This is a genomic window from Bradyrhizobium sp. CCBAU 25338 (genome assembly GCF_028128965.1).
Lineage (GTDB): Bacteria > Pseudomonadota > Alphaproteobacteria > Rhizobiales > Xanthobacteraceae > Bradyrhizobium > Bradyrhizobium liaoningense.
Map to the genome: position 1 here is coordinate 232,407 of NZ_LFKY01000001.1, position 55,662 is coordinate 288,068.

Genomic DNA, 55,662 nt, shown 5'->3' on the forward strand with positions numbered 1-55,662 from the left:
TCGACCTCGCGGGCCGAGGAGGATATTGACTGGCGATCGAGCGATGCGGCCTCCCTCCAGTCCGGCACACCGTTGATCGCGCCGGCCTCGGCCGGGGTCAACTGTCCGCGCGAAAACAGCCGCCCGTGATCCATCGAGAGCCAGCCGCTGAAGATCCAGCTCAGCACGAAGAGCATCGCCGCGAGGCCAATGAGGTGGTGCAGGGCATGCCAACTACGATAGGGTGAAGAGATCAGGCGTCCTCGAATCTTCACCCGCGCGATCCCGAGCACCGCACCAAGCAATGCTGCGATCAATGCGAGCAGCGACAAGGTCCAGACCACCCGATCCCACAGCGCCCAGTTGCTTCGCAGAACCGTGGGATAGATCCAGTGCAGAACACTGCCGGCCCAATTCCAGGCGCGCTCGCTGCGCGTCGTGTCAAGCACCACCTCGCCGGTCGATGACGAGACATAGACCTCCGTCCCGGAGGCATCGCCGAGCGCAGCGCGGAACAACGGCCGGTGGCGATCGAATCCATTCGGCACGCTCCATTGATCGTAGTCAGAATGCCCGGTGATCGTGGCGCGTGCTGCGTCGAATCCGCGCTGACGGGCGTGAGCTCGCACGATGGCGAGCGCGGCATCGGCGGAGATCACCGATGCATCCTGCCCGTCGGAGGCGCGCACCGCTCTGGAACGCGTCGGTCCCGACGCGATGTAGACCGGCCCGTCGCTCCGCTGGATCAGCCGCACGCGCGTGGCATCCGCGATCCCGCTCGCGGCCACGGCGTCTCCGAGCGAAATCCTTATCTCGCCGCGATCCACCGGCGCGAACCCGGCAAACCGCTCCGCTTCCGTCAGCGACGGAAACGGAACGAAGTGCATCACGATCCCCGTCGCGAACCACATAGCGAACAGCAGGCAGAACGCGATCCCGAGCCAGCGGTGCGAGAGGACGATCGCGCCCATCATGCGTTCAGCGTCCTACCATTTGAACGCGGCCGAGATCTCGTAGGTGCGCGGCGCGCCCAGCAGGATCTGGTCGGGGTAGAACGGATCGCCCCAGATCGCATAGCGCTTGTCGGCGATGTTGCGGATGCGGAAGGTCAGGCGAGCCTGGTCCACCGCATTGAACACCGTCTTGGGGATATCGACGAAGGCATAGACGTCGGCGACCGTGTAGGCCTTCATCGTCACGACGTTGGCATCGGTGTTGTAGCGGTCGCCCACATGGCGGCCGGTGATGCCGAACTCCACCGGCCAGGGCGTGAAGAATCGATACGACGCGCCGGCATTGGCCACGATACGCGGCACGTTCGGCGGCGTGTTGCCGGAGAACGAGCCGCCGGCGAAATCGTAGTCGGCATAGCGGGCGTCGACATAGGCGATGTTGCCCCACAGTCGCAGCGGCTCGATCGGCCGCACCGCCGCGGCAAGCTCGACGCCCTTCGACTCCTGTCGTCCGGCAATGTTGAGCTGCATGCCGCCGGCCGCCGCGTAGACGTTCTTGCGCAGGATGTCGTAGGCCGAGAACGACCATTCCGCCCTGTTGTCCCAGAACAGATGTTTGACGCCGGTCTCGTAGGTGCGCGCGGTCGTCAGGTCGAGCGGCTGGGTCGGCCCAAGCAGGAAGATGTTGTTGGCGGCGATATCGGCGCCGGTGGCGTACTGACTGAAGAAGGTCAGGCCGGGAACGGCCTCCCAAGTGTAGCCGATGCGGCCCGTCACCGGCGCCCAGTCTTTCGTGAACGGAAAGCCTGCCTTCTCCTGCCCGCTCACGTTGGTCGAATTGCGGTCGAGCCCGATGTGCTCGATGCGGAGGCCGCCGACCAGCGCGAAGCTGCGCGTGAGCTTTAGCCGGTCCTCGAACGAGAGCGCTTCGTTGTCGATGCGCGCGGTCTGCTGCTGGGTCGTGAGCAGGCCGTAGTAGCCTCGATTGGGATCGACCAGCGAAACGGAATCGCCTGGAAAGTTTGCCGCGCCCGGCCTGACGAAATCGAGATAGCTTGTCGACAAGGTCGTGACCAGCCGGTTGTCGAAGCCTGCGATATTCGCGTCCCAGATCAAATCGGTGATGTTGCCGACCAGGCGCTGGCTGTGCGCGACATAGAAGCGCTCGCGATCGACCTGGTTCGTGGTGGAATTGAACGCCTCGATCTCGTTGTTGAACCAGCTCCGTTCTGCGCCATAGCCATAGGCCTGGCTCTTCAGCGTCAGGTCAGGCGCCAATTTCAGCTCGAAGCCGCCGCGCAGCCACACTTCCTGCGCGACGTTACGGTTGTCGAGGACGTTATAGTTGGTGTTGAAGGTGCGGTCGTCGATGGTGACGGCACCGAGATTCGTCCCGTTGTAGTTCGACACGTAGTTGCCGGAGACGATCCCCGTCGTTGCATGCGAGCCGCTGAAAGCGACCGGCACCAGCGGCGCGCCCCAATAGGCCTTGGAGCGATCCTCGCGGTACTCGATCGCGCCCCAGATCTTGAGGCTGTCGGAGATGCGGTAATTGAGCTGGCCGGACGTGCCGAACGTCTTGACGTTGGTGTCGTCGGCAAAACCGTTGAGGGCGGAGCGGAAGATGTCAAAGCGATAGTCGAGGCCCTGCACATTGGTGCTGCCGCCCGAGCCGTAGTGCGCGCGGAATGAGTTGAGCGAGTCCCAGGAAAACTCGGCTTCGTTCCGGATCGGTCCGGTGTGCGGCTGCTTGGTGACGAAGTTGATGGCCCCGCCAGCGGCGCCCTCGCCCGACATCAGCGAGGCCGGGCCTTTGACGAACTCCACGGCCTCCAGATTGGCGGTGTCGGTGATCCGCGAGGTCATGTTCTGCGGACCGATCTTGATGCCGTTGTAGAGCGTATTGATCTGGCTGTTGGTGAAGCCACGCATGGAAAACGCCGCGGGCTCGGCCGGATTGTCCCCGGAGGTGACGCCGACGGCACCCTGCGCCACCTCTGAGACCGTTCGATAACCCTGCTCGCGCATGGTCTCGGCGGAGATCACCTCGACCGTCGCGGGCGTTTCGCGCACCGTCAGGCCGAGCCGCGAGGCGCTTTCGGCCACGACATTGCTGTTGAGCGGCGTCTGCGCTGGCGCGGCCGGCGCGCTGGGCTTGGGCGGAGCCGATGCGGTCGCTGGCCGGCGTGCAGCTGCACGGCGCGCGCGCTGCGCTTCACGGTTGGCCGGCTTGGCCTGCCTGCCGGCTTCAGCAGGCGAGACCTCGACCGGCGGCAGGGGTTCGCGGACCTGCTGCGCCAGGGCGGCAGGCATATCGGCGATGACGAACGACGTGAACGCAGCAGAGGCGAGCAGGAAGCGGCTCGGCCGTAAGATACAGGTGGAAGACACGATACGAAACCTCGGTATGACGTCAGTGGCACGTCACAGCGAACGAGGTCCCATCTGTTGGCCTTTCGGGCCGTCCGATGAAGCCGAATGTCTGTACTCCCCGACCGACATCTTCGCGTGTGACCACGGCTGACGGCAGGTCTCCTGGCTCGCGGGTCGTGACCGCTTCGTCGCCTTCCCGGGACCGAGGACCCAGTGGCTTGTGACGAAGGATTCACCGCTTACAGTTGCGGGGGCAGCCGCGGCATTGGGGACAAGTTTCCCCGCACCGCATTCCCTTTTCATTCCCTCTCGGGGAAACCGTCGCGATCATCTAGGATTACCATCGTGACAGAGTCAATGCGCCAGTTGCGGCGTTGTGGCCACAGCGACCAACTTCCCTGGAGATGAGCATGGAAGGCGAGACCTTCCTCTGGCTGATACGGCATGCGACCATCGCGGGCGTGGCGGGGACGATCCATGCTGCTGATGCGCGGGCGGATCTCGGCGATCACGCAGCACTGGTGGCTCTGCGGCAGCATTTGCCGCCGGATGCCACCACCTATGCCAGTCCGTCGCGGCGTACGGTCGAGACCGCGCGCGCACTGCGGCTCGAACCGGAATTGGTCAGCGAATTCCGCGAGCAGGATTTCGGCGACTGGACCGGCTGCCGGCATGACGAGCTCGCCGCGACCGGTGGCGAGACTTACGCGCAGTTCTGGCACGATCCGGCGCACGGACGGCCGCCGAACGGCGAAAGCTTTGCGGATCAGATCGCCCGCGTCCGGCTGGGTCTGTCGCGGATCGGGGCCGGATCGGCAACGCTCGTCGTGCATTCCGGCACCATCCGCGCCGCGCTCTGCATCGCACTGGACCTGACGCCGCAGGCCGCCTTGCGCTTCGTGATCGATCCGCTGTCGCTGACCCGGATCGACCGCCTCGCGGCGGGCTGGCGTGTCGTCTCCGTCAACCAGCGCGTGGCTTGAGCCGCATCAGGCCGGGCGATCCGGCACGTTGGCCTGCGCGAAGGTCGTCATACTGTTGTGAAGCGCGCAGGCCAATCGGACCAGCGGCAGCGCGATGGCCGCGCCCGATCCCTCGCCGAGCCTGAGATCGAGGCTGATCAGCGGCTGAACGTTCAGCGCGCGCAACACCAGCCGATGCCCCTGCTCCGCCGATTGATGCGAGGCGAGCTGGAACGGCTGGCAGGACGGATTGAGACGCGCCGCCGCCAGGGCCGCGACGGACACGATGAAGCCGTCGATCAACACGGGAATACGGGCTTGCGCGGCCGCAATGATCGCTCCTGAGATCGCCGCGATCTCGAGGCCGCCGACGGCGCACAGGATCTGCTCGACCGACGCTCCAGCGACACCGTGGCGTGCGATCGCCGCATCGATCACGCGTGCCTTGTGCGCGCGGCCGGCCGCATCGACGCCGGTGCCGCTGCCCGCGATCTCCCCGGCGCTCACGCCAAGCAGGCTCGCCGCGATCGCCGCTGAGGTCGTGGTGTTGCCGATGCCCATCTCACCGAAGATCAGGAGATCTGGCTGACTGGCCTTTGCGCGCACCACCGCACGCTGGCCGGCCTCGAAGGCAAAGGCCAGGTCCGAGGGCGTGAGCGCAGCCTCGACGCTGAAATCGCGCGTGCCGCTGCGCGGCTTGTCGGTGACGATTCCCGCCATCTGCGCCTGGGCCAGCGTGCCGGCGTCGACCACCTCCAGGCTCGAACCCAGTTCACGCGCCAGCACCGAGATCGCCGCGCCGCCTGAGGCAAAATTCGCCATCATCGCGATCGTCACGGCTTGCGGATAGGCTGACACGCCCTGCGCGACGATGCCGTGATCGCCGGCGAAGATGATGATCGGCACCCGCAATGCGCGCGGCTCTTCGGTCGCCTGCAGGCCCGCAAGCTCGATCGCGAGCTGCTCGAGCCGGCCGAGCGCGCCGGTCGGCTTCGTCAGTTGCGCCTGCCGCGCAATAGCGGCCTCGCGATGGACCGCGGAGACCTCGGGGCAGTTCCGGTAAACCCATTCGGGAAGCATGCTGCCTCGCTTACGCCCTGCGCTTGAGAATGTAGCTGTCCATGATCCAGCCGTGCCGCTCGCGCGCCTCCTGCCGCAGCGCGACGATACGAGGGCCGATCTCGGCGAGTGCGCCGGACATGATGATCTGGTCGGGCATGCCGAGATAGGCACCCCACCAGATATGCAAACGCTCTGGATCGAGCGACTGGAACGCCGTGCCGCCGTCGAGCATCACCACCACGGTATCGACACCTTGCGGCCAGCCACCTTCGCGCAGACGGCGGCCTGTCGTGACCAGGAACGGCTCGCCGATGTCGTTGAGCGGCAGCGCATGCGCCGCACACAGCGCCTGGATCGAGGTGATGCCGGGCACGACTTCGATCTTCGGCAACGGATTCAATCGCCGTGCAATGCGCAGCGAGGAGTCGTAGAGCGACGGATCGCCCCAGATCAGCAGCGCAACCTTGCCGTCACCTTCGAGATGCCTCGCGATCGTCTGCGACCAGGTCGCGGCAACCGCATCGTGCCAATCGTCTACACCCTTGCGGTAATCAGCTTCACCGGCGTCGCGCACGGGAAGGTCGAATTCGGCGATGGCTGTCTTGTCGCTGGTGAGCACGTCCGCGCAGATCGTTCGCCGGAGATCTGCGAGATCGGACTTCGCAGCCCCCTTGCGCGGGATCAGGACGAGATCGGCCGCGTTGATGGCAGCGATCGCGGCGCGTGTGAGCTGCTCGGGATCGCCGCAACCGATGCCTATCAGGGAGAGCGTGAGCATCGCGAGCGCGACGGGCGGCCGCAACGGCCGCCCGTTCGCTTGTCTCTCAGGCCGCGTTGTGCAGGCGCGGAGTGACGAGGCCGGGCGCGGTGACGCCGCGCAGCGACTTCGCCAGCGCCAGCACTGCGAGATCGGCGAGCGGCTCGATCACGATGACCAGCGCGTAGGAGGCCGCGAAGGTCGCGATGTTGGCGAGATTGCTCATGGCAAAACCGGAGCCGTAGAGCGCCCAGAACGCCACCCAGGCGACAACACCCGCTTGATAAGTCGTCGACAGCGCCAGCGCCTGACCGTACTTCAGATCGACATAGGCGGTGTTACGCGAAATGATGCGCGTGGCGATGGCCTGGATCGCGAACAGCGGCACCAGCAGCGTGGTGACGTTCATGCCGTATTGCGGCAGGTCAGCGGGCTCGAACAACAGACCCTGGAGCAGCAGGCCAAATGCGAGGCCGAAGGCGGCGGGCGCAGCACCAAAGAGCAGGAACAAGGTCGAGCCGAGGATGAAGTGCACTTCGGAGACGCCGACCGGGAAGTGCGGCAGGACCTGGAAGAAGGTGAAGACGAGGCCCGTGGTGGCGAGCGTGCGCGCCGCGAACGAGCCGACGCCCTGCGCGCGGACGGTTTCGGCCGCCAGCTTCAGCGCAACGCCGCCTGCGGCGATGCCGGTTGCGTAGCTCAATACGAGCTTGGCGCCCGTGACGATTCCCGGTTCGATATGCATGGCTCAATTCCTTCCTGCCGTCACACCCGACGGCCTTGGTCTCAAAACGTGCAGGGCCGGTCTCCTGGCTCGCGGTTCACTGGGTTCTCCGGCCTTCCCGGACCTTGCGGCCCAGTGGCGATTCGGAGCCCCTCACCGCTTACAGTCGCGGGGGCGGCTGGGGTTTCGGGCGCCGCAACTGGGTCCGCCCACCCCCATTCCCGATTATGCTCCGGCGCTTTGCGCCGCGTCGAGCACCATGCCCCTCCTGTGTGCGCCTTTCGCGAGCCGGGCGTCAAGAGGCGAAGGGCGACCGCCGCCGTCATGACGGATAATCCCCTGCCAGCGCGCCGAACAGGATCACGGCCGCCGTGGACGCGGCGCCGCCCCGCGCAAGCTGCTCGGCGAGCTCGGCAATGGTGGTGCGGACCAGCCGCTCGTCGGGACGGCCGAGGGATTCGGCAAACAGCGCGGGCGTGTTTGCGGCGAGGCCGTGTGCGATCAACTTCGCGGCAAGCGCCGGAAAGGTACGCCGGCCCATATAGACCACGGTCGTGGCCTCGGGATCGGCCAGCGCCGCCCAGTTCAGGTTGGACGGCAGCTCGCCGCTGACATCGGCACCCGTAATGAACTGCACCCGGCGGGAGGTATGCCGACGGGTCAGGGGAATGCCGGCCTGGGCGGCGGCGACACAGGCGGATGTGACGCCGGGAACGATCTCATAGCCGATGCCGGCTTCGCGCAGCGTTTCCAGCTCTTCCTCGAGCCGGCCGAAAATGCCGGCATCGCCAGACTTGAGCCGCACCACGCGCGCGCCTGTCGCGGCATAGTCGACCAGGAGACGGTTGACGTGGTGCTGCTTGGTCGAGGGCCGCCCTGCCCGTTTTCCCACCGCGACGAGATTGGCGCCGGGCCGCGCCAGATCCAGAATCGCGCCGGAGGCGAGGTCGTCATAGAGCACGACGTCGGCCTCGCGCAGCCGCGCGGCGCCCTTCACCGTGAGCAACTCGGGATCGCCGGGGCCGGCGGAAATGAACGACACGAATCCTCTCACCGGTCCTCCGCGATCAGATGAAAGAACGTACCGGTGGCGTGGCCGCGCCGCGAGCCGGTCTCGGCCATGGCGGCGCCCGTCGCATCGTGCACGACCGCCAGCGGCGCATCCGGCTGCGCGACGATCGTCGAATAGTGGAACTCGTGACCGCGCAGGCGTGCGCCGGGCTGATGCCCCGGCATCGGCGCAACCAGTTCGGCGAGACGATAGCCCAGATGCATGCGGCGTTTGGCAAAGCTGGTCTCGAGGCCAAGCAGGCCCGTCATCTCATGACGGAGGCCGTCGGCATCGGTGAGGCCCGTGCCCAGAGCCATGTAGCCTCCGCACTCGCCGTGCACCGGCCGTGTCTCGGCGAAGGCACGCAGGCCGCTTTGAAAGCGCGCATTGGCCGCGAGCTTGCCGGCGTGCAGCTCGGGATAGCCGCCAGGAAGCCAGCAGACGTCGGCGCTCGCGTCAGGCACTTCATCGGCAAGCGGCGAGAATGTCGAGATCTCGGCGCCCGCCGTGCGCCAAGCCTCCAGCATGTGCGGATAGACGAAGGAGAAAGCCGCATCGCGGGCGAGCGCAATGCGCTGCCCCGGTGGCGCGACGTTGAGACCGTTCGCGGCAGGTTGCGGCGACCAGCGAGCCGCCGACCGCAGCACGGCATCGAGATCGACATGCTCGGTGACGAAGCGTGCGGCCTCGTCGATCAGCTGGCCGATCTCGGCCCGCTCCTCGGCCTGCACCAGGCCGAGATGCCGCTTCGGCAGGCTGATCTCGGCATGACGCGGCAGCGCGCCGAACACGGCGATGCCGGCCTCGTTGAGCGCACGCCGCACGAGATCTTCATGACGCGGGCTGGCGACGCGGTTGAGCACGACGCCGGCAAGCCGCACGCCGGCCCGATAATCGCGAAGGCCTGCGGCGATCGCCGCCGCCGTCTGCGCTTGCCCCGAAGGATCGATCACCAGAACCACCGGCCAGCCCAGCATCTCCGCAATGTCTGCGGTGGCGCCGGTGCCGGAGACACCGCGTGCGGCGACGCCGTCGAACAGGCCCATCGAGCCCTCGGCGAGCACGATATCGGCGTCGGCACCGCGGCTGACGAGATGCGCGATTGCTCCGCGATCCATCGCCCAGCTGTCGACGTTGACGGAGGCGCGGCCCGTCGCGGCGGCGTGGAACGCGGGATCGATATAGTCCGGCCCGCTCTTGAAGCACTGCACGTTCATTCCGCGATTGCGCCAGGCGCGGGCGAGCGCCAGCGTCAGCGTCGTCTTGCCGACACCGGAGGCCGGCGCGGAGATGACGAGCCCTGCGGCCATCACGATGCCTCCGGAAAACGCGGCTCGGCACCGACCGGCCGATAGCGGCGGTCGTAGTCCGCGGCATAGAGACGGCTCTCGTCGAAATCCGCAGCGCCAAGCGTCCTGCCGACCAGGATCAGCGCGGTGCGCTCCATCTCGCCGCCCACAGCCGCATCAAGAGTGCCGAGCGTCGCGCGGACGATGCGTTGGTCCGGCCAGCTCGCGCGCCAGACGATCGCGACCGGGCAGTCCGCGCTGTAATGCGGCGTGAGCTCGGCAACGACCTTGTCGAGCAGGTGGATCGACAGATGGATCGCGAGCACCGCGCCGGTCGCTGCGAATGCGGCGAGCTTTTCGCCTTCGGGCATCGCGCTGGCCCGCCCCGGCGTGCGCGTCAGCACCACCGTTTGGGCAAGACCGGGCAGCGTCAGCTCGGCCCCCAGCGCGGCCGCGGCAGCCGAGAAGGACGGCACGCCCGGCGTCACCGAATAGGGAATGCCGAGCGCGCGCAGGCGGCGAAGCTGCTCGCCCATCGCCGACCAGATCGAGAGGTCGCCGGAATGCAGCCGCGCGACATCCTTGCCTGCCGCATGCGCGGCGGCGATCTCCGCGATGATCTCGTCGAGCGACAGCGGCGCAGTGTTGACGATGCGCGCACCGGGTGGGCAATGCGCCAGCACGCCCTCCGGCACCAGCGAACCCGCATAGAGGCAGACCGGAGAGGCGGCGATCAGATCGCGACCGCGCAGCGTCAGCAAATCGGGCGCGCCCGGGCCGGCGCCGATGAAATGCACCGTCATGCGCCGTCTCCTTCGGCGATCGCAGCAGTCGCGGTGCGATCCTGCGAGACAGCCCGCGCCGCAATCAGCCGCGCGCGGGGACCGGCGGCTGCGAGCGCCGCGGCTTCGGCAAGCGAGCCCGTCCCGAACTTCTCCGCGACGAGTTTTGACTGCGTCGGCGTGTCGATGCCGACCAGCCTGTCGGCCGGAACGGCCTTGATCGGTATGCCGCATTCACGCGCGAGCTGCTTCAGCGCCTCCGCGTCGGCCTTGTCGCTGACGGTCGCAAATGCCGCAAGACCTTCGGGGCCGCCGGCCGTCGCGAGCGCCTCGCGCAACGAGGCGACCGTCACGTTGCTCTTGAATCCCAGACCTGCGACCTTCATCGGACCGCACTCCATTGCACCACCGGCCGCGTCGCTTCCCAGGATCGGTAGCGGCCGAGCGAGGCGGCATGCGCCAGTTCGACCCGCATCAGCTCGCCACCATGGCGCTGGTGCAGCTCGCTGAGCAGCGCTTCCGTCTCCAGCGTGACTGAATGTGCAACGAGCCGCGCTCCAGGCGAGAGGCGCGCCCAGACGGCATCGAACATCGCGCCATCGAGGCCGCCGCCGATGAAGACGGCATCCGGCGGCTCCAGCGCAGCAAAGGCTTCGGGCGCCTTCCCCGAAACGATGACGATCCGATGCGCCAATCCGAACGCGGCTGCATTGCTGCGAATGTTCGCGGCGCGATCTTCGCGCAGCTCGATGGCCGTGGCCGTCCCGCCGCACAGCCCCCACTCCACCGAGATCGAACCCGAACCGGCGCCGACGTCCCACAGCCGTTCGCCGGGCCGCGGCGCCAGCGCCGAGAGGGCGAGCGCACGCACCGGCCGCTTGGTGATCTGGCCGTCATGGACGAAGAGATCGTCCGATAATCCCGAACTGCGCGGAATGCCCTGGCCTCCCCGCGCCTGCACCGCCACCGCAACCAGATTGCCGGCAATATCCTCGGCAAAGAGATCGGCGCGATGCTGGTCGATACTTTCGCGCGGGCCGCCAAGCGCAGCGAGAATCCACAGGAGTGAGGCACCCCATCCGCGTTGCGTCAGCCACTTCGCGAGATCGCCCACCGCCGTTGCGTCGCGCACCAGGCAGATGATGCGTGCGCCTTGCGCCAAATGCGGGATGAGACGCTCGAATGGCGCCGCATGAAGGCCGAGGCACGTCACGGATTCGAGGCGCCAGCCGAGCCGCGCGGCCGCAAGCGAAAATGTCGACGGCGCAGGGTGCGCGATCCACTCGTCGCCACCGAGCATCTCGGCGAGGCTCGCGCCGGCGCCATGCCAGAACGGATCGCCGGAGGCGAGCACCGCCGTTGGCCGGCCACGGCAGCTCAGCACGATCTTTGCGTCGAACGGCACCGGCCACGGGCGGCCGCGGCTGCCAACCTCCGCAAGCGCAAGGTGGCGCTCGCCGCCGAAGACGGTTTCAGCCTCGGCAAGCGCCTTTCGGCTTGCCTCGGACAGCCCGGCAAGGCCATCTTCACCGATACCGATGATGGTCAGCCAGGGATCAGACATGACGCGCGCCCTCATTCTGGGCGGAACGGCCGATGCGAGCCTGCTCGCAGCGGAGATCGCGCGCGCCGGCATCGACGCCGTCTATTCCTATGGCGGCCGCACCCGCGCGCCGGCCGACCAGCCGCTGCCGACCCGCATCGGCGGTTTCGGTGGCGTGAGCGGGCTGGCCGACTACATTCGTCGTGAAAATATCACGCATGTGATCGACGCGACGCATCCCTTCGCGGCTGAGATGAGCCGTAACGCGATCGTGGCGTGCGCGGAAGCCGGCACGCCGTTGATCGCGCTCGAACGCTCGCCGTGGACAAAAGCACCCGGTGACAGCTGGATCGAGGTGGCAGACGTCAACGCGGCCGTCGCCGCGCTGCCCGTGGCGCCCGCAAACGTGTTTCTTGCCATCGGCCGCCAACACATCGCGCCGTTCGCGAGCAAGCCGCAGCATGCCTACACGCTGCGCTTCGTCGATCCGCCCGAAGCGCCCCTGCCCTTCGCGGCAGATGTGATCGTGTCGCGCGGACCCTTCACCCTCGACGGCGAGCTGGACACGCTGCGCACGCGCGGCATCGCGTGGATCGTCGCCCGCAATTCCGGCGGCGACGGCGCGCGCGCCAAGATCGACGCGGCTCGCATGCTTAGCTTGCCCGTGATCATGATCTCGCGACCAGGACTGCCCGAGCGGCTGCGGGTTGAGAGCGTGGCCGAGATCATGCAATGGCTCGATCATTCTAGCCGCCTCGGCGCATAGACCCAGGGGCCGACGCGGCGCGTCTGCGAATTGCCGACGATCACCAGCGTGCGCATGTCGGCCATTTCGGGCGTCGCTTCGTTCAGCGTCACGGTCGCGATCTTCTCGTCAGCCGCGCTGATCGCGCGCGCGAAGATCACCAGACGCTCGCCGGCGCCGGCCTCACGAAGCACCGCAAGTGCGCGGCCAAATCCTTCCGGCCGGCTCGCCGAGCGCGGATTGTACATCGCGATGGCAAAATCGGCTTCAGCCGCGAGGCGGAGGCGTTTCTCGATCACGGCCCACGGCTTGAGATTGTCGGAGAGATTGATCGCGCAGAAATCATGACCAAGCGGCGCGCCGGCGCGCGCGGCCGCCGCCAGCATCGCGGTGACGCCGGGCAGCACGCGGATCGGCAGTGCCTGCCATTGCGGCGCCTGTTCCAGCGCCTCGAACACGGCCGAGGCCATCGCGAACACGCCGGGATCGCCGGAGGACACGACGACGACCTGGCCGCCTTCGGCCGCCAACCGCAAGGCCTCGCTCGCGCGTTGCAGCTCCTCGCGATTGTCTGACGGATGCAGGGTCAGCCCAGGTCGCGACGGCACGCGGGCGACATAGGGCGCGTAGCCCAGGATGTCGGTCGCGGCGGCAAGCGCCGCCGAGACTTCCGGCGTCACCAGCGTATCGCTGCCCGGTCCGAGTCCCGCGATGGTCAGCGTGCCCGTCATTCGGCAGCGTCCAGGTGCCGGCCCTTGCCGTGCACCAGCACGATCGCGAAATAGGGGCAATCGGCGGCATCGATCTCGGCAAGCCGCACCACGCGCTCGTCCGGCATGGTGCCGCGCTCGACCAGCCAGGCGTCGTCGAGCCGGCCGGCGGATGCGAGCGCGCGGCGCACCTTTGCGATGTTGCGGCCGGTCTTCATGATGACCAACGCATCGGAATCGCGCATGCGCCGCTCGAGTTCGCCCTCGGGGAGCGTGCCCATCAGCACCGTCGTCACGTCGTCGCCGAGCGCGATGGGCTGCCCGACGCCGTTCCAGCAGCCGACCATCCCGGGAATGCCGGCGCTCACCTCGATCTCGACACGGCCTTGCAGGCGCGTGTGCAGATGCATGAAGGAGCCATAGAAATACGGATCGCCTTCGCAGAGCACGACGACATCGACCGCGCGCGCCAGCCGCGCCAGGCGCTCCGCCCATTCGTCGTAGAAGCCGGCGAGCAGCTGCACGTAGTCGGGACTGTCGAAGGCGATCTCCGTGGTCACAGGATATTCCATGGGATATTCGGTGACGTCGGCCGCCAGCATGCCCTCGACGATGCGGCGCGCTTGTCCGGGCCGTCCCTTCTTGCGAAAGTACGCAACGTGCTTTGCGCCGCGCACCATGCGGTCGGCGCGCACGCTCATCAAATCAGGATCGCCGGGACCGAGACCGCAGCAGATGATGCGTCCCATGGCTATTCGCTCCGGCTCGCCAGCGCGTTCACGGCAGCAACCGTGATCGCGGAGCCGCCGAGGCGGCCCTCGACCGTCAGCGCCGGGACCGGCGGATCGGCCATCAGCGCGGCTTTCGATTCGGCCGCGCCGACGAAGCCAACGGGACAGCCGATGATCGCCGCGGGCCGCGGGCAGTCGCGATCCTCCAGCATGTTGAGCAGATGAAACAGCGCGGTCGGCGCGTTGCCGATCGCAACGATCGCGCCGCCCAGATGCGGCCGCCACAGTTCCAGCGCCGCGGCCGAGCGCGTGTTGCGCATGGATTGCGCGAGCGCAGGAATGGATTCGTCTCCGAGCGTGCAGATGACGGCATTGGCCGCGGGAAGTCTTGCGCGCGTGATGCCTTCCGAGACCATGCGCGCGTCGCACAGGATCGGCGCGCCCTTCTGCAGCGCCGCGCGCGCGAGGGTCGCCATGCCTGATGTGAAGCGGATATGCGCCTCCAGGCCGACCATGCCGGCGGCGTGGATCATTCGCACCACCACCGGCTCCTCGTCCGGCGTAAAGCGCGCAAGATCGGCCTCGGCCCGAATGGTCGCGAAGGATTGCCGGTAGATCGCCGCGCCGTCGGTCTCGTAGGTGTGCGGCATCAGTTCCCTCCGATCAGGATGGAGGGATCGCTGACGATATCGGCGCCGCTCAGCCCGCGCAGGACCGGCTCGTCGCGGGTCGAGCCGTCGCGGACGAGATCGAATCCGGCATGCGTCGCAATCAGCGTGACCGCAGCCGTGCCGGAATGGGCGCAGCCCTTGCCGCAGCCCGAGACGTGGAGCCGCGCATCGGCGGCAATGCGCGGCGCAAGCGCTGCTGCGAGTGCGCGCGTATCGGCATGGGCTTCGCGGCAGCGCGGCGCGCCGCTGCAGGCGATCACGCGCAGCGCCGGGTCGTATGGCTCGGTGATGAGGCCTGCCCCACTCGGCATCTCGCGCTTGCCCTCGCTGAGGACCATCCGCCAGGGGGTCATGCGCAGCGCATGTCCGCAAGCAGAGAACTGGTGGAGCGTCGCGTGCAGCATCTGCCCGAACGCGACGCCGACCATCGCGCCTTGCGGATAGTGCCCGGGCCGCGCCGCGGCCATCACGGGCGCCGGCTCGGTCTCGCCGCGCAGCGATTGAGGCAACGCCGCGCCGGATGCGATGTGGGCCGCCATGCGCCCTCGCCCGTCCCTCGCGCCGCCGGAGATGATGAACCAGCTTGCGAGCGCCAGCGCCGTGCTCACGGCCTGTCCGCGTGCGACGGAGCGGCCAAGCCTTGCGCCGTCGGCCCGCACCAGGAGACGACCCGAGCGATCGCGCTCGATGCGTATGTCGGCGGAATCGCCAGCCAGAACGCGCGACCTTCCGTCATCGATGGCGAAGCCGAACTTGGTGGGAAGCACAAGGCCGGAATCGGCGAGCGCCTCCTCGAGCTCCGCGGCGAGCGACTGCGTTTCGTCGCCGTTGCTCCAGAACGGCGTCACCAGGATGTTGCGCCGAGCTTCGATCTCAGCGTCGGGGTCGAGCAGCTGGAGCTGCGCAAGGCCGTCGAGCAACGGCCGATGGCTCTCTTCCTTGACGCCCCTGATCTGGAGATTGGCCCGGCGTGTGACGTCGATCAGACCATTGCCGAAGCGTTCGGCCAGTTCGGCAAGCCCTGAGATCTGTGGCGCTTCAAGTCGACCGCCGAACGGACGCACGCGCACCACGAACCCGTCGCCCGACAGCATCGGGCGCAGCGCGCCGGGACACCAGCCCTTGACCGCGGCCGCGCTCATGAAGCCTCCCGCAGTGCCGCCGCGATCGAATTGCGGCGGGTTCGCCAGAGTGAGGCGTCGTGCAGGCGTGTGAAGCAGATTTCCATCGCGGCGAGCGCGGACGGATTTTCGCGGGCCATGAAGGCCCGGACGTCGTCGTTGCCGAGCGTGGCATCGTAATAGAGGTCGAACAGATGTGGCGGCACGGCGCCGGCGAGGTGCGCGAAGGCGGCCATGTGCTCCAGCGTCGCGGTGATCTCGGCGGCGCCGCGAAAGCCATGCCGCTTCATGCCGGCGATCCAGGCCGGATTGGCCGCGCGTGCCCGGACGACGCGTGAAATCTCCTCCGTCAGCGTGCGCGCGCGAGGTTGCTCGGGGTGTGTCGCATCGAGGTGATAGAGCGATGGTCCCGCCGCGCCGAGATGTGCCGCAGCCGCAGCTACGCCGGCTTCATGCGCGGCATAGTCGGCGGCAAGCAGCAGATCGGTTTCAGGCAAGTCCTGGATGTGGACAAAAGCGTCTGCGGACGCGAGACGCGACTCGATGCCGGTACGATCCGGCTGCATCGCACCATCTGCCGAGAACGCCCAGGACGATGCCGACAACCAGGCTTCGCCGGCCGCATCGCGTGTCTCAGACGTGAAGGCATCCGGGATAGCGGACAATCCAACGCCGTAGTGTCCAGGCCGCGGCGCGAACACGCGGGATGCGCGGTGGCGGTACGGATTTTCATCGCCCTCCTCCTCGCGCGCCGCGAGCGCCTCGGAGGCGGCTTCGAACAATTGCGCCAGACCCGCGAAGACATCGCGAAACAGGCCCGACACGCGCAGCGTGACGTCGATGCGCGGACGGCCGAGCTCGGCCGGCGCGATGATGTCGTAGCCGATGACGCGGCCGGAGGCGTGATCCCAGCGCGGCGCAAGGCCGGCCAGGTGCAGCGCCATGGCGAATTCCTCGCCCGCCGTGCGCATCGTCGCCGAGCCCCAGAGATCGACGATGAGGCCCTTCGGCCAGTCGCCATGATCCTGCAAGTGACGGCGGAGCAGCTCTTCCGCAAGCTTGATGCCTTGCGCATGCGCCGACGGCGTCGGCACCGCGCGCGGATCGACGGCGAACAGATTGCGCCCGGTCGGCAGCACGTCCTGGCGTCCGCGATAGGGCGAGCCCGATGGGCCCGGCGCAACGCGCCGGCCTGCCAGCGCGGCAAGCAGCGCGTCCCGCTCCGCTTCACCGCAGGCGCCGCGGCCGAACACGTGCAGGCCGTCGCCGAACTGGCTCTCCTTGAGATCGCAGACGAAGCGATCGATCCGCGGGATCGCTTCGGCCGGCGCTGCCGAGGCATCGAGGCCGAGATCCTCTTCGAGGCCGGCGGCACGGGCCTCGTCGCGGATCGCGGCGATCAGGCGCTGGCGGCGGGCGGGATCGAGACCGTCGGCGGTCGAATATTCATCGAGCAGCCGTTCGAGCCGGCGCAACCCTTCCGGTACCGCGGATGTTTCCAGCGGCGGCGGCAAATGGCCGATCGTGACCGCGCCGATGCGCCGCTTGGCCTGCGCGGCCTCGCCGGGATCGTTGACGATGAAGGGATAGATGACGGGCAGATCGCCGGTCAGGGCTTCCGGCCAGCACGCAGATGACAGCGCCACGGATTTCCCGGGCAGCCACTCCAGCGTGCCATGCGCACCCATGTGCAGGACGGCGTCACAGCCGTGCTGACTGAGCCAGAGATAGAAGGCGACGTAGGCATGGCGCGGCGTGCGGGCGAGATCGTGATAGTCGGCATCGCGCGAGGCCGCTTCGCCGCGTTCCGGCTGAATTGCGACAATCGACCGACCACATTCGATCGCGGCGAAATAGAACGCGCCGTCGCGGCAGCTCGGATCGTCTTCCGGCGCGCCCCAGGCCTGCGCGAGATCGTCCTGCAAGGCCTGCGGCAGGCGCGAGAGCGCCGCCCGGTACTCGGCGACATTCCAGATCAATTGCTGCTTCAGCAGCGTCTCGCCGAGCGCATGAACCGGAGCGACAGCGTATCCGGCCTCCGAAAGATCAGACACCAGGGCCTCGACCGAAGCCAGCGCATCGAGACCAACCGCATGCGCGATCTGGTGCGGCCGGCCGGGATAGTTCGACAGCACGATCGTCAGCCGCTTCTCGCCGGCCGGCGTCTCGGCAAGGCGTCGCCAGGCCGCGACGCGCACGGCGACCGCCGTCACACGCTCCGCATCGGGCGTGTGCGCCAGATGCGAGAATTGCAGATCCGGATCGCGCATAGCGGCCGATTTGAAACTCATCACGCCCGCGAACAGGCGTCCGTCGACCTCGGGCAGCACCACATGCATGGCGAGGTCGCCGGGCGACAGGCCGCGCAGCGACTCCGCCCAGTCCTCGCGCCGCGCCGTGGAGAGCGCGACCTGAAACACGGGGCATGTCGCGGCATCGAACGGCGTCGTGCCGTCATCGCCGATCGCAGAGAACGCCGTTGCATTGACGATCGCGGCTGGAGGATCCTGCGCAAGATGCGTGCGTAGCCAATCCGCGACGCCCGCGGCCTTCAGCGAGCTGACGAATACGCCATACGCATCGAAGCCGCGCTGGCGCAGCGCCGCGATCAGGGCATCGACCGAACCGGTGTCCGCAGCCGTGAGATAAGAACGATAGAACGTCACCAGCGCGCGCGGCTTCTTCTCGGCGCCGGCCGGCGCCGCAATCACGCCGCACTCGGGATCATAAAAGCCCATCTCGGGCACGATCATCTCGCCGACGACCGGTCCCGCATAGAGGCCCGAGGCCAGCGCAAGCTGCGCGATCGCCGCCTGCGCCGCGACCGGACCACCGGTGTCGCAGAGTACCTTGAGCCGGCGCAGCGTCGAGACCGGCAAGGTCGAGTACGCATCGAGCCGCGCGTCGTCGCGGCCATCGGCCGGCAGCACCGCCAGCACGATGTTGCGATCCTTGGCGAGTTGCTGCAGGGCCGCGAGCCCATACGGCCAATAGGACTCACCGCCGATCAGCCGCACCAGGATGCCGCGCGCCTGCGACAGCGTGCGCTCGATATAGGTGTCGACCGACAGCGGATGACGGAGCTCGGCGAGATTGGCGAGCCGCAGCGATGGCAGGCTGCTCCGGCCACGCCGCCAGCCGGCCGCGAACGCCGCAAGATCGGAATCCGAATACGAGAGCACCACGAGATCGGCCGGGTCCTGGCCGATGTCTCTTGGTGTCGCGGTCTCCTCGAGACCACGGCTCTCGCGGAAGACGACGTGCATCAGATACCAAGTCCTGCCTTGATCGCAGCCTCGTCGATATCGCCATGCTCGCCGATCACGACGAGCTTCGACTGCCTGACACCCGCGCCCCAGGGCCTGTCGAACTGGTGGCGCACGCGCTCGCCGACGGCCTGCAGCAAGAGGCGCATCGGCTTGCCCGCGACCGCGATATAGCCCTTGGCGCGCAGCACGTTCTGCTCGCGCGCCAGACGCTGGACCGAGGCGACCAGCGCATCGATATCCGCGACTTCCGGAAGATCGATCACGACGGAGGCGAAATCGTCGTGCTCATGCTCCTCCTCGCCGTCATGGTGCGACGGGCGCGCGGCGAGATCGTTCTCGGCGGCAGCGCCGAGGCCGAGAATGACGCGCGCATCGATCGCACCGTCGGTGACGGAAAGCATCGGCACGCGGCGCGGCATCTCGGCGGTGATCGCCGCCCTGGCGGCTTCGATTCCCGCCGCCCCCGCTAGATCCGCCTTGGTCAGCAGCACGATGTCGGCGCAGGCGATCTGGTCCTCGAACACTTCCGACAGCGGCGTCTCGTGATCGAGATTCTCGTCCGCCGCGCGCTGCGCTTCGACGGCAATCGGGTCCGGCGCGAAGCGGCCCGCCGCGACGGCCTCGGCATCGGCCAGCGCGATCACGCCGTCCACCGTGATGCGCGAGCGAATCTCGGGCCAATCGAACGCCTTCAGCAGCGGCTTCGGCAGTGCCAGGCCCGAGGTCTCGATCAGGATGTGATCGGGCCGCACCGGGCGCGCCAGCAATTTCTCCATCGTCGGAATGAAATCGTCGGCGACGGTGCAGCAGATGCAGCCGTTGGCGAGCTCGATGATGTTCTCCTCCGGACAGTTCGCATCGGCGCACGACTTCAATATCTCGCCGTCGACGCCCTCGCTGCCGAACTCGTTGACGAGCACGGCGAGTTTCTTGCCGTTCGCATTGGCAAGCAGATGCTGGATCAGCGTGGTCTTGCCGGAACCTAGAAACCCCGTGACCACCGTGACGGGGATTTTTGCGAGCGAGTTCATTCGGCGGCCTCCGGCACGACGGCAATGGGGGGAATGCGGGCAAGTGACTGCTTGCGGAATATTTCCGGCCTGCTGCGCCAGGGCACGAGGCCATCCGGCGCCGCCGCATAGGCCGCCGCGCCCGCGACCACGTCCTGCGCATTCGTCTCCGACAGGCGGCCATAGACATAGGACCAGCGGCCGGGCGCGCTGAGCGCGACCGAGCAGCCCTGGCTGCAGGCCGACAGGCATTCGACGGGAACCACGGTGACGCCGTCGGGCACGCCCGCGTCGAGGATCGCACCATGCAGGCGCTTGCCGGGCGTCGTCTCGCCCTCGCCAAGCGTCTGGCCGGCGCGGCAGGTGATGCAGACGTGAAGTGTGACGGTCATCGCCTCTTCCAGGATAATCAGCGGGAGGCGAGAGGCACACGGACCCTGACTCAAGAGGCCGTTTCCCCGTCGCGGAACACCCCGTCCGCCGGTCCAAAACTCTTCGCGCTGGCAGGTCTCCCGGCTTGCGGAGCAGGGCTTTGCCCTTCGATCCCCGCCTTCCCGATTCCCGCGGGAATCAGTGGCTTCGGGCATCTCTCCGGTCACGGTCGCGGGGGCGGCTGCATTTTGGACCCAAATCCTGCCGATTCGGACCCTATCGCATTCCCTCTTCGCCTGTCATAGGACAGGAACCAACGCCGGGCCACCATTTGCCCGTGGCTGCCACTTGTCAAGCCGAAGGACTGGTACGATGACGCCTGAACCGGACACCCGAACGGGCGAGGAAACCGACGCCCGGCACGCCCAGAAAATGGCGAAGAAGAAAGCCGCCCGCGACAAGATCATGGCGACCAAGAGCGGCGAAAAGGGCCTAGTCATCGTCCACACCGGCGCCGGCAAGGGAAAATCCTCCTCGGCCTTCGGCATGATCGTCCGCTGCGTCGCCCATGGACTCCCCTGCGCGGTCGTGCAGTTCATCAAGGGTGCCTGGGACACCGGCGAGCGCCGCCTGCTCACCGGCCATTTCAGCGAGCTCTGCCAGTTCCACGCGATGGGCGAAGGCTTCACCTGGGAAACGCAGGACCGCGCCCGCGACATCGCCGCAGCGCGCGCCGGCTGGGAGAAGGCCAAGGAACTGATCCTCGATGAGAGCTTGCGCATGGTCGTGCTCGACGAGATCAACATCGCGCTGCGCTACGATTATCTCGACATCACTGAGGTGGTCGACTTCCTGACCACGCAGAAGCCGCCGATGACGCATGTCGTGCTCACCGGCCGCAACGCCAAGGACGAGCTGATCGAGATCGCCGACCTCGTCACCGAGATGACGCTGGTGAAGCACCCGTTCCGCTCCGGCATCAAGGCGCAAGCCGGCGTCGAGTTCTGAGTCTCTTCGGCGATGACGCGCGCATTGATGATCCAGGGAGCCGGCTCGGACGTGGGCAAGTCGCTCATCGTCGCCGGCCTTGCGCGTGCCTTCACGCGGCGCGGCCTGCGCGTGCTGCCGTTCAAGCCGCAGAACATGTCGAACAACGCCGCCGTCACCGTCGATGGCGGCGAGATCGGCCGCGCCCAGGCGCTCCAGGCGCTAGCCGCCGGCGTCGAGCCGCATACCGACATGAACCCGGTGCTGCTCAAGCCCGAGACCGATGTCGGCGCGCAGGTCATCGTTCACGGCAAGCGCATCGCCACGGCGCGCGCGCGCGACTACGCGGCGATGAAACCGTCATTGATGGGCGCGGTGCTGGAGAGCTTCGAGCGGCTGAAGGCGCGCGCCGATCTCGTTCTGGTGGAAGGCGCCGGCAGCCCGGCCGAGGTGAACCTGCGCAAGGCCGACATCGCCAATATGGGCTTTGCACGCAAGGCGGACGTGCCGGTCGTGCTGGTCGGCGACATCGACCGCGGCGGCGTGATCGCGCAACTCGTCGGCATCAAGACGGTAATCGACCCCGACGATGCCGCGATGATCCGTGGATTTGTCATCAACAAGTTCCGCGGCGATCCCACGTTGTTCGACGACGGCTACAGGCTGATCGAAGACAAGACAGCCTGGCGCGGCTTCGGTGTGCTGCCCTGGTTCGCGCGTGCCGGCGAACTGCCAGCCGAGGATGCGCTGGGCCTGAGTGACGCGCGAAAGCCGGGCCGATGCAAGATCGCCTGCCTCGCGCTGTCGCGCATTGCCAATTTCGACGATCTCGATCCGCTCAAGCTCGAGCCGGGCGTTGATCTCCTCATGGTGCGTCCGGGCGAAGCCATTCCCGGTGATGTCAAGCTCGTCATCATCCCGGGCTCGAAATCCACCCGCGGCGATCTCGCCTTTTTGCGCGCGCAGGGCTGGGACATCGATCTTCTCGCGCACCACCGAAGGGGCGGCCATGTGCTCGGCCTCTGCGGCGGCTACCAGATGCTCGGGCTCAGCGTCGCCGACCCCGACGGGATCGAGGGTCCTGCGGGCGAGACACCGGGCCTCGGACTTCTGGACATGAAGACGGTGATGAGCCCGCAGAAGACGCTGACGCGGGTTGCGGCCGTGCATGCCGCCACGGGGCAGCCGATCGAAGCCTACGAAATCCATATCGGCCGCACCGACGGCCCCGATCGCGCCCGCCCGTTCGCGAAACTGAATGGCGAGCCGGAAGGCGCGATCTCGCAGGATGGCCGCGTGCAAGGCAGCTATCTGCATGGCCTGTTCACGTCGGATGATTTCCGCAAGGCTTATCTCGCAGCGCTCGACATTCCCGCAGGCGACGAGCCCTATCGCGCCAGGGTCGAAAGCGCGCTCGACGCGCTCGCCGACCACATCGAAACCCATCTCGACGTCGACGGCCTGCTCGCGCTAGCGCGCTAGGACCTCCGCAACGCGCGCCCATTCGGTTTCGCTGCCGGGAAGCCCGAGCCGCAGCCATGCCGGCTTCTGCGCAAAGACGCGCGACCAGATTTGGCGACGCGCGAGCTTCTCCTGTTCAGTACGCGCGTCAGGCGTTTCGTACGAGCGAAACAGCGGCGTGCCGCCAACGAGCCGCCAGCCTTGCGCTCGCGCCATGTCGTCGAGGCGGCCGCAGTCGCGCGCAAGCCGCGCGGACGTGGCCTCGGCCCAGGCCTGATCGCGCAAGGCGCGACAGCCGATCGCGATCGCCGCTCCCGAGACCGGCCATGGACCCGACATCGCCGCGAGCCTGGCGATGTCGAGGGCATTGCCGATCGCGAAGCCGAGGCGCAGGCCGGCAAGGCCATAGAACTTTCCGAAGGAGCGCAATATCAAAAGTCCCGGCCGATCCGCTTCCGGCGCGAGCGACAATTGCGGAACGGCATCCGCAAAGCTCTCGTCGACGACGAGCCGGCCGACGCGCGGCAGCAGCGCCAGCAGATCCCTTGGCATATGATGCCGGCCGTCGGGATTGTTGGGATTGACGACGACGGCGAGATCCGCGCCCGCCAGCGCGTCAAGCTCCGCGACCTCCCGGACGTCCCAGCCTGCAGCCGACAGCACCCCTGCATATTCGTTGTAGGTCGGCGCGAGGATGCGGGCGCGACCGGGCGGCACCAGTTGCGGCAGCAATTGAATGGCGGCCTGCGCGCCACTCATCGCAACGACCGGTGCACGCGTGCGATAGGCCTGCTGCGCAGCCCGATGCAGCGTCTCGATCTCGGCACGCGACGGCAACGCGCTCCACGCATGCAAGCTCACCTCACCCACCGGATAAGGCAGCCGGTTGATTCCGGTCGACAGATCGATCCAGTCCTCCGCGCGTCCACCAAAACGCTGCTGGGCCTGATCCAGATTTCCACCGTGCTCGCGCATGCCCCGTTGTTTCACGCGAAAGCCAGGACCGCAAGCAGGCCGGCGAGCAGCAGCATGGCGCGACGGTACAGCGTCAGTGCCTCGTCGATGTCGGAGGCGCGCGGATCGCGCGCACCTTCGTTCAGCCAGGGCTCATTCGTGACGCTGCCGTGATAGATACGGGGGCCGCTGAGCCGCACACCGAGCCCGCCAGCCATGGCCGCTTCCGGCCAGCCGGCATTGGGCGAGCGATGACGGCGCGCATCCCGCGTCATGCACGACAGCGCCTCCGACCGGTGCGGCGCCAGCAGCACGAAGAGAAATCCAGTCACCCGTGCCGGAATGAAATTGGCGACATCGTCGATGCGCGCCGCCGCCCAGCCGAACGCTTCATGCCGTTCGCTGCGATGGCCGATCATGGAATCCAGCGTGTTGATGGCCTTATAGCCGAGGATTCCGGGCAAGCCGAACAGCGCGCCCCAGAACACCGGCGCTACGATGCCATCGGAGGCGTTCTCCGCGAGGCTCTCGATCGTCGCGCGTGCGATGCCGGCTTCATCGAGCGCAGCTGGATCGCGGCCGACGATGCGGGACACCGCGTCGCGTGCAGCGGCGATGTCGCCATCCCGCAACGGGGCTGCGACAGCGGCCACATGATCATGCAACGAGCGCAGCGCGACCAGGGGCCAAGCCAGGATGCCCACCAGCATGATCTGAATCCAGCCTGAGGGAATCAAGGATTGAAGCCCCCAACCGAGCGCGACCGAAAGCGCGATCACCGCGAGCGCGCCGGCAACGCCGGCAGCGCGGCGCAACGACGGCGGATCGGACGCGCGATTCCAGGCGGAGTCGATCGCGGCAATCAGCCAGCCCAGCCAGGTGACGGGATGGCCGATCCGCACGAACAGCGAAGACGGCCAGCCAAGAAGGGCATCCACCGCCATCGCCACTGCCATGGCCCCCGCAAAATCCACGCAAATCTCCCGTCTCGCTCCGCCCCCTGTTGCGCAAGACGGCGGCCGAGCGCAAGTCCCTCGACGCCTGATTTCGGCTTTGTCTTTGGGCGCGTTTGATGATTAGTGCTGGCGACAGGAGACCTTCATGGCCGTCATCTTGATCACCGGCGGAGCGCGATCGGGCAAGAGCACCCGGGCGGAAGCGCGCGCGCGCAGCTTTCCCGGCCAGCCCGTCTACATCGCAACCGCCGAGGCGCTCGATGGTGAAATGGAGCAACGCATCGCAAGACATCGCGCACGGCGCGGAACCGATTGGATCGAGCGCGAGGTCCCGCTCGATCTCGTGCCGGCACTGCTCGCAACCGATGGCGGGGGCGCGAGGCTCGTGGACTGCCTGACGCTGTGGCTCTCCAACCTGATGCATGCGGCGCGCGACTGGGAGCGAGACGTGAGAGAGCTCGCCGGCGCCCTTCCCCGCCTCAACAGCCCCGTCGTCCTTGTGACCAACGAAGTCGGCCTCGGCATCGTGCCCGACAACGCGCTGGCGCGAAGCTTCCGCGACGCCGCCGGGATCATGAATCAGATCCTTGCCGATGTCGCCGACGAGGTCGAGTTCGTCGTCGCCGGCCTGCCGATGAAGCTGAAATGATTCCGCGCGCCGAGCTCTTGCGAGACGTCGTCGCCGATCTCAGGATCGCAGCGTCGTTCGTGACGATCCTGCCCGTCGCATCGCCGAAGCCCGCCGGGGACGGCGCGATCGCGCGCGCGACCTGGGCGCTGCCCGTCGCGGGATTGCTGGTCGGCCTTGCGGGCGCGTTGATCTACAAGATCTCCATTCGCTTCGGACTGACACCGAGCCTTGCCGCCCTGCTCGTGCTGGCCACGACCGCCCTCATCACCGGCGCGCTGCACGAGGACGGACTTGCCGACACTGCGGACGGACTCGGCGGCGGCCGGACGCGCGAGCGCAAGCTCGAGATCATGCGCGACAGCCGGATCGGGACCTATGGCGTCTGCGCACTGATCCTGTCGTTTGGACTGCGCTGGAGCGCCCTTGCGGCGCTCGCCGATCCATGGGCCGTCACGCTCGCGCTGTGCGCTGCGCACACTGCTGCCCGCGCCGGCGTGCCGGCCTTCATGTCACTGGTCGCGCCGGCGCGGACTGATGGGTTGTCGGCCGGCGCCGGATCGCCGCCGGGCCGCAGCGTCGCCATTGCCTTCGCTGTTGGAACGCTCGCACTTGCCCTGGCGTTGGGGCCGGGCAAGGCGCTGGTCGGCCTGGTCCTGCTGTCGCTCGCCGGCCTGATGCTGGCGCGGCTTGCCATCCGGCAGATCGGCGGGCAGACCGGCGACATCCTCGGGGCGTTCGAGCAGACTGGCGAGATCCTGATCCTGCTGGTAGCCGCCTCCTTCCCGTTGGGACATTGACGTCATGGTCGAGTTCGACGACGCCTTCCGCCGGCACTTGCGCGAGCTGTTCGTATGGCGCCGCGACGTGCGCCGCTTTCGCAGCGACCCATTGCCGGCCGGCGCCATCGATCGCCTGATCGAGACGGCCTGCCTCTCGCCTTCGGTCGGCCTCAGCCAGCCCTGGCGCTTCGTCACCGTCGACGACGACGCGCGGCGCCGCGCCGTGATCGACGATTTCAGATCGTGTAACGCCGACGCGCTGAACGCCTATGTCGGCGAGCGCGCCGCGCGCTATGCCACGCTGAAACTCTCGGGTCTCGAACAGGCCCCTGGTCACCTCGCCGTGTTCGCGGACAAGGCCAGCGACATCGGCCACGGCCTCGGTCGCGCGACCATGCCGGAGACAACCGAATATTCCGTGGTCTCCGCGATCACCGCGATGTGGCTCGCCGCGCGCGCCGAGGGCATCGGTCTCGGGTGGGTGTCGATCTTGAGCCCGGATCGGATCCACGCCATTCTCGACGTGCCCGGCTCCTGGAAATTCATCGCTTATCTCTGCATCGGCTATCCGGAGATCGAATGCGACCGTCCCGAGCTGGAGCAGGCGAAATGGGAGCACCGGCGCGGTGCGAACGAGTTCACGCTGCGGCGCTAGGATAGCACGACCGCTCGCCTGGGCGGCCTCCTCGTCGGCTTGAGGCACAGCGTGGCCGGGTCGAAAGCGTCGGCTTCCGCCTCGAGCTCCCTTCGACCATCGGCTCACCGGGCAGACTGAAGACGGCCGTTCCCGACATACGATCTTGCGCAGCAGACGGCCGCAACCCTGCTCGCGCGGCTTCCAGCAACCGTGTGAAACATTCGAGTTGGACTCAAATTAACGGTTCGGATTCAAGCCTCCTTAATTCCTTCACGAGTAGAAACAAGTTGTTACAACCAATTGTTACACGCTAATAAAACAACCATAAGGAGAATAGCTTGCATACGTTCAAGAGGTTCCTGGCTGACGAAAGCGGCGCTACGGCTATCGAATATGGCCTGATCGCTGCGGGCATTGCGCTCGCTATCATTGCTGCCGTCAAGAACACCGGCACGGCATTGAGTGGTGTATTCACGAGCATCAACACCAAGCTGAGCCCAGCGCCGGCCACACCCTAAGCCTTCACGAAAAGCGGGGCGGCCCAGCCTCCCAGCGCCGGACTGCCGGAGATCCGAGCTCCAAGGATACTTTGGTCAATCCAAGGCCGCCCTGCTTGCCTCTGCAAAGCCAACGTGCCCGAGCCGCCTCATCGGCAGACGTCGCTTTCTCAGGCGGCGCATTGGGACCCCACGGTATTTGGTCCGTGCCGGACCGCAATCCTATCACCCTTGAGCTATCGTCCGCTCCTGGCCCCAGGTCTCAGCGCGTCCGCACACCTGTCTCGTCCTCGCGGCCAAACCGCTCCACCAGAAAATCGATGAACAGCCGCACCTTCACCGACAGATGCCGCGTCGGCGGATAGACTGCGTACAGCGCGAGCGGCGGCGCGGAATAGTCCTGGAGCACGACGCGCAATTCGCCTTTCCGCACGGCATCTGCGGCGATGAACTCGGGGAGCAGTGCGAGCCCCCTGCCCTTGATCGCGACGTCGCGCAGCACCTCGGCATTGTTGACGCAGAGCGACCAGGCCGGCTGGATCCAGTGATCGCCATCGCTGCCTGAGAGCTTCCACTGGTTGCCGGTGAGCAGGAAGCCGTAGGTCAGCGAGGTGTGCCCGCGCAGATCCTGCGGATGTCTTGGCGTGCCGTGGCGCGCGAGATAGTCCGGCGAAGCGCAGACCATGCGCGCCACCGGCATGATCTTGCGCGCGATCAGGCTGGAGGATTCCAGCTCCGCGATGCGCAGCGTGACGTCGAAGCCGTCCTGCACGGGATCGAGCAGATCGTCGCTGAGCACGATCTGGAGCTGAAGCTCGCCATAGCGCGCCATGAAATCGGCGAGCGCCGGCCCGAGCCGCATCGTGCCGAACGACATCGGCGCGTTGACCCGCAACAGGCCGCGCGGCGCCGACTGCGCCTGCGTCACCGCCTGGTCCGCGGCCTCGATCTCCGAGAGGATCACGACCGCGCGTTCGAAATAGCGCTGGCCGTTCTCGGTCGGGCTGGCGTGCCGCGTGGTCCGGTTCAACAGCTGGACTCCGAGGCTCTCCTCGAGGTCGGCGATGTATTTGCTGATCGCCGAGCGCGACAGCCGCAGCTGCCGGCCGGCCTCGGCAAAGCTCCCGCTTTCGACCACCTTCACGAAAGCCCGGAGGCTGCCGAGCTTATCCAAGGGCCCGCCCCGGTGATTGTTTCCAAATCGTAGACATAGCCGTCATAATTGCATGGATTGTCTCCAATCCAAAGCGGAACAATATTTCCGCCCAGAGCAAGACCGCTCCCCGAATCTTGGAGGACGACAATGTCTGGACTGCACCATGTCACCGCGATCGCCGGCGATCCCATCAGGAATTTCGGCTTCTACACCCGGGATCTCGGCCTGCGCTTCGTCAAGAAGACGGTCAATTTCGACGATCCCGGCACCTATCACTTCTACTATGGCGACGAGACCGGCCGGCCCGGCACCATCCTGACCTTCTTCCCCTGGGCGGGCGTCCCGGCCGGACGCCGCGGCGTCGGCGAGACCCATCAGACCGCCTTCCGCGTGCCGCAGCGCTCGCTCGGCTACTGGACGCAGCGTTTCACCGAGAAGGGCATCGCGTACGAGGCGCTGGAGAAGCGCTTCGGCGAGTCCGTGCTGCCGTTCACTGACCCGGATGGCATGGCGCTGGCGCTGGTCGGCATCCCCGGCGCCGAGAACGAGCCCGGCTGGAGCAACGGCGACGTGCCGGCCGAACACGCGATCCGAGGCTTCCACGGCGTGACCTTGCTGCTGGACAGCGCGGCGAAGACGGCCGCCGTCCTCACCGACGTGTTCGGCTTCAAGGAGACCGGACGCGAAGGCTCGGTAATCCGCTTCAAGGCTTCAGGCGATGCCGAAGGCAGCGTCGTCGATATCTACGAGGCCAAGGGCTTCTTGCGCGGGCACCAAGGCGGCGGCTCGGTGCATCACATCGCCTTCCGCGCGGCTGACGATGCCGAACAGGGCAAGATGGCGCAGAAGCTCGTCAGCAATCACGGCCTGCACCCGACCGAGCAGCGCGACCGCAACTACTTCCGGTCGATCTACTTCCGCGAGCCCGGCGGCGTGCTGTTCGAGATCGCGACCGACATCCCCGGCTTCGCCGTCGACGAGCCCGTCGCGACGCTGGGGCGTGAGCTGAAGCTGCCGAGCTTCCTCGAACAGCATCGCAAGCAGATCGAGGACGTGTTGCCGAGCCTGGAGGAGAGCGTGTCATGACCGCAAGTGCATTCATTCATCGTTTCGAGCCCGCACGCGATGCGGGCTCACCCCCGCTGCTGCTGCTGCACGGCACCGGCGGCGACGAGAACGACCTGCTCGGGCTCGGCAAGATGATCTCGCCCGGCGCCGCCCTGCTCTCGCCGCGCGGCCGCGTGCTCGAGCACGGCATGCCGCGCTTCTTCCGCCGCCTCGCCGAGGGCGTGTTCGACGAGGACGACGTCCGCCGTCGCGCGCACGAGCTCGGCGACTTCGTCGCGGAGGCACGCAAGCAATACGGCCTCGCGGCGCCGATCGCGGTCGGTTTCTCCAACGGTGCCAATATCGCGGCGGCGCTGTTGCTGCTGAAGCCGGAGGCGCTTGCGGGCGCGATCCTGCTGCGCGCCATGGTGCCGCTGTCGGATCCGCCGAACGCCGACCTTGCGGGCAAGCCTGTTCTGCTGCTCTCCGGGCAGGCGGATCCGATCGTGCCGGCGAGCAATTCGGCCCGGCTCGCGGCGCTGCTGTCGCAAGCGGGAGCGCGCGTGACCCACAAGGTCCTGCCCGCAGGCCATCAATTGTCGCAGGCCGACGTGACGCTGGCCCGCGACTGGATCGGCAACGTCGCGGCGGAAGCAGCCTGATGTAGAAGCGGCGCAACGTTCACGAACGGTGCGCCGCCTCTCAATCGAACCAGCCGCGCCGCTTGAACCAGATCAGCGGCAGCAGGCCGCTGGCGATGACTGCGAGCCACGCCAGCGGGTAGCCGAACGTCCAGTCCAGCTCCGGCATGTGCTTGAAGTTCATGCCCCAGATGCCGACCATGATGGTGGGCGGCACGCCGACGACGGAAACGATCGTCAGGATCTTGAACAGCTCGTTCTGCTGGATGCTGATGAAGCCGAGCACGGCGTCGAGCAGCAGCTGGATCTTGTCGGACAGTCGCGTCTCGTAGTCGCTGAGCGAGACGACGTCCTTTGACACGGCCTCGAGGCGCTTCTTCGACGAAGCCGTGACCCACTCGCTGCCGACATCACCGGCAAACGAGGCGATGCGCCCCACCCCAAGCAGAACATCGCGCGCCTTGGCGAGCCGGTCCGCCAGCTCGCCAACATTCTCCAGGGCCTCGCGCATCCTGCGGCTGGAGCGCACCGCACGTTGGGTGCGTACGAGCCCTCCCTTGAAAACACCCCGCGAAAGCTGATCGACCCTGGTGCCGAGATGCTCCAGGACATCGGCACCGCGATCGATCATGGCCTCGAGCAGGCTGGCGAACACGCACATGCCGTTCTCCAGGCTGGCGTCGGAGCCGATACGCTTGCCGATGTCGTCGAAGATCGGCAGCTCTGCAAAGCGCACCGTCACCAGCACGCGCGGGCCGATGACGAATCCCACCGGCGTGATCTCGGCCTCGTTGTCCTCGGTGAGCCGAACCGCCGGCGAGCTGAGATAGAGCGTGCCGTGGTCGAAGATCAGGCGGCTCGACGCCTCGATCTCGCTGAGGGATTCCTCGGACGGAACACGTATCCCGAGCAGCCGTTCGACGAACTGCTTTTCCTCGTCAGTCGCGTTCAAGAGATCGGCCCAGATGATTTCCGAGGGCATTTCCGCGCCGATGCCGTGCCAGTCGTCGGACGGCCACCTGTACAGCTTGAGCAAGAACCGTCTCCGCGACCGCATCGTCATACCGGATAGTGTATCCGGCCGTCATTTGCCGACTAACGCATGACGGTTTCAAACGTTCAATACCCTTGTGGCGACAGAAGGAGGACTCTTGGCGTGCAAAAGGCGACATCGGCCGGAGCGGCTGCAGCGTTGGCTAAGGGCTTGGCGTCACTTGCTTTCTGTTTTGGCATGAGCGCCTGTTCGGCGCGCGTCCCGAAAAGCTGCCCCGCAGCCTTCTGAGAAGAGCAGCCACGGGCCAATAAGCGACATCGTCACGGACTGGCCCTGATATGACTGTCAACTGGAGCGGGGAGGAACGAGGGGGCGCTCACTCGCCCAGATCTCTCATTGTCGGGGATGCAAATGAACCGCGAACAAAGCCACAGAATACACCTGAGTGTTGAGGACCAGCAGCGGTTGCAAGAACTTCGTGCGCAAAAGCCGGCGCGCAACATACCCAGACCTGCCTTGACGCCGGGAGCGATGCTGGCTGACCGGGTAGCCGAAACGGTTGGCTCCTGGCGCTTCATCATCATCCAGAGCGTACTACTTGGCATCTGGATCGCTCTGAACATGATAGCATTCATCAATCATTGGGACCCTTATCCCTTCATCTTGCTGAACCTGGTCCTTTCTTTCCAGGCAGCATATGCGGCGCCCATCATCATGATGAGCCAGAATCGTCAATCCGAGATTGACCGCAGACATGCGGAGCACGACTATCGAATAAATGTGAAAGCCGAGCTCGAAATCGAATTGTTGCACAACAAGGTTGACGCCCTGCGTGAGCAGGAAATCCTGCAGTTGCTCGACATCATTCAACGTCTGTCCGCTCACCTTGCGCCCGAGCTTGTTGCAGCTATCGACGCCGAAGCCGCGTCGAGCAACCCTGGATGATCCTGCTTGCCGCGCACCGATGCCGTGCTTCCGAATACCGGCGGTCAGCGCTCGCGCAGACGCGACTAAAAAAGTGATGCGAATAGCGCCTCGCATAACGTTCGGGCCCCCCCGCCTTTGCTCCGAGCGCAAGCTTCAGTGCGCACGTCTCCAAGGGTGCCCGCCAAGCCGTCGATCATGTTCTTGACCCAGCGGTCGTCGCCCGCGAGGGCTTCAATTATGGGACGGCCCCGCTGAGGCATCTTCTCATTCGCCCAAAAATAAGCCTTGCATCGCGTGCGCAATGGGTAGCTGGTGTTAGCCTCAGCGCGCCAGGCTGCTCAACCGACGGAGGGCGCAATGCAGAACTACGTAAACCACGAAAACATCAGACGTTATGAGAAGCTCATCGCCATCAGTGACGGTGACCCGTCACGCGATGAAGCACGGCATCAGACGCTGTTACGACTCCTGGCCGAGGAAAAAGCTAAGGACGTAGGGCCGGATGGCTGGCCGAACACCTGATCTCGACCGCCCATTGGCGTCAATCCAATTCGGCTCTGAGTTCCGCTCCGGGTCCACAAGGCGACATTCCGGGGGCGGAGCCGTGTGCCCGGTCTCTCCCCCGAGAGCAGACATCCGAACTTTTTTGTGCGTCCCTACGGAGCGCGCGTGCTTGTCGGCAAGCACGCGAGGAGAGCAGGTTGGGCTCTAACGCGCGCAAGCCGGGCGGCACCTTGCGCATGTCGGAGGCCTGCTCATAGGCGTAGGCCTCGATGCGCGCGAGGTAACCTTTGGCCAGCGCCGTCGCATTGACCTGCCCGCTGGCCAAGGCCTGGGCGATATCGCTCATCGTTGCATGGTCGAATTTCAGTGTGGCCGGCACCTCGGCGCTGACGGGCGCCACGCCGATGCCGGCATCGCGGCGGGATGGTTCTTCACGGCTGCCTCGCCTGACGGCACGTCCCTGACCATGAGGCCGCGAGGGTGACATCATGCCAGTGTTTTGCCCGACGGGTCAACGTCTCAGCGCATCGCCTTGGCCTTGAACTGCGCAACGCGCAAGCCGTTGAAATGACTACGCTCGGCTACTGTGCATGGGGTTGTTTTTTCATTTTTTGTTTGGAGCTGCCCTCTCCCACTTGCGAAGAGGGCACAGCAACGGACGCCGCCCCCTACTCCCAATACCACGTCGAGAAATCGTTCTCGTATTGCGGTACGTCCTTCCAGACGCCCTTCAGCTTCTTGTTGGTGATGGTGATCAGCTGCGGCTGGTAGAGATAGGCGGAGACGGCGTCGGTCGCGAGCATGCGCTGCGCGTCGCCGAGCAGCTTGGCGCGTGCCGCCTCGTCCGGCGTCGAGACGATCTGCTTGTAGAGCGCGTTGAACTTCTCGTTGTTGTAGCCGAGGTAGTAGTCCGGCTCGGTGATCTTGACGAGGTCGAACGGCTCGACGTGGCTGACGATGGTGAGATCGAAATTGTGCGGACCGTTGGGCGCGAACACCTGCGACAGCCACTGCGCCCATTCGACGTTCTCGATCTTGGCGACGATGCCGACCTTGGCGAGCTGGGCTGCGACGATCTCGCCGCCCTGCCGCGCATAGGACGGCGGCGGCAGCTTGAGCGAGAGCTCGAGCGGGGTGGTGACGCCGGCCTCGGCGAGCAGCTTCCTGGCCTTCTCGGGGTCGTAGGGATTGATGCCGGTGGTGTCGACAAAGCCGAGCGCGCCCGGGACGTAGAAGCTGCCGATCGGCGTGCCGAAACCATCGACGGCGCCCTCGATGATCGCCTTGCGGTCGATCGCGGCGAGGATGGCACGGCGAACACGGACGTCGTCGAGCGGCTTCTTCTTGTGGTTGATGCCGACGATGGTCTTGGCCCGGGAGCCGCCGACCATGACGTTGAAGCGGGGATCGGCCTTGAACTGCGCGATCGTCCGCTGCGCCGAGACGCGCGGGAACGCGTCGACGTCGCCCGAGAGCAGCGCCGCGGTCTGCGCCGCCGGTTCGGAGATGAAGCGGATCGTCACCTTGGACAGCTTGATCGCGACGGCGTTGCGGTAGTCGGCCCATTTGGTCAGCGTGATCGAGGAGCCCTTGGCCCAGGCGCCGAGCTGGTAGGGCCCGGTGCCGACCGGCTGCGTGACGTTGGTGGCCGCGCTCTTCGGCTCCACGATCGAGCCGCTCGCCTGCCCGAGCAGGAACGGCAGGTTCGGCTCGCCATATTTCATGGTGATCACGACCGTGTCGGCGTCGGGTGCATCGACCTTCTCGAAGGCCTGGAACAGGCTCTTGTCCTTGTTGGTGCTGGTCGGCGCGGCGTTGCGCTCGAACGAGAACTTCACCGCGGCGGAGTTGAACGGCTCGCCATTGTGGAATTTGACGCCCTTGCGCAGCTTGAACGTATAGGCCTTCAGGTCGGGCGAAGCGGTCCAGCTCTCGGCCAGCAGCGGCGAGACCGAGCCGTCCTCGTTGATCTTGGTCAGCGTCTCGTAGATGTTGTAGAGCGTGACCTCGGCGATCGCAGCCGCAGCGGCATTGGTGGGATCGAGCCCCGGCGGCTCCAGCGCCATTGCCATGACGACGCTGTCCTTCTTGCCCTGCGCCAGCACCGGCAAAGGCGCTGCGGCAAGTGTGAGGGCAAATGCGACGATCGACAGTTTCCTGAACATGCGTAACTCCCCGGCCTGCTCTGTTCTTAAGCCTACGCCAATCCTGCTGCGAACACTAACCTTCCATGGCCGCCTGCGGCAACGCCATCACGGCCTCCGCCTTGTGGCAGGCGGCAAGGTGCCCCTCACCGACCTTGCGTAACTCAGGCAGAACCTCGCGGCAATGCTGGTCGGCGAGCGGACAACGCGCGACATAGGGGCAGCCGGTCGCCGCCGCCGATTGCGAGGCGATCGCCTGCGCTCCGCGCCGCCGCCGGCCCCCGATGGGGCGCGCCCGCGGCACGGCATCCAGGAGTGCCCGCGTATAGGGATGGGCGCAGCGCTCGAACAGGTCTTCCGGCCGCCCCTGCTCGACGATCCGGCCGAGATACATCACCGCGACCTCGTCGCAGAGATAGTCGACGACGGCGAGGTCGTGGCTGATCAGGATGTAGCTGAGGCCGAACTGTTCCTGGAGGTCCTGCATCAGATTCAGCACCTGCGCCTGCACGGAGACGTCGAGCGCGGAGACCGGCTCGTCGGCGACGATCAGCTTCGGCTGGGTGATCAGCGCACGCGCAATCGCAATGCGCTGGCGCTGGCCACCGGAGAATTCGTGCGGATACTTATCCATGTCCGCGTCGCGCAAGCCAACCTGCCGCAGAACCGCGGCGACGCGGTCGCGGAACGTGGTGCGGTCGGCGCCTTCGAGCACGGTCAGCGGCTCGGCGACGATGCGCGCGATGGTCTGGCGCGGATCGAGCGAGCCATAGGGGTCCTGGAACACCATCTGGAAATCGCGCCTTGCGCGGCGGAGCTCGTCGGCGGAGATGCGGTTGAGATTGCGGCCGAGCAGCGCGACCTCCCCTGACGTCGGCCGCTCCAGCGCCATCACCAGCCGCGCGAAAGTCGACTTGCCCGATCCGGATTCGCCGACGACCCCGAGGCTCTTGCCGGCGGCGACCCGCACGCTCACACCGTTGAGCGCACGCACCTGTCCCGGCGGCCGGAACAGGCTTTCACGCGGCAGCGTGTAACGCTGCACCAGATCCTTCACGTCGAGAAGCGGCTCCGCTGCGGCGGTCATGCGGTCAGCGCCCCGACGCGCTCTGCCATCGACACATCCGTCCTGATGCAGCGCACGAGGTGGCCGGGGCCGACGTCCACCATCGGCGGCAACGCCGCGCGGCACTGATCGATCACGAGCGGACACCGATCGGAGAAGGTGCAGCCGGGCGGCAAATCGGCAAGCTCCGGCACCGTGCCAGAGATGGTCTTCAGCCGCGTCCCCTTGCGTGCGCCGAGCTTCGGACGCGCGCGAAACAGGCCCTGCGTGTAGGGATGTCCCATGCGGCGGAACACCTCGTCGGTCGGCCCGCTCTCGACGACGGTGCCGCCATACATCACCATCATGCGCTGCACGTTCTCGGCGATGACGCCGAGATCATGCGAGATCAGGATTATCGACATGCCGCGCTCCTCCACGAGATCGGCGAGGAGGTCGAGGATCTGGCCCTGGATGGTGACGTCGAGTGCGGTGGTCGGCTCGTCCGCGATCAACAGGTCGGGCTCACAGGCGAGCGCCATGGCGATCGTGATGCGCTGGCGCTGGCCGCCGGAGAACTGGTGCGGATAGGCATCGACGCGCCGTGCGGGATCGGGCAGCCCGACGCGGTCGAGCAAGGCGATCGCCTCGCGCCGCGCCTGCGCCGCCGAATATTTCTTGTGACGGCGCAGCGGCTCGGCGACCTGATGGCCGATCGTGTGCATCGGGTTGAGCGCGGTCATCGGCTCCTGGAAGATCATGCTGATGCGGTTGCCGCGCAGCCGGCAATAATCGGCGTCCGAAAGCCCGACGAGCTCCTTGCCATCCAGCTTGATGCTGCCGGTGACGGCCGCACTGTCCGGCAGCAGGCCCATCAACGACAGCGCGGTGACCGACTTGCCGCAACCGGATTCGCCGACGAGCCCGAGCGTCTCGCCGCGATCGAGGGAGAAGCTGACACCGCGCACCGCCTGCGCCGGCCCGCGGCTGGTGTTGAGACGGACGCCGAGATCGCTGACTTCGATCAGCGGCATGTTGGAGCGCTCGCCCATCACTATCGCTCCCGCGCCAGTCTGGGATCGAGCAGGTCGCGCAGCCCATCCCCGAGCAGATTGAGGCCCAGCACCGCGATCGCGATCGCCGCACCCGGATAGACGGCGAGCATCGGCGACTGGAACAGCAGCGTCTGCGCATCGTTCAGCATCCGCCCCCAGGACGGCTGCGGCGGCTGCGTGCCGAGACCGAGATAGGACAGCGCGGCTTCGGCGAGGATGGCGAGCGCGAACTGGATGGTGACCTGCACGATCAGGATCGACAGGATGTTGGGCAGCACGTGCTCGATGGTGATGCGAAAGCGCCCCTTGCCCGCCGCGCGCGCGGCCAGCACGAATTCGCGCGCCCAGATCGCATTGGCCGAGCCGCGCGTCAGCCGCGTCAGTGTCGGGATCTGGAAGATACCGATCGCGATGATCGAGGTCACCATGCCAGGCCCTGCCACCGCGGCGAGCATGATCGCCGAGAGCACGGCCGGAAAGGCGAAGGTAAAATCGGAGAAGCGCATGATGATCTCTTCCGTCCAGCCGCGCCGGGCCGAAGCGATCAGGCCGAGCGTGACGCCGAAGGTGAGACCGATGCTGACGGCGATGACGCCGACCATGATGGTGGATCGGGCACCGGCCAGCAGCAGCGAGACGATGTCGCGGCCGAAGGAATCGGTCCCGAGCCAATGCGCCGCCGAGGGCGGCTGGAGCTTCGATGCGATGTCGATCTCGTAAGGAGACCAGGGCGTCCACACCAGCGACAGCAGCGCGGAGGCGAGCACCAGCAGGCTCAGCGCAGCGCCGAGCACGAAGCTGCGATGGCGCAGTGCTCGACGGAAAAACGTGCGGGCCGGCAGCGGCCGCGCTGCGAGCGGCGCATCAATGGTAACGGGCGCGCTCACAGGTCATGCACCTTGATGCGAGGATCGATGAAGGCGTAGAGCACGTCGACCACGAAATTGACGATGACGACCATGGCGGCGAGCAGCATCACGCAGTTGCGCACCACGATCAGATCGCGGTTGGCGATCGACTGGAAGATCAGCCGGCCGAGGCCCGGCAGGTAGAACACGTTCTCGATCACGATGGTGCCGGCGAGCAGATTGGCGAATTGCAGCCCCATCACCGTCATCACGGGGATCATGGCATTGCGCAGCACGTGGCTCCACAGCACCTCGCGCTTGCCAAGGCCCTTTGCGCGTGCTGTGCGGACGAAATCTTCGCGTAGCACCTCCAGCACCGCCGAGCGCGTGACGCGCGCAAGGATCGCGGCCTGCACCACCGCGAGCGAGATTGCGGGAAGCAGCAGCGACTTGATCCCTGGCCAGATGCCGTCCTCCCAGCCGGCAAAGCCGCCCGCCGAGAGCCATTGCAGGCGCACCGAGAACAACAGCACCAGCAGGATCGCGAACCAGAAGTTCGGCAGCGCGATGCCGACCTGGGTCAGCGACATCACGCCGACGTCGCCGAGCTTGTTGTGATTGGCGGCGGTGTAGATGCCGGCGGAGAGCGCCAGCGTCACGGTGATGGTCATGGCCATGATCGCGAGCGGAATGGTCAGCACCAGCCGCTCCGCGATCAGGCTGGCGACCGGCGTGCCGTAGACATAGGAGTTGCCGAGATCGCCGACGAGCAGCCCCTTGATCCACTGCAGATAGCGGACCGCCAGCGGCTGGTCGAGCCCGAGCTTGACGGTGAGCGCGCGAACCGCATCCGCCGAGGCATCGGCGCCCATCAGCATCTGCGCGGCATTGCCGGGAAGCGCGTCGAGCACCAGGAAGATGATCAGCGATGCGCCGACCAGCGTCGCGAGCAAGGTCAACAGACGTCGGAGGACAAAGACGCTCATGCGTGCTCGGCTTCAGGGCTCACCTGCGGCACGATCAACATGTCTGGACGCCGGAGGCAAGTCCTTTGCACACATGCCACTTGCTGCATGCCCATGTCCTCAAGCCGGCCAGCGGGACAGAAGATCGCTTGAAGCCTCGAACAATGCGCTCACGCGCAGCAATTCCGCATCGGCGCGGAAGCGGCCGACGAGCTGAACCCCGATCGGCAGGCCGTCGCGGGCAAAGCCCGAGGGCAGGCTGATCGCGGGATGGCCGGTCATGTTGAAGGGCATGGTCCAGGGAAACCAGTGCGGCCGGACGCTGTCGAAGTGCCGACCATCGATCTCGATGCTGCCGAACAGATCCTGCTCGATCGGCAGCGCGGTGCGCGTGAGGGTCGGCATCGCCAGGAAGTGCCCGCGCGCAAGCAACGATTGCACGCGACGGAACAGCGCGGTGCGCGCGAACATCGCCTCCTGGTAGTCGACGCCGCTGACTTCGGTGGCGAGCGCGAGCTGCTTGAGAAAGGCCTCGCTCAGCTGGTCGCTGTGCTCGGCCGCCAGTCTCGCGAAGCGCGTGCGCCAGACGGTGTGGTTGATGGCGCGCCAGATCGGCTCGACGTCGAAACCATCGCCGGAGAACTCCTCGAGCTCGGCTCCGAGCCCTGCCAGCCGGTCGAGGCTCGCTCTGAAATTGGCGGCGACCTCAGTGGACACCGGCCGGCCCGGCGGCGTCAGGCAATACAGGATCCTCTGCCCGCGCAGATCGCCGCGTGGAGCGGCGGTACCGACGAAATCGGGCACGGGCACGCCAATCGACCAGGGATCGCAAGGATCTTCACCGGCCATCGCCTGCATCATCAGTGCGGTGTCGGCGACGGTGCGGGTGGTCGGCGTGACATAGGTCTGATTGCCGAAGACATCGAGGGCCTGGCTGTGCGGGATCACGCCGTTGCTCTGCTTCAAGCCGACCACGCCGTTGCAGGCGGCCGGAATTCGCGTCGAGCCGCCGCCGTCGGTCGCGATCGCGAGCGGCGCGATGCCGCTGGCAACGGCGACCGCCGCACCGCCGCTGGAGCCGCCGGAGGAGCGGCCCGCATCCCACGCGTTGCGGGTGCGACCGAACAAGGGCGAGTCGGTCAGGCACTTGCTGCCGAACTCCGGCGTCGTGGTCTTGCCGATCAGGATCGCGCCCTCGCTGCGCAGCCGCGCCACCGCCACGGCGTCCTCGTTCGGCACATTGTCCTTGTAGGGAACGGCGCCGAAGGTGGTTCTGACGCCCTTGGTGTTGACGATGTCCTTGACGGTGACGGGGATGCCGTGCAGCAGGCCGAGCGGTTCGCCGGCCATCACCTTGCGCTCGGCTTCGCGCGCCGCTGCAATCGCCTCATCGCCGCACAGGGTGATGAAACAGTTGAGCGCCGGCTGGAGCGCCTCGGCGCGCGCGAGAACGGCTCGGACGATCTCGACTGGCGAAATCCGCTTTCCGGCGATGAGGCCGCGCAGCTCGGTTGCGGACAAGCAACAGGGATCGCCGTTCATGGTCACATCGCGCTCCGAAGCGGGCCGCCATTGGCCCGAAGACATTGACAGCAAGAATGACAGCCTTGTTAACTCGCCGTCCAATACGATTTTTGCCGTCAGCCCATATATTTTCGGTATGCCAATGGATCTTCGCCGGCTCCGCTATTTCGTCGCCGTCGCCGAGGCGCGCAGCGTCGGCAAGGCCGCCGAGCGGCTGCGGATGGCGCAGCCGCCGCTCTCGGTGCAGATCCGCAAGCTCGAGGCCGAAGTCGGCGCGCCCCTGTTCCGCCGCGGCACGCGCGGCATGGACCTGACCGAGCCCGGCCAGGCCCTGCTGGCGCGCGCCGGCGAGGCGCTGGCCCTGGCGGCCGACGGCGTCGAAGCCGCGCGCGCGGTCGCGGCCGGACGACGCGGGCGGATCTCGATCGGCTACATGTTCGCGCTGGCAAATGCGGTACTGCCGCGCCTGATTCCCGAGTTGCGGCGTTCCATTCCCGGCGTCGAGCTTCATTTTGCCGAGCTCAGCGCCTCGACGCGCGAGGCGCGGCTGCTCGACCGCAGCGTCACGGTCGCGCTGTGCATGCCGGCGATCAACCATCCCGATATCCAGGTGGCGCGGGTCGGCGCGCAACCTCTCATGCTGGCGATGCCGATCCGATCGCCGCTCTCCCGCCTCGGCGCGGTGCCGATGACGAAATTGCACGGCCGGCCGCTGATCGCGCTGCCGCGGCCGGAGCAGGACCCCGCCTCCTCTGCGGTGACGGCGTTGCTGCGGCGACATCAGGTGGTGATGCCGATCGCCAGCCGGGTGGAAACCGTGCATTCGGCGATGAGCCTCGTGCTGGCCGGCGAAGGGCTCGCGATCCTGCCCGCCTGCGCCAAGCTCGGCGCGCCGCAGGGCATCGTGTTTCGGCCGCTGCGGGACGCAACCGACTCCATCGACGTTGCGGTATGTTGGCGGCGCGACTCGCACAGCCCGCTGATCCGCACCTTCCTCAAGTGCGCCGAGAAGGTCGTCGCACCAATGTGACGCGGATTACCAACTCCAATTGATCTCATGGCTCCAGGGTGGATCGGCGCCCGGGCGGGTGCAGGTCAGGCCCGCGCAATTGGCGGCAAAGGACAGTGCGCGCCGCAGCTTGTCCGCTCCGATCTTGCTCAGTTTCTCGCGCACCAGCCCGCCCTGCTTGTGCAGGGCGAAGAGCAGCGCCGCCTGAAAACTGTCGCCGGCACCAATGGTGTCGGCAACCTCGACCTTCGGCGCGGGGACTTCGATCTGCCCTGCCCCTGCGTGCCACGCGATCGCGCCGTCGTTGCCGCGGGTGATGACGATGAGGCTTGTGCCCTGTGCGAGCAGCGCGCTGGCGCGCCGATGATACGGCTCGTCGCCGAAGAGATAGGCGAAATCGACGTCCGACATCTTGATGAGATCGGCGCCTACCGCGAACTCGGCCATGCGCGCGAGATAGGCCGGCTTGTCGCTGACGAGGTTCGGGCGGCAGTTCGGATCGAACGAGATCATGGACGACGCCCGCGCGTCTGCGATCAGCGCCTTGGTCTCGGCCGCACCCTGGTCGTTGACCAGCGTGGTCGAGCCGACATGAACGGCTTCGACGCTCGCGAATGGAATGGACCCGCGCCGGTAGGTCCAGTTCCGCGCCGCGGTCTCGGCATCGTAGAACGCGTAGTGCGACTCGCCCGCGACGATGCGGACAAAGGCGAGCGTGGTCTGGTGATCGCTGCGGGTGGCGAGACTGATATCGACATTGGAGGCCGCGGCGTGATCGGCGATCATCCGCCCGAACAGGTCAGTCGAGACGCCGCCGACGAAGCCGGCCGGCGCGCCCAGCCGCGCCATGCCGATCGCGACGTTGAGGCAGGAACCGCCGACCGCCGGCATCAGGGCTTCGCGTCCCTCAGTGTTTCTTGTTGGTACGAAATCGATCAGGGCATCGCCGCAGGCTACCAGCATACGCTTCAACCTCTCGCGACGTCGCGCATCGCCGCGCGGCTACCGCGATCGACCTTGGCCTTTTGATCCATCCGGCCATTCGATCATATACCCAATTCCTGAGCAACAGTTCGCACCAGGCTATATGTTCTAAGCGTCAATGCGCCACCTGCCGGTAGATCGCCGGCAGCGCTGCCGGCAACCGCTTGATGTTGCCGACGATGGCGTAGCCACCGCGTCCGAACAGCGTCGGAAAGTAGGTTTGTGCCGCCGCGTCGATCGTCACGCCGAAGACCGCGATGCCGAGCCGGCGCGCTTCCTGCACGGATTTCCTGGTGTCTTCGGCCGCAAAGCGCCCTTCATAGTGATCGACGTCGTTCGGTTTGCCGTCGGTGAGGACGAGCAGCAGCTTCTTGCGCTGCGGCTGGCGCGCGAGCTCGGCCGCGGCGTGGCGTACCGCCGCGCCGATCCGCGTGTAATAGCCGGGCCTGAGTGCCCCGATGCGGCGCTCCACGGCCCCGCTCATTGGCTCGCCGAACGCCTTGATGGTTTCGAGTCGCACCCAGGAACGTCGACGTGAGGTGAAGGTCAGGATGCTATGGTGGTCGCCGCAAGCCGACAGCCCGTGCGCGAGCACGAGCAGCGCTTCCTTTTCGACGTCGAGCACGCGATAGCCGTCGACCCAGGCATCGGTCGACAGCGAGACGTCGACCAGCAGCGTGACGGCGAGATCGTGCCCTTGCGGGCGCATCGCGACATGGATGCGGTCGAGACCACCGCCGCTCCCGGCACTGAGGTCGCACCGCGCGCGCACCAGCGCGTCAAGGTCGATATCATGTCCGTCGCTCTGGGCGCGCATCATTTCGTGACGCGGACGCAGAACCTCGAAGCGGCGACGCACCTGGTGAATGCGTCGGCGCATCGCGTCATCCGCCGTCCAGCTCTCGCCTTCCTCGGACGCCGCAGCCTCGAGCACCCGGCAATGATCCGGCAGATAGGAGCCGCTGCGATAATCCCATTCGGGATAGGTCAGGTCCGCGTACAGCTGCGAGGCGTCGAGGGCCTCCGGCGGCAGGTCGAGATCGAACTTGAACCGGCTCGCCGGCTTGCCGCTGCGGCGGCTGAGCGTGATCTCCTCGAGATCGTTGGCTGCCTTCTGCGCATCCTCGTCCTCGCTGTCATCAGCCGGGCGGTCGACATTGACCATCTCGGCCATCGCGAGGATCTTCTCGAAGCGGTTCAGCACGAACGGATCGCGCCGATTGGCATCGTCCCCGCGCTCGCGGACGGCAAACCGCTTGCGATCGTCCTTCGCCGCGGCCGCCGCGCCCGGTGCGCATTCGTCTTCGTCCGCATGTGCGGGCGAGAGCTCACGCGTCCAGCAATCGCCCCAGAGCGGACACGGCAGGATCGCGCGATAACCCGGCGGCGCCTTGTCCGGCAGCGGGCCCGTCCCCATCATCGCCGGCCACAGCCTGCCTGCAGGCGCCTTTCCGGTTCCGAGCAGGGCCAGGACGATCTGCTCGATCTCTTGCTCGACGCGCGGCAAAGGGCGACGAGGCCGGGCCTCGGCGGTGGCCGCGGCAAGCTGCGCGTAATCGGCGACGAGCCCTGGGAATTGCGTGAGAACCCAGACCGCGGTCTCGCTCGCCCGGCGCAACATCGAAAGGTCCCGCCGCAGCGGGTCGGTTTCCGCGATCGCCTCGATCGGCGCGGCTGCGAACCACGCCGCAAGCCAACGATACAGCGTTGCGTTCAGGGCCCGGTCGGGAAAGATCGCGATGCGATCGGGCAGGAAGATGGTTGCCGAGTCGCGGCCTGGGTGCTCGAGCCGCTCGTCGCCCAAGCCGATGCGCTGCCGCCAGCCGAGACGATGGCCCGCCCTGCGCGCGCCTGCGCTCGCGATCTGAACGCCGGTCTCGCCGCCAAGCGCGCGGAACATCACAGCGAGCCGGCTCCTCACCTCTGCGAGCGTGACGGCGTGGTCGGCGTGAGTCGGGTAGCTCGAAGTGCCGCCGACCATCCGATGCCAGGCGCGACCGACCGTTTCCTCCAGTTCGAGGAAGTCAAGCATCGGACTGGCCTCACCCGATCACGGCACGGGCGACGTCGAGCAGCGCCGCCTTGACGTCGGCATCGTCCGTCAGCGGCTCGATCATGCCGGCAAGCACTGCATCGGCGATCGGCGTGCCGGCGGCGATCAGGGTCGCGCAATAGACCACGAGCCGGGTCGAGACGCCCTCCTCCAGGTCGTGTCCCCTCAGTGCGCGCAGCCGGCCAGCCAGCCCGACCAGCGGCCGCACGCGCTCCGGCGGCAGTCCGCTTTCGGCGGAGACGACGGCGATTTCCTGCTCGGACGGCAGGAAGCCGAATTCGATGGCAACGAAGCGCTGTCGCGTCGACGGCTTCAACGCCTTCAGCAGCGTCTGGTAGCCGGGATTGTAGGAGACCACGAGCATGAAGCTGTTCGGCGCCGCAAGCTCCTCGCCTGTGCGCTCCAGCGGCAGGATGCGGCGATCGTCGGTCAGGGGATGCAGCACTACGGTGACGTCCTTGCGCGCTTCCACGACCTCGTCGAGGTAGCAGATGCCGCCCTCGCGCACCGCGCGCGTCAGCGGACCGTCGGTCCATACCGTGTCGCCGCCCCGCAGCAGATAGCGACCGGTGAGATCGGCCGCGGTGAGATCGTCGTGGCAGGCGACGGTGTGGAGCGGCAATCCGAGACGCGCCGCCATATGCGCGACGAAGCGCGTCTTGCCGCAGCCGGTCGGCCCCTTCAGCAGGACCGGCAGCTGGTGCCGCCAGGCGTGCTCGAACAGCGCGCACTCGTTGCCGCTTGCGACATAGGCCGGCAGCTCGGGCGCCGAGGTCACCGTGTGAAGGGCAGCTTTCATGATGTTTCTCCGGACTTTCCAGGAAGCTGGCGGCCGCGGCGAACCGCGGCCGCCAGTTGCATTTATTCAGCCGGCTGCAACGCGCCGGGGATGACCGCCTGCTTGGCGCGACCGGGTACCATCACCGCCCAGACGAACATCAGTGCGGAGATCGCGACGAACACGCCGGAGCCGAGCCGGACCCAGTAGAACATCGCGAGTTGGTCCTGCACGTCCATGTAGCCCTGGCCGAGCACGCGCTGGAGATGGACCTGGACCACGCCGGCGAAGGTCAGCGCGAAGGTCATCACCATCATGGCCGTGCACATGATCCAGAAGCTCGCCATGCTCAGCCACTGGTTATAGGGCGCGCGTCCCCTGATCTGCGGGATCGCATAGGCCATGACGGAAAGATTGAGCATCACATAGGCGCCGAAGAAGGCGAGATGGCCGTGCGCCGCGGTGACCTGGGTGCCGTGGGTGTAGTAGTTCACCGAGGACAGCGTGTGCAGGAAGCCCCAGACGCCGGCGCCGAGAAAGGCCATCACCGAGCAGCCGACCGACCACAATAGCGCAGCGCGGTTCGGATGCTTGCGGCCGGCCTTCCATGTCATCTGCACCGTGAAGATCACCATCGTGAAGAACGGTGCCACCTCGAGCGTGGAGAACAGCGAGCCGATCCACTGCCAGTAGCCGGGCGCGCCGATCCAGTAGAAATGATGGCCGGTGCCGAGGATGCCAGAGAACAGCGCAAGGCCGATGATGACGTAGAGCCACTTCTCCACGACCTCGCGGTCGATGCCGTTGAGCTTGATCATGAGATAGGCGAGCACCGAGGCCATGATCAGCTCCCAGACGCCTTCGACCCAGAGATGGACGACGTACCACCAGTACATCTTGTCGACTGCTAAGTTCACAGGATTGTAGAAAGCGAACAGGAAGAAGATCGCAACGCCCCACAGGCCGAACAGCAGGATGTTCGTGATCGTGGTCTTGCGGCCCTTCAGTGCCGTCATGGTGACGTTGAACAGGAACATCAGGCAGACGACGACGATGCCGACCTTGATGATGAAGGGCTGCTCGAGGAACTCGCGTCCTTCGTGATAGTGGAAGAGATAGCCGACCACGGCCACGCCTGCCGCGCCGAAGAACATCCAGAACTGGATCTTGGCCAGCAGCGGGCTGTACAGCTCGGTCTCGGTTTCCTCAGGCAACAGGAAATAGGTCGCGCCCATGAAGCCGATCAGCGACCACACGATCAGCGCGTTGGTGTGGATCATCCTGACGACGTTGAACGGCAGGAGCGTCGACAGCGTGTTGGGCAGGACGTAGATGGTTCCGGCGACGAGGCCGAACAGGACCTGCGCGAGAAACAGAGTCAGCGCGCCGTAGAAGTAGAGCATCGCGACTTTCTGGGTCTGATATTTCATCTCGGGTCTCTCTGTCTTGAAAGAGGAAACAGCGTGCTCAGCCGGCCTTGTTCGGCGGCCACTCCTGCCGCTTGATCTTGCTGGTCCATTGCAGGAAGTCGGCGAGATCGTCGAGCTCCTGGTCGGTGAGGTTGAACTGCGGCATCTGCCGCCGGCCGGGCGCGCCCGAGGGCTGCGACTGCATCCAGGCCTTCAGTGTCTCGCGCGCAGCGGCCGGGTCCTCGTTGCCGCCCCAACGATCCCAGACGTTGCCGACTTCAGGGGCGAAGTAGGCGCCCTCACCCAGCAGAGTGTGGCAGTTGATGCATGAGTTCTTCTCCCAGACATGCTTGCCGCGGGCGACCGACGACGTCAGCGTCGTGGCGTCGGTCGACGTCGTGGCCATGTAGTAATGGCTGTGTGCCGTCAGCCCTATGAAAATGGCGAAGAAGAAGGCCGAGCCGCCGTAGAAGACATTTCGAGCGGCCGACTTGGTCAGGCGTTCAGCCATTGCCAATCCTTTCCGGTTTGATTCCTGCGAAATCGCGATGGTGTGATTTATTGCCGCTCAGCCCGGCCCGTTCTTTGTCAGGGCGCAATGAGCGCGTCAGATCAGGGCGACGACGGCCGAGGCGAGCCAGGCCAGCAGCAGGACGATCAGGATCCAACTCGCGACGAGGCCACGCCAGAGCGCGGGCACGGCGCGTAGATCCATGAAGTCGAGCGCGATCCGGTGGCCCTTGAGGGCGGCGAAGGCCAGCAGCAGTGCGTTGCCGAGCAGCGGCCGCGGCACCAGCGGCGGCAGCAGGATGGTCGCAAGCGCGAGGCCGATAAGCACGATCCAGCTCATGTCGATACGATCCGGCATGGTCATTTGACCAGATAGAGAATCGGGAACATGACGATCCAGACCAGATCGACCATGTGCCAGAAGGCAGTTGCCGTCTCGACGCCCGATATCCCGGCGCGGCGGCAGACCACGGCGAGGATGACGATGCCGAGGCCGACATGCAGAAGATGAAAGCCGGTCAGGAGGAAGTAGAGCGTGAAGAACGGGCTGGTCTCGAGCCCGACGCCTCGCCCGATTTCTTCCGCATACTCGGCGATCTTGATCGCGATGAAGAGGCCGCCGAGCGCCATCGCGCCGAAGATCCAGTATCGCGCCACCGGCCGTTCCCCGGCACGCGCGGCCTTCGTCGCCTTCGCCGCCGCCCAGCCGCTGGTGACCAGCACGACGGTATTGAGGCCGGCGAGATTCGAATCGAGCGCTGACTGCCCGGCCGCGAACAGCGTGGGGTGGATCGCGCGGCTGACCGAAAAAGCGCCGAGGAACAAGCCGAAGGCGACGAGCTCGCTGAAGATCAGCACCCAGATCATGGGATCGCCGGGGAGCTCTTCCAGAATTCCCCAGCCGCTTTCCTGTTGTTCGCACTCGACCGTCGACATCGTCTTTCCGGATCAGCACACCGGCCAGACTTAGCCCGGCTGCCCGGTTCCGAGTTTGTCGCCGGACAAACTGGGGAATTGCGGGGCGCTTGTTTGCGCCGACACAACGTCCGACCGGCCGGATCGCAGTACGAACCAGCTCAGAGTTCCACGGAATGGCCAATGATCACATGAGTGATGCACAGATCGGGTTGATGACCGCCACACCCATCATCATCGCCTTCGCCATCGCGCTCCGGCGAATGGGGGTATTGTCGACGGTGGCGACCGTATCGGCGGTGAGCCTCTCCGTCGCGATCGCGGCGGTGCTGTTCACGACGCAGTAGGTGGACGCGCGGCCACCATCTCCGTCGCGGTCCTGGAAACAGGGCGGCACGGCGCGTTGCGCCTTGGTCCACCCGACGAGACCGCCTACCGCCGCTGATTATACACGTCGATGCACACCGCCCCCAGCAGCACCAGGCCCTTGATGACCTGCTGGTAATCGATACCGATGCCGAGGATGGACATGCCGTTGTTCATCACGCCCATGATCATGGCGCCGACCACGGCGCCGCCGACGCGCCCCACGCCGCCATAGGCCGAGGCGCCGCCGATGAAGCAGGCGGCGATGACGTCGAGCTCGAAGCCGAGACCTGCCTTCGGGGTCGCGGTGTTGAGCCGCGCGGCGAAGACGAGGCCGGCGAGCGCGGCGAGCACGCCCATGTTGACGAATGTCAGGAACGTCAGCCGTTCGGTCTTGATGCCCGACAGGCTCGCCGCCTTGGCGTTGCCCCCGACCGCGTAGATCTGCCGCCCGATCACGGTGCGGCGGGTGACGAAGCCGTAGAGCGCGATCAACGCGGTCATGATCACCAGAACGTTGGGCAGGCCGCGATGCGAGGCGATCAGATAGGTGAAATAGAGCACGGCGCAGGCCAGCAGGATGCTCTTGCCGAGGAAGAACGCATAGGGCTCGATCTCGATTCCGTGCAATTGCTCGCGCGACCTCCCCTTGGCGCTGGCGTAGACGAGGCCGAGCGCCAGCACGGCGCCGATCAGCATGGATGTCGGATGCAGCGTGCCGGCTTCGGGCAGCAGTTCCGGAATGAAGCCGGAGGACAACTTCTGGAACGTCGCCGGGAACGGCCCGAGCGACTGGCCCTGCAACACCGCGAGCGCGAGGCCCTTGAACACCAGCATCCCCGCCAAGGTGACGATGAAGGACGGGATCTTGAAATAGGCCACCCAATAGCCCTGCGCAGCGCCGATGGCGGCACCGACCAGGAGGCAGGCGATGAACGCAAGCGTGTAATCGACCTTGTAGGTCACCATCAGCACCGCGGCCACGGCGCCGATGAAGCCTGCGACCGAGCCGACCGAGAGGTCGATATGGCCGGTGACGATCACCAGGAGCATGCCGAGCGCCATGATGACGATATAGCTGTTCTGCAGCACCAGGTTGGTGAGGTTGAGCGGCTGCAGCAGCGTGCCGCCCGTCACGACCTGGAAGAACAGCATGATCGCGATCAGCGACATCAGCATGCCGTAATTGCGCAAATTGTTCTTGATGAAGCTGCCGTGCCGGCGCTCCTCGGGCAGCGACACCGTCTTGTCGGTCATGGCTGCGATCCTCCCATCTCCGCGGCCTCAGGCACGCCGTTTCCATTGCTTCGTTCGTTGCGCATGATGGCGCGCATGATCTTCTCCTGCGTCGCCTCGGGGCCCTTGAATTCCCCGACGAAGGCGCCATCGTTCATGACGCAGATGCGGTCGCAGATGCCGAGCAGCTCGGGCATCTCCGAGGAGATCACCACGACGCCACGGCCGGCCTCCGCCAGCTCGTTGATGATACAGTAAATCTCGTATTTGGCACCGACGTCGATGCCCCTTGTCGGCTCGTCCAGGATCAGCACCTTCGGGTCGGTCATCAGCCATTTCGACAGCACCACCTTCTGCTGGTTGCCGCCGGAGAGCTGGCCGGTCTCCTGGTAGACGTCGGAGCAACGGATGCGCATGCGGCTGCGGTAGTCGCTGGCGACCTTCAGCTCGGCGATGTCGTCGATCACCCTCCTGGGTGCGATCTGGTCGAGGCTGGCGAGCGTGATGTTCTTGCGGACGTCGTCGGCGAGGATCAGGCCGAGTTGCTTGCGGTCCTCGGTGACATAGGCGAGGCCGGCGTCGATCGCGGCCGCGACGCTCGGCAGCGCGATTTCATGGCCTTCAAGCCGGATGCTGCCGCTGATATTGGTGCCCCAGGAGCGGCCGAACAGGCTCATGGCGAATTCGGTGCGGCCGGCCCCCATCAGGCCGGCGATGCCGACGACCTCGCCTCGCCTGACGCTGAAATTGACGTTCTTGATCACCTGTCGTTCGGGATGGATGGGGTGATAGACCGACCAGTTCTCGACGTCGAGCACCGGTTCGCCGATCTTCGCGCTACGCTCCGGGAAGCGGTGCGCGAGATCGCGGTTCACCATGCTGCGGATGATGCGATCCTCCTGGATCGGCTCGGCGTGACAGTCGATGCTGTCGACGGTGCGGCCGTCGCGCAGCACCGTGATGTGGTCGGCGACCTTGGCAACCTCGTTGAGTTTGTGCGAGATCAGGATCGAGCCGATGCCCTGCTCGCGAAATGTCATCAGGCGTTCGAGCAGAGCGGCGCTGTCGGCTTCGTTGAGGCTCGCCGTCGGCTCGTCCAGAATCAGCATGCGCACACGCTTGGACAGCGCCTTTGCGATCTCGACCAGCTGCTGCTTGCCGACACCGAGATCGGTGATCAGCGTGTCCGGCGATTCCTTGAGGCCGACCTGCGCCAGCAGTTCCCGCGTACGCCGGTAGACCTCGTCGCGGTCGATCACGCCGAACTTCGACGGCGGATGCGACAGGAAGATATTCTCCGCGATCGACATCAGCGGAATCAGCGCCAGCTCCTGATGGATGATGATGATGCCGAGCGCCTCGGAATCGTTGATGTCGCGGAAGCGACGCTCCTCGCCCTCGAAGATGATGGTGCCCTCGTAGCTGCCATGCGGATAGACCCCGCTGAGCACCTTCATCAGCGTCGACTTGCCGGCGCCGTTCTCGCCGACGAGGGCGTGGATCTGCCCGGCCTCGACCTGGAAGTTGACGTCGCGCAGCGCCTGCACACCGGCAAAGCTCTTGCTGACGTTGCGCATCTCCAGCATTGCGGTCATCGGATCATTCTCCCGAACTTTTCCACGTCGTCATGGCCGGGGCTTGTCCCGGCCATGACGAGCACGTGGACATACGCTTCGTCCCTCATAGAGAGCTGCCTCTCCCACGCTCGCGGGGAGAGGAAGAAGAAACAGTCTCACTGGAACTGCGACTTCTTGTAATAGCCGCTGTCGACCAGCACCTTCTCCCAATTGTCCTTGTAGACCACCACCGGCTTGAGCAGATAGGACGGCACGGTCTTGACGCCGTTCTCGTAGGTCTTGGTATCGTTGACGGTGACCTCCTTGCCGGCGAGCGCGGCGTCGACCATGTCGGCTGTCACCTTGGCGAGATCGCGGGTGTCCTTGAAGATGGTCGAGTACTGATCGCCGCGCAGCATGGCCTTGATCGAGGGCACTTCGGCATCCTGGCCCGAGATAACAGGCATCGGCTGGTCGGCACTGCCGTAGCCGACGCCCTTCAACGAGGAGATGATGCCGATCGAGATGCCGTCATAGGGCGACAGCACTGCATTGATCTTTTTGTTGCCGTAGTAGGCGCTGAGCAGATTGTCCATGCGCGCCTGTGCGGTGGCGCCGTCCCAGCGCAGGGTCGCGACCTTGTCCATACCCATCTGGCCCGAGGCGACGACGAGCTTGCCGCCGTCGATGTAGGGCTTCAGCACGCTCATGGCGCCGTTGTAGAAGAAGTAGGCGTTGTTGTCGTCGGGCGAGCCGCCGAACAGCTCGATGTTGAAGGGACCCTTGCCCTCCTTCAGCCCGAGGCCTCTTTCGATCGATTGCGCCTGCAAGACGCCGACCTGGAAATTGTCGAAGGTCGCATAATAGTCGACGTTCGGCGTGCCGCGGATCAGGCGGTCATAGGCGATCACCGTGATGCCTTTTGCTTTCGCCTGCTTGAGCACGTCCGACAGCGTGGTGCCGTCGATCGCCGCGATCACCAGCGCTTTCGCGCCCTTGGTCACCATGTTCTCGACCTGCGAGAGCTGGTTCGGGATGTCGTCCTCGGCATATTGCAGGTCGGTGTTGTAGCCGCGCTCCTTCAGCACCTTGACCATGTTGTTGCCGTCGTCGATCCAGCGCGCCGACGACTTCGTCGGCATGGCGATGCCGACGGTCGCCTTTTGGGCGAAGGCGGTGACGCCTGTGGCCATCGTGGCAGCGCCGGCCAGCGCCAGCGCGAGGAACGTCGTCTTCAGTTTCAGCATGTTTCACTCCCTTGGGTATCAGACTGTTTCTTCGTGACGTCGAGAACGTGGTCGTGGGATGCCTCTGGTCTCCTATGCGAGCTTGACGTCGGGCTCCGCGCGTCCACGTGCGGATGCCTCCAACAAGAAAGTGCAACCGGCTTGCGGATCGGCGGCGCGCGCAGTCGCGTCCATGCCCTGCCAGGCCGAGGTGACGAGCAGGCGCGACAGATCCGAGCCGACAAAGGCGGGGCAGCTCGCCTGCCTTGCCGGCACGCCGAGTGAGCGCAGGCGCTCGCCTTGCGGAGAATAGACATCGACCCGGCTCGCGCCCCAGCACGCGTTCCAGATGTTTCCTTCGGCATCGCACACCGAGCCATCGAGGCCGCCGATGCCGCTGTGGCGCAACAGCACCTCCGGCTCGCCGCGCGGCAGGCCGGTCGCGGGATTGAGCGGCACGGCATAGAGCACGGCGCGCGCGCTGTCGGCGAAATAGCCGATCGCGCCATCCGGCGAGAAGCAGATCGAGTTGGGAATACTGATGCGGGGAAACAGCAGCGCGATCTTGCCGCGATGGAACGCGTAGATCGCGCCTGCCCCCCGCTCCGCCTCGCATCCCATGGTGCCAATCCAGAACGTGCCGGACGGATGCACCCGCGCGTCATTGGAGCGGGTCGCGTGATTGTCGGCTTCGAGCGGACAGAGCAGCGTCATCACGCCATCGACGAGCTTGCGGATGTAGAGACCGTCCTCCGCGACGATCAATTGGCGCTCCGCATCGATGCGTCCGAGCGCGCTCGCCATTCGGCCGAGCGCATGGACGCGGATGCTGCCGCTGTCGAGCTGGGCCTCGAACAGCAGCCCTTCGCGGATGTCGAACCACCAGGCGGTGTCGGTGGTTGCGTCATAGGTCGGCCCTTCACCCAGATGGCAGGGATAGCCCGAGAGCACAGTCGTAGGCACCTGTTCCATCATGGTGACCTCACTGAAAAGCGATAGACCGTATGATGGCGATAGACTTCGCCGGGGTCGAGGCGCGGGCTCGGGAAATCCGGCCGGTTCGGCGCGTCCGGCCAGATGTGAGGCTCCAGGCACATGGCGTCCGATTGACGAATGAGCTTGCCGCCCTTCCCCGAGGTCGTACCATCGAGGTAATTGCCGGAATAGACCTGGAGCCCAGGCTGGTCGGTGAGCAGTTCCATGATCCGCCCCGCGCGCGGCGCTACCAGCCGCGCCGCGAGCCCGAGCCTGCCGTCGCGCCTGAGGCAATAAGTGTGGTCATAGCCTCTGCCGCTCTGCAATTGCTGATCGCTCTCACGGATACGCTCGCCGACCGGCCGCGGCTCGCGGAAGTCGAACGGCGTGCCCGCCACCGGGCGTGGCGGCTCCCGCAGCGGAATGGCGGTGGGATCGATCGCGAGGAAATGCTCGGCGGCGACGGTCAGCTCATGGTCGAGAACGGACCTGCCCGACGTTGCACCTTCCAGATTGAAGAAGCTGTGGTTGGTCAGGTTGACGATGGTCGGCCGGTCCGTCCGCGCCTCCATGATGAGCGAGAGTTCGGTCGGGCCGGTGACGCGATAGGTCAGCCGCACGTCGAGCCGGCCTGGATAGTTCTCCTCGCCATGCGGGCTGACACAGGTAAGCGTCACCGCGGGTTCGGCGCCCTCGTCGAGGTCCGCAATCTCCCAGAGCTTGCGGTCGAATCCGTCGAGGCCGCCGTGCAGCGCATTGGGACCGTTGTTGACGGCAAGCTGTATCGTCTCACCGTCGAGCGAAAACTGCCCCTTGGCAATGCGGTTGGCGTAGCGGCCGACTGTTGCACCGAAAAACTTTCGTTCGGCGAGATAACCGGCGAATGTGTCGTGGCCAAGCACGACGTCGTCGAGGCTGCCCCGGGCATCCGGCGCGATCAACGCCTGAAGGACTGCGCCATGGGTGATGATCCGCGCCTCGAAGCCACCCTCCCCGCGCAGCACGATGCGCTCGACCTTGCGGCCATCCGGCAGCGCCCCGAAAGCGTCTCTGGTGATTTTTGATGCGGCCATGTTCAGTCCACAAACGGCTCGACGATCGTGCGCTTGCCCAGCAGGAAGGCGTCGGCGACGAGACGCAGCGGGGTCAGGTCGACGTCACTCGCGCCGGTCGCCGCGAGTTCGACGAAGCGCCGGTAGAGTCCGCGATATTCCTCATCGGGCGCCTCGGCAAGCACCTTGCCGTCGACGGCCATGCGCGCGCCGCCGCTGGACAGAGTCATCCGGCCCTGATCCGTTTCGACGACGATATCCCAGCTCTGCGGCCCGGTCTGGCGGAAATCGAACTCGGCGGTCACGGGCAGACCGCTGATGTCCGTCAGTGTCAGGTTCGCCGCGATCGGCGCCTGGCAATTGGCCGGGAAGGCCAGCTCGGCCGCGGTGACGAACACGGGCTTCGGCAGAATCCTGGTCAGGATCGACAGCGCATTGATCCCGGGATCGAACACGCCGAGGCCGCCCGGCTCCCAGATCCAGGCCTGGCCGGGATGCCAGACGCGGACGTCTTCCTTCCAGCTGATGTGCACAGAGGCGATGCGACGCTCGGCAAGCCATTGCCGCGCCGGCTCGACCGCCGGCGCATGGCGCGAATGCCAGGTCGCAAACAGCGTACGCTTCGCCTCCGCCGCCATTGCGATCAGTGGATCGAGCTCGGCAACGCCGGTGCCCGGCGGCTTCTCCAGCATGACATGCTTGCCGGCGGCGAGAGCTGCTGCGGCCTGCGCGCGCCGCACCTGCGGCGGCGTGCAGAGGGAGACGGCGTCGATCGGCGGCCCCTGCTCCAGCAATTCCTCGATGGTGGCAAAATGCGGCAGTTCCGGCAGCGAAGCGTTGCGGCTGGCGACGGCCGCCAACGTCGCGCCCGGCACCGCGGCGATCGCGCCGACATGCTGGTCGCGCGCGATCTTGCCGAACCCGACGATGGCGATGCGAAGGTCTGTCACGCTCGTTCTCCAGTATCCGCCGACGGCAGCGCCTCGGCCGGCGCAGTCTCGATCGCGGCACCCTCATGGCGATGCATTCCGTTGTGAATGACGAAGACCATCGCTTCGGCGGCGGCATCGGCGTCGCCGGCCGCGATGGCATCGACGATCTTCTGGTGCCACAGCAGCACAGTGTCGCGATCTTCGGGCTCGGACGGGGCGCTGAGCAGGAACGAGGCACGCAGCGCGGCCTCGATGACGTGCCCAATCGAGCGCATGAACAAATTGCCCGAGGCGCGCGCCACGGCCACGTGAAGCGCGAGATCGGCGTCGGCAAAGCCCACCGAGTCGGACGCCTCACGCCGCATGCGCTCCATGCTGCGGCCGAGCTCGGCAAGGTCCTCCTCCGACCGCCGCGCCGCTGCAAGCATGGCCGCGCGCGGCTCGACCGCGAGACGGATCTCGGCGAGATCGTTGAGGAAGCGCTTGTCGATGCCGGCGTCGAGATGCCAGGCCAGCACATCCGCATCGAACATGTTCCAGGCGCCGCGCTCGCGCACGACGGTCCCAACGCGCGCCTTGGTGGTGAGCAGGCCTTTGGCGACCAGCGTCTTCACGCTTTCCCGCAGCACCGGCCGCGACACGCCGAACATCGCGATCATCTCGGCATCGCCCGGCAGGCGCGTGCCTTCCGCATAGCGGCCGGCGATGATGTCGACGCCGATCGAACGGGCCACCTCCGCATGGTTGGAGTGGGCCCGCCGCGTCGGGATGACGAGGATGCGCGAGGTCATGACGCCGCTCCTGC

General features: G+C 66.4%; 56 protein-coding genes and 3 riboswitches (2 of these 59 running past the window's edge). Of the genes, 14 read left to right on the plus strand and 42 right to left on the minus strand.

The features are described from left to right. Both ACM42_RS01010 and ACM42_RS01015 read right to left on the minus strand, forming a co-directional pair. Positions 1–953, minus strand: the 5' portion of a protein-coding gene (locus tag ACM42_RS01010) for a PepSY domain-containing protein (RefSeq protein ID WP_271526265.1). 496 nt of this gene lie to the left of the window's left edge; 953 of the gene's 1,449 nt are visible here — the first part of the coding sequence; its start codon is at positions 951–953; its stop codon lies off the left edge, out of view. 12 nt (positions 954–965) lie between these two features. Beyond that, on the minus strand, positions 966–3,323 hold the full coding sequence (locus ACM42_RS01015; RefSeq protein ID WP_271526266.1) for a TonB-dependent receptor: 2,358 nt from the start codon (positions 3,321–3,323) through the stop codon (positions 966–968). Positions 3,324–3,440: 117 nt separating this feature from the next. Further along, a riboswitch (cobalamin riboswitch) is annotated at positions 3,441–3,643 on the minus strand. Between the two features lie 72 nt (positions 3,644–3,715). On the opposite strand from ACM42_RS01015, the gene ACM42_RS01020 reads away from it, so the two are divergent. Then, positions 3,716–4,288, plus strand: a complete 573-nt coding sequence (locus ACM42_RS01020; RefSeq protein WP_271526267.1) for a histidine phosphatase family protein — start codon at positions 3,716–3,718, stop codon at positions 4,286–4,288. A gap of 6 nt (positions 4,289–4,294) precedes the next feature. On the opposite strand, the gene cobT is transcribed toward ACM42_RS01020, so the two are convergent. From cobT to cbiE, 8 genes are all read right to left on the minus strand, one after another. Next, positions 4,295–5,347 (minus strand): nicotinate-nucleotide--dimethylbenzimidazole phosphoribosyltransferase, encoded by a 1,053-nt coding sequence (gene cobT / locus ACM42_RS01025; RefSeq protein ID WP_271526268.1) that lies wholly within the window; start codon positions 5,345–5,347, stop codon positions 4,295–4,297. A gap of 10 nt (positions 5,348–5,357) precedes the next feature. Then, the gene (cobF, locus tag ACM42_RS01030; protein WP_271526269.1) at positions 5,358–6,107 is read right to left on the minus strand and encodes a precorrin-6A synthase (deacetylating); all 750 of its coding nucleotides are present in this window, start codon (positions 6,105–6,107) and stop codon (positions 5,358–5,360) included. 46 nt (positions 6,108–6,153) lie between these two features. Continuing rightward, on the minus strand, positions 6,154–6,831 hold the full coding sequence (locus tag ACM42_RS01035; RefSeq protein WP_271526270.1) for an energy-coupling factor ABC transporter permease: 678 nt from the start codon (positions 6,829–6,831) through the stop codon (positions 6,154–6,156). A 37-nt stretch (positions 6,832–6,868) separates the two neighbouring features. Next, positions 6,869–7,087: riboswitch (cobalamin riboswitch) on the minus strand. Positions 7,088–7,132: 45 nt separating this feature from the next. Then, complete coding sequence (gene cobA, locus ACM42_RS01040) at positions 7,133–7,864, minus strand: uroporphyrinogen-III C-methyltransferase (RefSeq protein WP_319326034.1); 732 nt, start codon at positions 7,862–7,864, stop codon at positions 7,133–7,135. Beyond that, complete coding sequence (locus ACM42_RS01045; RefSeq protein ID WP_271526272.1) at positions 7,861–9,171, minus strand: cobyrinate a,c-diamide synthase; 1,311 nt, start codon at positions 9,169–9,171, stop codon at positions 7,861–7,863. The genes cobA and ACM42_RS01045 overlap by 4 nt, the downstream gene beginning before the upstream one ends. After that, entirely contained in the window at positions 9,171–9,953 is a 783-nt protein-coding gene (gene cobM / locus ACM42_RS01050; RefSeq protein WP_271526273.1) for a precorrin-4 C(11)-methyltransferase, read from the minus strand. Before cobM ends, ACM42_RS01045 begins: the two co-directional genes overlap by 1 nt. Beyond that, positions 9,950–10,318, minus strand: coding sequence for a cobalamin biosynthesis protein (locus tag ACM42_RS01055; RefSeq protein WP_271526274.1), 369 nt, complete (start codon positions 10,316–10,318; stop codon positions 9,950–9,952). Before ACM42_RS01055 ends, cobM begins: the two co-directional genes overlap by 4 nt. Beyond that, positions 10,315–11,496, minus strand: coding sequence for a precorrin-6y C5,15-methyltransferase (decarboxylating) subunit CbiE (gene cbiE / locus ACM42_RS01060; protein ID WP_271526275.1), 1,182 nt, complete (start codon positions 11,494–11,496; stop codon positions 10,315–10,317). Before cbiE ends, ACM42_RS01055 begins: the two co-directional genes overlap by 4 nt. Here cbiE and ACM42_RS01065 point away from each other — a divergent pair. Further along, positions 11,495–12,241: a cobalt-precorrin-6A reductase gene (locus ACM42_RS01065; RefSeq protein ID WP_271526276.1), complete on the plus strand. Its 747-nt coding sequence runs from the start codon at positions 11,495–11,497 to the stop codon at positions 12,239–12,241. The two genes, cbiE and ACM42_RS01065, sit on opposite strands and share 2 nt — an antisense overlap. On the opposite strand, the gene cobJ is transcribed toward ACM42_RS01065, so the two are convergent. Genes cobJ through ACM42_RS01100 form a run of 7 tightly spaced genes read right to left on the minus strand, consistent with a single transcriptional unit; the run spans position 12,217 to position 20,124 of the window. After that, complete coding sequence (gene cobJ / locus ACM42_RS01070) at positions 12,217–12,951, minus strand: precorrin-3B C(17)-methyltransferase (RefSeq protein WP_271526277.1); 735 nt, start codon at positions 12,949–12,951, stop codon at positions 12,217–12,219. The genes ACM42_RS01065 and cobJ overlap by 25 nt on opposite strands. After that, positions 12,948–13,679, minus strand: coding sequence for a precorrin-2 C(20)-methyltransferase (locus tag ACM42_RS01075; protein ID WP_271526278.1), 732 nt, complete (start codon positions 13,677–13,679; stop codon positions 12,948–12,950). The genes cobJ and ACM42_RS01075 overlap by 4 nt, the downstream gene beginning before the upstream one ends. A 2-nt stretch (positions 13,680–13,681) precedes the next feature. Beyond that, positions 13,682–14,311: a precorrin-8X methylmutase gene (locus ACM42_RS01080; RefSeq protein ID WP_271526279.1), complete on the minus strand. Its 630-nt coding sequence runs from the start codon at positions 14,309–14,311 to the stop codon at positions 13,682–13,684. Continuing rightward, positions 14,311–15,474: a precorrin-3B synthase gene (cobG, locus tag ACM42_RS01085; protein WP_271526280.1), complete on the minus strand. Its 1,164-nt coding sequence runs from the start codon at positions 15,472–15,474 to the stop codon at positions 14,311–14,313. Before cobG ends, ACM42_RS01080 begins: the two co-directional genes overlap by 1 nt. After that, positions 15,471–18,719: a cobaltochelatase subunit CobN gene (gene cobN, locus ACM42_RS01090; RefSeq protein ID WP_271526281.1), complete on the minus strand. Its 3,249-nt coding sequence runs from the start codon at positions 18,717–18,719 to the stop codon at positions 15,471–15,473. Before cobN ends, cobG begins: the two co-directional genes overlap by 4 nt. After that, positions 18,719–19,753 (minus strand): cobalamin biosynthesis protein CobW, encoded by a 1,035-nt coding sequence (cobW, locus tag ACM42_RS01095; protein ID WP_271526282.1) that lies wholly within the window; start codon positions 19,751–19,753, stop codon positions 18,719–18,721. The genes cobN and cobW overlap by 1 nt, the downstream gene beginning before the upstream one ends. Then, on the minus strand, positions 19,750–20,124 hold the full coding sequence (locus ACM42_RS01100) for a DUF1636 family protein (RefSeq protein ID WP_131870075.1): 375 nt from the start codon (positions 20,122–20,124) through the stop codon (positions 19,750–19,752). Before ACM42_RS01100 ends, cobW begins: the two co-directional genes overlap by 4 nt. Positions 20,125–20,217: 93 nt before the next feature. Then, positions 20,218–20,437: riboswitch (cobalamin riboswitch) on the minus strand. Positions 20,438–20,476: 39 nt separating this feature from the next. Between ACM42_RS01100 and cobO the strand changes: the two genes are divergently transcribed. Next, a complete protein-coding gene (cobO, locus tag ACM42_RS01105) occupies positions 20,477–21,112 on the plus strand; it encodes a cob(I)yrinic acid a,c-diamide adenosyltransferase (protein ID WP_271526283.1) in 636 nt (211 codons plus the stop codon). Between the two features lie 12 nt (positions 21,113–21,124). After that, positions 21,125–22,573: a cobyric acid synthase gene (locus ACM42_RS01110; protein WP_271526284.1), complete on the plus strand. Its 1,449-nt coding sequence runs from the start codon at positions 21,125–21,127 to the stop codon at positions 22,571–22,573. On the opposite strand, the gene cobD is transcribed toward ACM42_RS01110, so the two are convergent. Then, positions 22,562–23,527, minus strand: a complete 966-nt coding sequence (gene cobD, locus ACM42_RS01115; protein ID WP_271526285.1) for a threonine-phosphate decarboxylase CobD — start codon at positions 23,525–23,527, stop codon at positions 22,562–22,564. The genes ACM42_RS01110 and cobD overlap by 12 nt on opposite strands. 11 nt (positions 23,528–23,538) lie before the next feature. After that, entirely contained in the window at positions 23,539–24,480 is a 942-nt protein-coding gene (gene cbiB / locus ACM42_RS01120; protein WP_271526286.1) for an adenosylcobinamide-phosphate synthase CbiB, read from the minus strand. Between the two features lie 127 nt (positions 24,481–24,607). Here cbiB and cobU point away from each other — a divergent pair, with 127 nt between their 5' ends. From cobU to ACM42_RS01140, 4 genes are all read left to right on the plus strand, one after another. After that, entirely contained in the window at positions 24,608–25,111 is a 504-nt protein-coding gene (cobU, locus tag ACM42_RS01125) for a bifunctional adenosylcobinamide kinase/adenosylcobinamide-phosphate guanylyltransferase (RefSeq protein WP_271526287.1), read from the plus strand. Then, entirely contained in the window at positions 25,108–25,890 is a 783-nt protein-coding gene (cobS, locus tag ACM42_RS01130; protein WP_271526288.1) for an adenosylcobinamide-GDP ribazoletransferase, read from the plus strand. The genes cobU and cobS overlap by 4 nt, the downstream gene beginning before the upstream one ends. Positions 25,891–25,894: 4 nt before the next feature. Next, positions 25,895–26,527 carry a 5,6-dimethylbenzimidazole synthase gene (bluB, locus tag ACM42_RS01135; RefSeq protein WP_271526289.1) on the plus strand — a complete coding sequence of 211 codons (633 nt, stop codon included), beginning with the start codon at positions 25,895–25,897 and terminating at the stop codon, positions 26,525–26,527. A 320-nt stretch (positions 26,528–26,847) separates the two neighbouring features. Further along, on the plus strand, positions 26,848–27,027 hold the full coding sequence (locus ACM42_RS01140) for a Flp family type IVb pilin (RefSeq protein ID WP_271526290.1): 180 nt from the start codon (positions 26,848–26,850) through the stop codon (positions 27,025–27,027). A 241-nt stretch (positions 27,028–27,268) separates the two neighbouring features. Here the strand turns inward: ACM42_RS01140 and ACM42_RS01145 are convergent, their stop codons facing one another. Beyond that, on the minus strand, positions 27,269–28,180 hold the full coding sequence (locus ACM42_RS01145) for a LysR family transcriptional regulator (protein WP_271526291.1): 912 nt from the start codon (positions 28,178–28,180) through the stop codon (positions 27,269–27,271). A 129-nt stretch (positions 28,181–28,309) separates the two neighbouring features. Between ACM42_RS01145 and ACM42_RS01150 the strand changes: the two genes are divergently transcribed. Together ACM42_RS01150 and ACM42_RS01155 are read left to right on the plus strand one after the other, a co-directional pair. Continuing rightward, positions 28,310–29,248 carry a ring-cleaving dioxygenase gene (locus tag ACM42_RS01150; protein ID WP_271526292.1) on the plus strand — a complete coding sequence of 313 codons (939 nt, stop codon included), beginning with the start codon at positions 28,310–28,312 and terminating at the stop codon, positions 29,246–29,248. After that, on the plus strand, positions 29,245–29,871 hold the full coding sequence (locus ACM42_RS01155; protein WP_271526293.1) for an alpha/beta hydrolase: 627 nt from the start codon (positions 29,245–29,247) through the stop codon (positions 29,869–29,871). The genes ACM42_RS01150 and ACM42_RS01155 overlap by 4 nt, the downstream gene beginning before the upstream one ends. Positions 29,872–29,911: 40 nt before the next feature. Here ACM42_RS01155 and ACM42_RS01160 read toward each other — a convergent pair whose 3' ends face one another. Further along, positions 29,912–30,886 carry a magnesium transporter CorA family protein gene (locus tag ACM42_RS01160; RefSeq protein WP_271526294.1) on the minus strand — a complete coding sequence of 325 codons (975 nt, stop codon included), beginning with the start codon at positions 30,884–30,886 and terminating at the stop codon, positions 29,912–29,914. Between the two features lie 369 nt (positions 30,887–31,255). Between ACM42_RS01160 and ACM42_RS01165 the strand changes: the two genes are divergently transcribed. Both ACM42_RS01165 and ACM42_RS01170 read left to right on the plus strand, forming a co-directional pair. Then, the gene (locus tag ACM42_RS01165; protein ID WP_271526295.1) at positions 31,256–31,789 is read left to right on the plus strand and encodes a DUF1003 domain-containing protein; all 534 of its coding nucleotides are present in this window, start codon (positions 31,256–31,258) and stop codon (positions 31,787–31,789) included. Between the two features lie 339 nt (positions 31,790–32,128). Beyond that, positions 32,129–32,293 carry a hypothetical protein gene (locus tag ACM42_RS01170; RefSeq protein ID WP_271526296.1) on the plus strand — a complete coding sequence of 55 codons (165 nt, stop codon included), beginning with the start codon at positions 32,129–32,131 and terminating at the stop codon, positions 32,291–32,293. 650 nt (positions 32,294–32,943) lie between these two features. On the opposite strand, the gene ACM42_RS01175 is transcribed toward ACM42_RS01170, so the two are convergent. The 6 genes from ACM42_RS01175 to ACM42_RS01200 all read right to left on the minus strand — a co-directional run bounded on the left by ACM42_RS01175 (position 32,944) and on the right by ACM42_RS01200 (position 39,874). Beyond that, on the minus strand, positions 32,944–34,440 hold the full coding sequence (locus ACM42_RS01175; protein ID WP_271526297.1) for an ABC transporter substrate-binding protein: 1,497 nt from the start codon (positions 34,438–34,440) through the stop codon (positions 32,944–32,946). 55 nt (positions 34,441–34,495) lie between these two features. Then, positions 34,496–35,506: an ABC transporter ATP-binding protein gene (locus tag ACM42_RS01180; RefSeq protein ID WP_271526298.1), complete on the minus strand. Its 1,011-nt coding sequence runs from the start codon at positions 35,504–35,506 to the stop codon at positions 34,496–34,498. Continuing rightward, positions 35,503–36,516, minus strand: a complete 1,014-nt coding sequence (locus ACM42_RS01185; protein ID WP_271526299.1) for an ABC transporter ATP-binding protein — start codon at positions 36,514–36,516, stop codon at positions 35,503–35,505. Before ACM42_RS01185 ends, ACM42_RS01180 begins: the two co-directional genes overlap by 4 nt. A gap of 2 nt (positions 36,517–36,518) precedes the next feature. Then, a complete protein-coding gene (locus ACM42_RS01190; RefSeq protein WP_271526300.1) occupies positions 36,519–37,406 on the minus strand; it encodes an ABC transporter permease in 888 nt (295 codons plus the stop codon). Further along, positions 37,403–38,353 carry an ABC transporter permease gene (locus tag ACM42_RS01195; RefSeq protein ID WP_271526301.1) on the minus strand — a complete coding sequence of 317 codons (951 nt, stop codon included), beginning with the start codon at positions 38,351–38,353 and terminating at the stop codon, positions 37,403–37,405. The genes ACM42_RS01190 and ACM42_RS01195 overlap by 4 nt, the downstream gene beginning before the upstream one ends. A gap of 99 nt (positions 38,354–38,452) precedes the next feature. Continuing rightward, positions 38,453–39,874, minus strand: coding sequence for an amidase (locus ACM42_RS01200; protein WP_271526302.1), 1,422 nt, complete (start codon positions 39,872–39,874; stop codon positions 38,453–38,455). Between the two features lie 124 nt (positions 39,875–39,998). Between ACM42_RS01200 and ACM42_RS01205 the strand changes: the two genes are divergently transcribed. Further along, the gene (locus tag ACM42_RS01205; RefSeq protein ID WP_271526303.1) at positions 39,999–40,886 is read left to right on the plus strand and encodes a LysR family transcriptional regulator; all 888 of its coding nucleotides are present in this window, start codon (positions 39,999–40,001) and stop codon (positions 40,884–40,886) included. 6 nt (positions 40,887–40,892) lie between these two features. Here the strand turns inward: ACM42_RS01205 and ACM42_RS01210 are convergent, their stop codons facing one another. The 7 genes from ACM42_RS01210 to ACM42_RS01240 form a co-directional block, all read right to left on the minus strand. Next, positions 40,893–41,828, minus strand: coding sequence for a carbohydrate kinase family protein (locus ACM42_RS01210; protein ID WP_271526304.1), 936 nt, complete (start codon positions 41,826–41,828; stop codon positions 40,893–40,895). A 136-nt stretch (positions 41,829–41,964) separates the two neighbouring features. Next, a complete protein-coding gene (locus ACM42_RS01215; RefSeq protein WP_271526305.1) occupies positions 41,965–43,881 on the minus strand; it encodes a nitric oxide reductase activation protein NorD in 1,917 nt (638 codons plus the stop codon). A gap of 10 nt (positions 43,882–43,891) precedes the next feature. After that, a complete protein-coding gene (locus ACM42_RS01220; RefSeq protein ID WP_271526306.1) occupies positions 43,892–44,701 on the minus strand; it encodes a CbbQ/NirQ/NorQ/GpvN family protein in 810 nt (269 codons plus the stop codon). A gap of 62 nt (positions 44,702–44,763) precedes the next feature. Then, positions 44,764–46,110 (minus strand): cbb3-type cytochrome c oxidase subunit I, encoded by a 1,347-nt coding sequence (locus ACM42_RS01225; RefSeq protein WP_271526308.1) that lies wholly within the window; start codon positions 46,108–46,110, stop codon positions 44,764–44,766. Between the two features lie 37 nt (positions 46,111–46,147). Further along, on the minus strand, positions 46,148–46,600 hold the full coding sequence (locus tag ACM42_RS01230; RefSeq protein ID WP_131870107.1) for a c-type cytochrome: 453 nt from the start codon (positions 46,598–46,600) through the stop codon (positions 46,148–46,150). A gap of 96 nt (positions 46,601–46,696) precedes the next feature. Next, on the minus strand, positions 46,697–46,957 hold the full coding sequence (locus ACM42_RS01235) for a cytochrome C oxidase subunit IV family protein (protein WP_271526309.1): 261 nt from the start codon (positions 46,955–46,957) through the stop codon (positions 46,697–46,699). A gap of 2 nt (positions 46,958–46,959) precedes the next feature. Next, the gene (locus ACM42_RS01240; protein ID WP_271526310.1) at positions 46,960–47,535 is read right to left on the minus strand and encodes a cytochrome c oxidase subunit 3 family protein; all 576 of its coding nucleotides are present in this window, start codon (positions 47,533–47,535) and stop codon (positions 46,960–46,962) included. 194 nt (positions 47,536–47,729) lie between these two features. Here ACM42_RS01240 and ACM42_RS01245 point away from each other — a divergent pair, with 194 nt between their 5' ends. Continuing rightward, entirely contained in the window at positions 47,730–47,861 is a 132-nt protein-coding gene (locus ACM42_RS01245; RefSeq protein WP_271526393.1) for a hypothetical protein, read from the plus strand. A gap of 85 nt (positions 47,862–47,946) precedes the next feature. Here the strand turns inward: ACM42_RS01245 and mmsB are convergent, their stop codons facing one another. The 8 genes from mmsB to yjfF form a co-directional block, all read right to left on the minus strand. Beyond that, entirely contained in the window at positions 47,947–49,137 is a 1,191-nt protein-coding gene (gene mmsB, locus ACM42_RS01250; protein ID WP_271526311.1) for a multiple monosaccharide ABC transporter permease, read from the minus strand. Then, positions 49,134–50,711: a multiple monosaccharide ABC transporter ATP-binding protein gene (mmsA, locus tag ACM42_RS01255; RefSeq protein ID WP_271526312.1), complete on the minus strand. Its 1,578-nt coding sequence runs from the start codon at positions 50,709–50,711 to the stop codon at positions 49,134–49,136. The genes mmsB and mmsA overlap by 4 nt, the downstream gene beginning before the upstream one ends. A gap of 137 nt (positions 50,712–50,848) precedes the next feature. Further along, positions 50,849–51,919 carry a multiple monosaccharide ABC transporter substrate-binding protein gene (gene chvE, locus ACM42_RS01260; RefSeq protein WP_271526313.1) on the minus strand — a complete coding sequence of 357 codons (1,071 nt, stop codon included), beginning with the start codon at positions 51,917–51,919 and terminating at the stop codon, positions 50,849–50,851. Between the two features lie 72 nt (positions 51,920–51,991). Then, the gene (locus ACM42_RS01265; protein WP_271526387.1) at positions 51,992–52,870 is read right to left on the minus strand and encodes an SMP-30/gluconolactonase/LRE family protein; all 879 of its coding nucleotides are present in this window, start codon (positions 52,868–52,870) and stop codon (positions 51,992–51,994) included. After that, positions 52,870–53,946 carry an aldose epimerase family protein gene (locus tag ACM42_RS01270; protein WP_271526314.1) on the minus strand — a complete coding sequence of 359 codons (1,077 nt, stop codon included), beginning with the start codon at positions 53,944–53,946 and terminating at the stop codon, positions 52,870–52,872. The genes ACM42_RS01265 and ACM42_RS01270 overlap by 1 nt, the downstream gene beginning before the upstream one ends. 2 nt (positions 53,947–53,948) lie before the next feature. After that, positions 53,949–54,875, minus strand: a complete 927-nt coding sequence (locus ACM42_RS01275) for a Gfo/Idh/MocA family protein (RefSeq protein WP_271526315.1) — start codon at positions 54,873–54,875, stop codon at positions 53,949–53,951. Continuing rightward, positions 54,872–55,648: a FadR/GntR family transcriptional regulator gene (locus ACM42_RS01280; RefSeq protein WP_271526316.1), complete on the minus strand. Its 777-nt coding sequence runs from the start codon at positions 55,646–55,648 to the stop codon at positions 54,872–54,874. The genes ACM42_RS01275 and ACM42_RS01280 overlap by 4 nt, the downstream gene beginning before the upstream one ends. After that, a protein-coding gene (gene yjfF / locus ACM42_RS01285; protein WP_271526317.1) for a galactofuranose ABC transporter, permease protein YjfF crosses the window boundary here: on the minus strand, positions 55,645–55,662 show its 3' portion. Its footprint extends 963 nt past the window's final position; only the last 18 of its 981 coding nucleotides appear in the window; its start codon lies off the right edge, out of view; its stop codon occupies positions 55,645–55,647. The genes ACM42_RS01280 and yjfF overlap by 4 nt, the downstream gene beginning before the upstream one ends.

Coding starts and splice junctions, on each gene's coding strand:
- ACM42_RS01020 (WP_271526267.1), top strand. CDS start 3,716: ATGGAAGGCGAGACCTTCCTCTGGCTGATACGGCATGCGACCATCGCG.
- cobT (WP_271526268.1), bottom strand. CDS start 5,347: ATGCTTCCCGAATGGGTTTACCGGAACTGCCCCGAGGTCTCCGCGGTC.
- cobF (WP_271526269.1), bottom strand. CDS start 6,107: ATGCTCACGCTCTCCCTGATAGGCATCGGTTGCGGCGATCCCGAGCAG.
- ACM42_RS01035 (WP_271526270.1), bottom strand. CDS start 6,831: ATGCATATCGAACCGGGAATCGTCACGGGCGCCAAGCTCGTATTGAGC.
- ACM42_RS01045 (WP_271526272.1), bottom strand. CDS start 9,171: ATGGCCGCAGGGCTCGTCATCTCCGCGCCGGCCTCCGGTGTCGGCAAG.
- cobM (WP_271526273.1), bottom strand. CDS start 9,953: ATGACGGTGCATTTCATCGGCGCCGGCCCGGGCGCGCCCGATTTGCTG.
- ACM42_RS01055 (WP_271526274.1), bottom strand. CDS start 10,318: ATGAAGGTCGCAGGTCTGGGATTCAAGAGCAACGTGACGGTCGCCTCG.
- ACM42_RS01065 (WP_271526276.1), top strand. CDS start 11,495: ATGACGCGCGCCCTCATTCTGGGCGGAACGGCCGATGCGAGCCTGCTC.
- cbiE (WP_271526275.1), bottom strand. CDS start 11,496: ATGTCTGATCCCTGGCTGACCATCATCGGTATCGGTGAAGATGGCCTT.
- cobJ (WP_271526277.1), bottom strand. CDS start 12,951: ATGACGGGCACGCTGACCATCGCGGGACTCGGACCGGGCAGCGATACG.
- ACM42_RS01075 (WP_271526278.1), bottom strand. CDS start 13,679: ATGGGACGCATCATCTGCTGCGGTCTCGGTCCCGGCGATCCTGATTTG.
- ACM42_RS01080 (WP_271526279.1), bottom strand. CDS start 14,311: ATGCCGCACACCTACGAGACCGACGGCGCGGCGATCTACCGGCAATCC.
- cobG (WP_271526280.1), bottom strand. CDS start 15,474: ATGAGCGCGGCCGCGGTCAAGGGCTGGTGTCCCGGCGCGCTGCGCCCG.
- cobN (WP_271526281.1), bottom strand. CDS start 18,719: ATGCACGTCGTCTTCCGCGAGAGCCGTGGTCTCGAGGAGACCGCGACA.
- cobW (WP_271526282.1), bottom strand. CDS start 19,753: ATGAACTCGCTCGCAAAAATCCCCGTCACGGTGGTCACGGGGTTTCTA.
- ACM42_RS01100 (WP_131870075.1), bottom strand. CDS start 20,124: ATGACCGTCACACTTCACGTCTGCATCACCTGCCGCGCCGGCCAGACG.
- cobO (WP_271526283.1), top strand. CDS start 20,477: ATGACGCCTGAACCGGACACCCGAACGGGCGAGGAAACCGACGCCCGG.
- ACM42_RS01110 (WP_271526284.1), top strand. CDS start 21,125: ATGACGCGCGCATTGATGATCCAGGGAGCCGGCTCGGACGTGGGCAAG.
- cobD (WP_271526285.1), bottom strand. CDS start 23,527: ATGCGCGAGCACGGTGGAAATCTGGATCAGGCCCAGCAGCGTTTTGGT.
- cobU (WP_271526287.1), top strand. CDS start 24,608: ATGGCCGTCATCTTGATCACCGGCGGAGCGCGATCGGGCAAGAGCACC.
- cobS (WP_271526288.1), top strand. CDS start 25,108: ATGATTCCGCGCGCCGAGCTCTTGCGAGACGTCGTCGCCGATCTCAGG.
- bluB (WP_271526289.1), top strand. CDS start 25,895: ATGGTCGAGTTCGACGACGCCTTCCGCCGGCACTTGCGCGAGCTGTTC.
- ACM42_RS01150 (WP_271526292.1), top strand. CDS start 28,310: ATGTCTGGACTGCACCATGTCACCGCGATCGCCGGCGATCCCATCAGG.
- ACM42_RS01155 (WP_271526293.1), top strand. CDS start 29,245: ATGACCGCAAGTGCATTCATTCATCGTTTCGAGCCCGCACGCGATGCG.
- ACM42_RS01165 (WP_271526295.1), top strand. CDS start 31,256: ATGAACCGCGAACAAAGCCACAGAATACACCTGAGTGTTGAGGACCAG.
- ACM42_RS01170 (WP_271526296.1), top strand. CDS start 32,129: ATGCAGAACTACGTAAACCACGAAAACATCAGACGTTATGAGAAGCTC.
- ACM42_RS01175 (WP_271526297.1), bottom strand. CDS start 34,440: ATGTTCAGGAAACTGTCGATCGTCGCATTTGCCCTCACACTTGCCGCA.
- ACM42_RS01180 (WP_271526298.1), bottom strand. CDS start 35,506: ATGACCGCCGCAGCGGAGCCGCTTCTCGACGTGAAGGATCTGGTGCAG.
- ACM42_RS01185 (WP_271526299.1), bottom strand. CDS start 36,516: ATGGGCGAGCGCTCCAACATGCCGCTGATCGAAGTCAGCGATCTCGGC.
- ACM42_RS01195 (WP_271526301.1), bottom strand. CDS start 38,353: ATGAGCGTCTTTGTCCTCCGACGTCTGTTGACCTTGCTCGCGACGCTG.
- ACM42_RS01200 (WP_271526302.1), bottom strand. CDS start 39,874: ATGAACGGCGATCCCTGTTGCTTGTCCGCAACCGAGCTGCGCGGCCTC.
- ACM42_RS01205 (WP_271526303.1), top strand. CDS start 39,999: ATGGATCTTCGCCGGCTCCGCTATTTCGTCGCCGTCGCCGAGGCGCGC.
- ACM42_RS01210 (WP_271526304.1), bottom strand. CDS start 41,828: ATGCTGGTAGCCTGCGGCGATGCCCTGATCGATTTCGTACCAACAAGA.
- ACM42_RS01215 (WP_271526305.1), bottom strand. CDS start 43,881: ATGCTTGACTTCCTCGAACTGGAGGAAACGGTCGGTCGCGCCTGGCAT.
- ACM42_RS01220 (WP_271526306.1), bottom strand. CDS start 44,701: ATGAAAGCTGCCCTTCACACGGTGACCTCGGCGCCCGAGCTGCCGGCC.
- ACM42_RS01225 (WP_271526308.1), bottom strand. CDS start 46,110: ATGAAATATCAGACCCAGAAAGTCGCGATGCTCTACTTCTACGGCGCG.
- ACM42_RS01230 (WP_131870107.1), bottom strand. CDS start 46,600: ATGGCTGAACGCCTGACCAAGTCGGCCGCTCGAAATGTCTTCTACGGC.
- ACM42_RS01235 (WP_271526309.1), bottom strand. CDS start 46,957: ATGCCGGATCGTATCGACATGAGCTGGATCGTGCTTATCGGCCTCGCG.
- ACM42_RS01240 (WP_271526310.1), bottom strand. CDS start 47,535: ATGTCGACGGTCGAGTGCGAACAACAGGAAAGCGGCTGGGGAATTCTG.
- ACM42_RS01245 (WP_271526393.1), top strand. CDS start 47,730: ATGACCGCCACACCCATCATCATCGCCTTCGCCATCGCGCTCCGGCGA.
- mmsB (WP_271526311.1), bottom strand. CDS start 49,137: ATGACCGACAAGACGGTGTCGCTGCCCGAGGAGCGCCGGCACGGCAGC.
- mmsA (WP_271526312.1), bottom strand. CDS start 50,711: ATGACCGCAATGCTGGAGATGCGCAACGTCAGCAAGAGCTTTGCCGGT.
- chvE (WP_271526313.1), bottom strand. CDS start 51,919: ATGCTGAAACTGAAGACGACGTTCCTCGCGCTGGCGCTGGCCGGCGCT.
- ACM42_RS01265 (WP_271526387.1), bottom strand. CDS start 52,870: ATGGAACAGGTGCCTACGACTGTGCTCTCGGGCTATCCCTGCCATCTG.
- ACM42_RS01270 (WP_271526314.1), bottom strand. CDS start 53,946: ATGGCCGCATCAAAAATCACCAGAGACGCTTTCGGGGCGCTGCCGGAT.
- ACM42_RS01280 (WP_271526316.1), bottom strand. CDS start 55,648: ATGACCTCGCGCATCCTCGTCATCCCGACGCGGCGGGCCCACTCCAAC.